Below are 57,328 nucleotides of genomic sequence, written 5' to 3'. Positions count from 1 at the left end.
TATCGGTCAGCCAGCGCCAGAGCATCTCATGGGTGGTTAACGCGGTAGGATGGCGCGGATGACCCACGATTCCGATGCAGCTAAAGTGTGTGTTCATGTGGCGGGTATTCCTCATAAGCCAAAACGGCCTGGCAATGTGATGGGTTCACTTGAAACCGTCAAACTGATCCCCATAATAAGCCAACCAGCGAAATGAATGTGCAAAACGCGGAGAAATTCATGAGTAGTAAAGAACAGAACACCCCAAACGAGCAAGTCTCAGACGAAATTCAACAGGATCAACAGCCGGCGGACGCGGAGACAGCAACTGAGGTGGATCCGCGTGATGAGCGCATTGCGCAACTGGAAGCGGAGCTGACCCAAGCGCAGGGCGGCGTGCGCGAAGCGCAGCTGCGTGCGCAGGCGGAAATTGAAAACATCCGTCGCCGTGCAGAAATGGATGTCGAAAAAGCGCATAAATTTGCGCTGGAAAAATTTGCAAACGAGCTGCTGCCAGTGATTGATAGCCTGGAACGCGCGCTGGAAGTGGCTGATAAAGAGAACACCGGGCTCGCCTCAATGATTGAAGGCATCGAGCTGACGCTGAAATCCCTGCTGGGCGCGGTGCGCAAGTTTGGCGTTGAAGTGGTGGGCGACACCCACGTGCCGTTTAACCCGGATCTGCATCAGGCGATGTCGATGATGGAATCGGATGAGGTTGAGCCGAACCATGTACTGATGGTAATGCAGCGTGGCTATACCCTGAATGGTCGCCTGCTGCGTCCGGCCATGGTGGCGGTCTCTAAAGCCAAAGCCTGAGCAGAGTAGTGCATCACAACGGCCGCCTGACGCGGCCGTTGTTGTTTCAGGGGAGGACTGGCGTCCAGTCGATCGGCGTTTCTCCCGCCTGGCTGAGCAGTGCGTTGGTCTGCGAGAAGTGCCGGCAGCCAAAAAAGCCGCGATGCGCTGAGAGCGGAGAAGGATGGGGAGCTTTCAGCACATGATGACGCTGCGCATCAATGATGCTGCCTTTCTTCTGCGCGTGCGATCCCCACAGCAGAAAAACCACGCCCTCACGGTGCGTATTGATGGCATCGATCACCCGGTCAGTAAACGTCTCCCAGCCAAGCCGCGCGTGCGAGTGTGCTTTGCCCGCCTCAACGGTCAGTACCGTATTCAGCAGCATTACCCCCTGGGTGGCCCAGCTCTCCAGAAAACCGTGCTGCGGCCGCTGAAAACCCTCAATATCCTGTTCCAGCTCTTTGTACATGTTAAGCAGAGAGGGCGGGATGGCTACGCCGGGCAGCACTGAAAATGCCAGGCCGTGAGCCTGATTCGGCCCGTGATAAGGGTCCTGACCCAAAATCACCACTTTGATATCGCTCAGTTCGGTCAGTTTAAACGCGTTAAACACATCTTTCTGTGGCGGATAAACGGTCACGCCCGCCGCCCGCTGCTGCGCAACCGCCTGCAGCGTCTCTTTGAAATAGGGCTTCTCTTTTTCATCTGCCAGCACATCGTGCCAGGTCAGCTTGTCACTCATGGTTAACTCCTGACGATAGTTTTCCTTAGCTTAGCTGCTTCAGCGCGGGAGCAGAAGGATTAACCCCGCCGTTTCAGCTTGATGCAGGTCAAGGCACCGGCGGCGTCCCGGTGATATACCAGCCTGTCTATCTGTCAACGGCGTTCAGAGACAGAACGCCCCTTTCTGGAGATCGCTATGATTACCGGCATTCAAATTACCCAAACCCATAACCCGCTACTGCTGAACTCATTCTGGCTGCTGGATGAAGAGGCGGGACAGGCGCGCTGTCTGTGCGCCAGAGGCCTCTATGAGGAGGATCAGGTGGTTGCCCTGAGCGAGCTGGGCGAGATGGCATACCGTGAAGTGCCCCTGGAGCAGAAACCGCAGGTGCGCATTGAGGGCGGACAACATCTTAACGTCAATGTACTGCAGCGGGAAACGCTGGAAGATGCGGTTAAGCATCCCGAAAAGTATCCACAGCTGACCATTCGCGTATCCGGTTATGCCGTACGGTTTAATGCCCTGACGCCAGAGCAGCAGCGCGATGTGATCACCCGTACCTTTACAGAGAGCCTGTAACTGAAGTAGCGATGAAAAGTTGCTCATGCTGCAGGCCAGTGCGGAAGCGGTCCGGAACGCATGCGTTGATTAAAATGCGACATTTACCGGCGTTCGCGCTGACCCGCCTGTCAGTGGCCCTTAAGGCCAGCTGAACGTAAAAAAAAAGCGCCGGTTCAGGCGCTTTTTTTACTGCAGTGACGTTTTATTCCGCACCGGACTCCGGTGTGGTCGATCCGCTTGGCTTGCGGCGTTTACCCACGTTTTTGGTGTCACGATGGCGTTTTTTCACGCGCGGCTTTTCGTCTTCTTTCTCTTTCTTCTCTTTGCGTTTGGCAAGCGCCTTTTTCGACGGCTTTCCGGTGACTTTAGCACTCGGCGCACGCGACTCAGGGCGCAGCTCATCAATCACGCGTGATTTCAGCGGCTCATTAACGTAGCGGCTGATTTTACCCAGCAGAACGTGATCGTGCGCCTCAACCAGCGAGATAGCGATCCCTTTGCGTCCGGCGCGGCCGGTACGGCCAATGCGGTGCAGATAGGTATCTGCCGTACGCGGCAGGTCAAAGTTGATCACGTGAGTCACGTCATCAATATCGATACCGCGCGCCGCAACGTCAGTGGCAACCAGCACATTGACGCGACCATCGTTGATGCGTTTAATCGCTTCATTACGGTTCGCCTGTACCATCTCCCCTTCGAGGTAGCTGCTGCGCAGGCCCGCTTCATGCATCCAGGTCACCAGCTCGTGCAGACGTTCACGCTTGCGCACAAACACAATCGCACGCTTCACTTCCGGCTGCTTTAACAGGTGCACCAGCAGTTTGGTCTTGTGCTCAAGGTTATCAGCACGGTAGTACCACTGCTGAATGCGTTTGCGTTCGCTTTTGCTCGGGTCGGCTTCAATCGCGACCGGATCGTTGAGCAGGCGTTCAGCAAAATCTTTGATGTGCTCGCCTTCCAGCGTGGCGGAGAAGAGCAGCGTCTGTTTGCGCCAGCGCGTCTCACCGGCGATGGTCTCGATATCCTGGGCAAAGCCCATATCGACCATGCGGTCCGCCTCATCGAGAATCAGTGTTTCTACCGCGCGGCAGTCAAAGTTCTCTTCTTTGATGTACTGCAGCAGACGGCCGGTGGTCGCCACCACAATATCCTGATTTTCGCTGAAGACTTCAGCGTGGTTCATATAGGCAACGCCGCCGGTGATGGTGGCGATATCCAGATGGGTATGCTTCGCCAGCTCACGCGCCTGATCGGCCACCTGCATCGCCAGTTCGCGGGTAGGGGTGAGGATCAGGATACGCGGCGGACCCGACTTCTTACGCGGGAAGTCCAGCAGATGCTGTAATGCGGGCAGCAGATAGGCGGCGGTTTTCCCCGTTCCGGTGGGTGCCGAACCTAACACGTCACGGCCTTCCAGCGCGGCAGGAATGGCTTCAGCCTGAATGGCCGTCGGGCGCGTGAAGCCTTTTTCCTGCAGGGCATCCAGCAGGCTTTCGTCGAGTTCGAGTTCGGAGAATGTGGTTACTGTCATGTTCTACCTCAGTTTGGGGCGCTGATTATAGACAGATCGGCCGCAATCTTCATCTGTTTGTGTTCATCAGGCGCAGATGAATTCATCATGCGACCACGTTACACTCTCGCCAGATAACAATTCAATGGCCGAAAGCATGTCTCAGTACCAGCCGCCAGCACGGGCGACATTAAGAAAAGATGGGTTTACGTTTAAACAATTTTTTGTCGCACACGATCGCTGTGCAATGAAGGTTGGCACGGATGGCGTGCTGCTGGGGGCGTGGGCGCCGGTGGCCGGGGCACGGCGTATTCTGGATATTGGCTGCGGCAGCGGGCTTATCGCCCTGATGCTGGCGCAGCGCACGCCGCAACAGGTTACGCTGGATGCGGTCGAGCTTGATAGCGAAGCCGCCGCGCAGGCGCAGGAGAATGTGCAGGCGTCGCCGTGGGGCGTCCGTATCAGCGTGCACCAGGCCGATATCCTTAACTGGAGTAAACAGTGCGAAAAGCGCTACTCGCTGATCGTCAGCAATCCGCCTTTTTTTGTGCCCGGCATGGCCTCATCCAGCGCAGCACGGGACGCGGCACGCAGTACTGCTACGCTCGATCATGCCACACTGCTGCAGTGCGCGGCACAGCTTATCGAAGAAGAGGGGCTGTTTTGCGTGGTGCTGCCGGTGGATAGCGGCGAGGCGCTGGTGCAGCTCGCCCGCGCCGATGGCTGGCATCTGCGGCTGCGCTACGACGTCGCGCCTTATGCACATCGGCCGCCTAACCGGCTGGTACTGGGCTTTTCACCTTCTGCCGGTGAGCTGATACAGGAGCGGCTGGCGATCCGTAATGAAGACAAAAGCTACTCCGCTGACTGGCTGAGCCTGGTAACAGACTTCTATCTTTTTCGCTGATTATTTTCCGGCACAGCGCGGCAATCGCCGACGCGATCTGCCGTTACGATCGCAGGATCCCTGCTGCATCGTGTTGCAACTTAGCGAATTTTGCGCGCTGCCGTCAGCTATGCTGAAAAGAAGAGTAATAAAGATGAAAAAGAGATCGCCTTACGCTACTCTGCCAGCACCGATCGGCACTGCATAAGCCATTGAAAGCGGGTCAGCCGCTACGTCATAACGGGTTGCAATGCCGCGACGAAAAAAACAGGTCGTAGTGAACTTCAGGCCAGAACAGAACTCAAAGCGCATGCTTGCTCACGGGTATGAGATGTGCTGGCAGTCCACTTACGCATAAAAGAGTTTTGGGGAGACATTACCTCGGATGAGCGAGCAGTTAACGGATCAGGTTCTCGTTGAGCGGGTTCAGAAAGGAGATCAAAAGTCCTTTAACTTACTGGTAGTCCGATACCAGCATAAAGTGGCGAGCCTGGTTTCACGCTATGTCCCTTCGGGTGACGTGCCCGATGTGGTACAGGAATCATTTATCAAAGCCTATCGCGCGCTGGAGTCGTTCCGCGGGGATAGCGCTTTTTACACGTGGCTTTACCGCATCGCGGTAAACACGGCAAAAAATTATCTGGTGGCTCAGGGCCGTCGTCCGCCTTCCAGCGACGTAGATGCAATTGATGCAGAAAACTTCGAAAGTGCGGGCGCGTTAAAAGAAATATCGAACCCTGAGAACTTAATGTTGTCTGACGAACTGAAACAAATTGTTTTTCGGACAATTGAGTCACTTCCTGAAGATCTCCGTATGGCTATCACGCTCAGAGAGCTGGATGGCCTGAGCTATGAAGAGATCGCTGCCATTATGGATTGCCCGGTTGGTACTGTCCGATCGCGCATATTTCGTGCCCGGGAAGCCATTGATAACAAAGTTCAACCGCTTATCCAACGTTAGTGATAACGGCTACTGAAAGGGTACCAAGGCATGCAGAAAGAAAAACTTTCCGCTTTAATGGATGGTGAAACGCTAGACAGCGAGCTGTTGTCCTCGTTGTCAAAGGATGTCGAACTTCAGAAAAGCTGGGAGAGCTACCATCTTATTCGCGACACCCTTCGCGGGGATGTAGGCGAAGTGCTGCATTTTGATATCTCCGCCCGCGTGGCTGCAGCCATCGAAAATGAACCGCTGCGCCCTGCGGCCACACCACTGATCCCTGAAGCGCAGCCGGAACCGGCACGCTGGCAAAAAATGCCGTTCTGGCGTCGTGGCGGCAGCTGGGTAGCGTCAGTCACGCAAATTGGCGTAGCCGCCTGCGTATCACTGGCGGTCATTGTTGGCGTGCAGCATTACAACGGCTCTTCTGCCGGTGGGGCAGCAGAATCCTCAGATGCTCCGGCGTTCAATACGCTGCCGATGATGGGTAAAGCATCACCGGTAAGCCTGGGCGTACCGTCTGATGCCTTTGAAACCAACAGTTCAAATCAGCAGGTTCAGGATCAGCGGCGTCGCGTTAACGCCATGCTGCAGGATTATGAACTGCAGCGCCGTCTGCATGCCGATCAGGTACAGTTTGAAAACAGCGTACCGCAGCAGGCGCAGGCCACCGTTCCCGGAACGCAGTCGTTAGGAACTCAACAGCAGTAATGAAGCAGCTCTGGTGCGCCGTTAGCCTTATGGCCGGCAGCCTGCTCTGGACATCAACCGCCCCGGCACAGACGTCGTCTTCCGGGGCGTTGTTACAGCAGATGGAGCAGGCGACTCAAAATCTCAATTATGAATTTGCGTATATTAATGTCTCACGACTGGGCATTGAGTCTCTGCGCTATCGTCACGCCGTGGTGGATAAGCGCGTCTTTGCGCAGCTGCTGCAGATGGATGGTCCGCGCCGTGAAGTGATCCAGCGCGGTAACGACATCAGCTATTTTGAACCCGGGCTGGATCCGTTCTCACTGCCGGGCAACCATATTATCGACGCGCTGCCTTCACTGATGTTTGCTGATTTCTCCCGGCTGGGTCAGGCGTATGACTTTGTGCCGGTAGGGCGATCGCGTATGGCTGACCAGATGTGCGAAGTTGTGCGTATTGTCTCCCGTGACGGTACGCGCTACAGCTATGTGGTCTGGCTGGACGTGGATACCAAACTGCCGCTGCGAATCGATTTACTGGATCGCGATGGTGAAACGCTGGAGCAGTTCCGCGTTATCAGCTTTGCAGTGGATGAGGGCGTGCGCAATCTGATGCAGGGGCTTGAGAAGGCAAATCTGCCGCCGTCGCTCTCCCTGCCGGCGGGCGACAAAGTGGAACTCAGCTGGCAGCCTGGCTGGATACCGGCAGGCATGAAGCTGATTTCGCAGAGTCGTCGCGCAATACCCGCCATGAATAAAACCGTCGAATCGCGTCTCTACAGCGACGGGCTGTTCAGTTTTGCCATTAACATTGCGCCTGCCGATAAAAATAGCGTGCCTCAGCAATTGCGCACGGGACGTCGTACGGTGCAGACCGTTGTGCGTGATAATCAGGAGATCACCGTGGTGGGCGAATTACCGCCCGCAACCGCGAAACGTATCGCCAGCGCTATTGATGCAGGGGCAAAGAAATGATGAGAGAGTGGGCCACCGTGGTGGCATGGCAGGATGGCGTTGCCACGCTGCATTCCGAAGCGAAAACTTCCTGCAACAGCTGTTCAGCGCGTAAAGGCTGTGGCAGCCATGCGCTCAACAAGCTGGGGCCGAAGAACGCCCATGTCATGACCATTCCCAGCGCTGAGCCGCTACAGCCGGGTCAGCGCATTGAGTTAGGCATTCGCGAAAGCAGCCTGCTCGGCTCAGCGCTGCTGGTCTATATGACGCCGCTGTTTGGCCTGTTTGCTGTGGCTGGCCTGTTCCAGATGCTGTTTCACAGCGACCTCGCGGCCGCCTGCGGGGCGCTGCTTGGCGGCGTGGGAGGATTTATCATTGCCAAAGGTGTTTCATCGCGCTATGCCGGACGCGAAGCCTTTCAGCCGGTGATCCTCAGCGTTGCGCTTCCGCCTGATGCGCTGCGGGTTGAAGATGTCAGCTGATGCCGCCCGGGCCGCCTGCTGTGCGGCCTTTTCATTTCCCGCTTACCCGCTGAATTCTGTTGCAAATCCCACAGGTTCCATTCTTTAACGCGCGGCGTTAACAGTGTAATATGCGACGTCATTAATGAGGCCGACAGGGTTCCGGGTAAAGATCGCTTGCCTGAATGTGTCTGTGCTCACGTTTTCAACTGATTCTCTACGTGAAGATATTCATATAAATGAAGCACATACGAAATTTCTCTATTATTGCTCACATTGACCACGGCAAATCAACGCTCTCCGATCGTCTGATTCAGATTTGTGGTGGCCTGAGCGATCGTGAGATGGCGGCGCAGGTTCTTGATTCCATGGATCTGGAGCGCGAGCGCGGCATTACGATTAAAGCGCAGAGCGTCACGCTCGATTACACAGCGCCAGACGGTGAAACTTACCAGCTCAATTTTATCGACACCCCGGGCCACGTAGACTTCTCGTATGAAGTTTCCCGCTCGCTGGCGGCCTGTGAAGGGGCGCTGCTGGTGGTCGATGCAGGACAGGGCGTTGAAGCACAGACGCTGGCGAACTGCTATACCGCCATGGAAATGGATCTGGAAGTGGTACCGGTACTGAATAAGATCGACCTGCCCGCTGCCGATCCTGAGCGCGTAGCCGAAGAGATTGAAGATATCGTGGGTATCGATGCCGTAGATGCCGTGCGCTGCTCGGCTAAAACCGGCATCGGCGTGCCGGATGTGCTGGAGCGCCTGGTGCGCGATATTCCGGCACCGGAAGGCGATCCGGATGGCCCGCTGCAGGCGCTGATCATCGACTCCTGGTTCGATAACTACCTTGGCGTTGTTTCCCTGATCCGTATTAAAAACGGTACGCTGCGCAAGGGCGAGAAGGTCAAAGTCATGAGTACCGGTCAGGTTTATAACGCTGACCGCCTGGGTATCTTCACACCCAAACAGGTTGACCGCACCGAACTGAAGTGCGGGGAAGTGGGCTGGCTGGTGTGCGCCATCAAAGACATTCTGGGTGCGCCGGTGGGCGATACGCTGACGCTGCAGCGCAACCCGGCAGATAAAGCGCTGCCTGGCTTCAAAAAGGTCAAACCGCAGGTTTATGCCGGTCTTTTCCCGGTGAGTTCAGATGACTATGAGTCATTCCGCGACGCGCTCGGCAAGCTGAGCCTGAACGACGCCTCTCTGTTCTATGAGCCAGAGAGTTCAACCGCGCTGGGCTTTGGTTTCCGCTGCGGCTTCCTGGGTCTGCTGCATATGGAGATCATTCAGGAGCGCCTGGAGCGCGAGTACGATCTCGATCTGATCACCACTGCGCCAACGGTTGTGTATGAAGTGCAAACCACCGATGGCGAAGTGGTATATGTTGACAGCCCGGCCAAGCTGCCGCCGCTCAACAATATTGAAGAGCTGCGTGAGCCGATTGCAGAGTGTCACATGTTGCTGCCACAGGAGTATCTGGGTAACGTGATTACCCTGTGCGTGGAGAAGCGCGGCGTGCAGACCAATATGGTTTACCACGGCAACCAGGTCGCGCTCACCTACGATATCCCGATGGCTGAAGTGGTACTCGACTTCTTCGACCGTCTGAAATCGACGTCGCGCGGCTATGCGTCGCTGGACTACAACTTCAAGCGTTTCCAGGCGTCAGACATGGTGCGCGTGGACGTATTAATTAACGCAGAGCGTGTTGATGCCCTGGCGCTGATCACCCACCGTGATAACTCGCAGTACCGCGGTCGCGAGCTGGTGGAGAAGATGAAAGATCTGATCCCGCGCCAGCAGTTTGATATCGCGATTCAGGCGGCGATTGGCAACCATATCATTGCGCGTTCGACCGTGAAGCAGCTGCGCAAAAACGTTCTGGCAAAATGCTACGGCGGTGACGTCAGCCGTAAGAAAAAACTGTTGCAGAAACAGAAAGATGGTAAGAAACGCATGAAGCAGGTCGGCAACGTTGAGCTGCCGCAGGAAGCTTTCCTCGCCATTCTGCATGTCGGTAAAGACAGCAAATAAGGAACCACAATGGCTAACATGTTCGCCCTGATTCTGGTTATCGCTACGCTGCTGACCGGCATCATCTGGTGTATCGATCGCGTGAAGTGGGCACCTGAGCGTCGGGCAAAACAGGCCGCTGCACAGGCGCAGGCGGGTAACGCGCTCGACAGCAAAACGCTGGCGAAAGTGGCTGCGCAGCCAGGCTGGATTGAAACGGCGGCATCGGTATTTCCGGTGCTGGCGGTGGTACTGATTGTACGTTCATTTATTTTTGAACCCTTTCAGATCCCCTCCGGCTCAATGATGCCCACGCTGCTGATTGGCGACTTTATCCTGGTAGAGAAGTTTGCGTATGGCATTAAAGATCCTATCACGCAAACCACGCTGATCCCGACCGGACATCCAAAGCGCGGCGATGTCGCCGTGTTTAAATATCCAAAAGATCCCAGCGTTGACTACATCAAACGCGTGATTGGTCTGCCGGGCGATAAAGTGGTGTTTGATCCGTTCAGTAAAACGCTGACCATCAATCCCGGCTGCGGTAACGGCAAATGTGATACGGCGCTGCCGGTCACCTATACCAATATTGAGCCAAGCGACTTTATCCAGACGTTCAGCGGCTTTGACGGCAACGAGACCGGCAACGGCTTCTTCCGGAAACCGCAGGGTGAAACGCTGCGCGGTGGCCTGCGTCTCGGGACGCGCAAAGAGACGCTGGGCGATGTGACGCACAATATTCTGCTGGTGAATGAGGCGCAGAGTCAGGCGAACATGTACTATCAGCAGCCGGGCCAGCCGCAGGCGACCTGGGTGGTACCGCAGGGTCAATATTTCATGATGGGCGACAACCGTGACAACAGCGCCGACAGCCGCTACTGGGGCTTTGTGCCTGAGAAGAATCTGGTCGGTAAAGCGGTCGCTATCTGGATGAGCTTTGAAAAACAGGAAGGTGAGTGGCCGACAGGCGTACGCCTGAGCCGTATCGGCGGCATTCACTAAATACGGGTGGCTTCCTGTCTGACAGGAAGCCACTGCACACGAAACAGAACGCGCTGCTATCAGCCCTGTTTCGTATGCAGAGTTACAGACGCACAGAACAACTGGAATCGCATGAACCCCATTCTCATTACTAAGCTGCAGCGCAAACTGGGCTACACTTTTACTCATCCGGAACTTTTGCAGCAGGCCCTGACACACCGCAGCGCCAGCAGCAAGCATAACGAACGGCTTGAATTTTTAGGCGATTCAATTCTCAGCTATGTGATTGCCAACGCGCTTTATCACCGCTTCCCGCGCGTGGACGAAGGCGATATGAGCCGCATGCGCGCCACGCTGGTGCGCGGCAATACGCTGGCTGAGATGGCGCGTGAGTTTGAACTGGGCGAGTGCCTGCGTCTTGGACCAGGCGAACTGAAAAGCGGCGGCTTCCGTCGCGAGTCGATCCTTGCGGATACGGTAGAGGCGCTGATTGGCGGCATCTTCCTCGACAGTAATATCCAGACCGTTGAGAAGCTGATTCTCGACTGGTATCTGAACCGTCTGGAGCAGATAAGCCCGGGCGATAAACAGAAAGATCCCAAAACGCGCCTGCAGGAGTATCTGCAGGGTCGCCATCTGCCGCTGCCTTCCTATCTGGTGGTGCAGGTGCGGGGCGAAGCGCACGACCAGGAGTTCACCATTCACTGTCAGGTGAGTGGCATGGCCGATCCGGTCGTGGGCGTAGGCTCCAGCCGCCGCAAAGCGGAACAGGCTGCCGCCGAACAGGCTTTAATTAAGCTTGGACTCGAATAAATTGTTTTACGACAGCGCCATCCCGGCGCTGACTAAGTCAGGACCCGAATGAGCGAACACGAAACTTATTGCGGCTTTGTCGCGATTGTAGGCCGGCCCAACGTCGGTAAATCAACCTTACTGAACCAGCTGCTGGGGCAGAAGGTCTCGATCACCTCACGCAAACCGCAAACCACGCGCCACCGTATTATGGGCATCCACACCGAGGGCGCTTATCAGGCGATCTACGTGGATACACCCGGGCTGCATATGGAAGAGAAGCGGGCGATCAACCGCCTGATGAACCGTGCTGCCAGCAGCTCAATTGGCGACGTGGAGCTGGTAATTTTCGTCGTGGAAGGCACGCGCTGGACGCCGGATGATGAGATGGTGCTCAACAAGCTGCGCGACGGCAAAGTCCCGGTGGTGCTGGCGGTGAACAAGGTGGATAACATTCAGGATAAAAGTATCCTGCTGCCGCACCTGCAGTTCCTGAGCCAGCAGATGAATTTCCTCGATATCGTGCCTATCTCTGCTGAGAATGGCAAAAACGTCGATACCATCGCAGCGATTGCCCGTAAGCGTCTGCCGCTGGCGGAGCACCACTTCCCGGAAGATTACATCACCGACCGCTCACAGCGCTTTATGGCTTCGGAGATCATCCGCGAAAAGCTGATGCGTTTCCTCGGTGCCGAACTGCCTTACTCTGTGACCGTTGAGATCGAACAGTTTGTGGCCAATGAGCGCGGCGGCTACGACATCAATGGCCTGATTCTGGTAGAGCGTGAAGGCCAGAAGAAAATGGTAATTGGCAATAAAGGCTCGAAAATCAAAACCATCGGCATTGAAGCGCGGCGTGACATGGAAGAGATGTTTGAAGCCAAAGTGCACCTTGAGCTCTGGGTGAAAGTTAAATCGGGCTGGGCAGACGACGAACGTGCGCTGCGCAGCCTGGGCTACACAGACGATCTGTAACTGATGGAAGGCTGGCAACGCGCGTTTGTGCTGCATAGTCGCCCCTACAGCGAAACCAGCCTGCTGCTCGATCTCTTTACGGAAAGTCAGGGCCGCGTTCGCGTCCTGGCTAAAGGCGCGCGCTCGCGTCGCTCTCAGCTGAAAGGTACCCTGCAGCCTTTTACGCCGCTGCTGGTCCGCTGGGGCGGACGCGGTGAAGTCAAAACGCTGCGTAATGCCGAAGCGGTTTCGCTGGCGCTGCCGCTCAGCGGCATCACGCTCTACTGCGGTCTTTATGTCAATGAACTGCTGTCGCGCGTGCTGGAGCAGGAGATCCCCTTTTCTGAACTCTTCTTCGATTACCTGAACTGTATTCAGGAGCTGGCCGCCGGCACCGCCTCGCCGGAACCGGCGCTGCGCCGTTTTGAGCTGGCGCTGCTCGGGCATCTCGGCTACGGCGTCGATTTTCTGCACTGCGCCGGCAGCGGCGAGGCGATCGATGACGCCATGACCTACAGCTACCGCGAAGAGAAGGGCTTTATCGCCAGCCTGGTGCTGAATCAGCGCAGCTTTACCGGTCACCAGCTGCGCGCCATTGAAGCGCGCAGTTTCCCCGATGCCGATAGCCTGCGGGCCGCCAAGCGCTTTACGCGCATTGCGCTAAAGCCCTATCTCGGCGGCAAACCGCTGAAGAGTCAGGAGCTGTTTCGCCAGTTTATTCCAAAGAAGAAACCCGATGCGCCGCAGGCGTAGCGGCGGTCAGACCACCTGAACGTATCGTCGCGATACACTGCACTGACATTAAATAAAGAGAAGCGTAGTTATGGCTGAGTTGCTGTTAGGCGTCAATATTGATCATATCGCTACCGTACGTAACGCGCGTGGCACCTACTATCCCGATCCGGTACAGGCCGCTTTCGTGGCCGAGCAGGCGGGCGCTGATGGTATTACCGTGCATCTGCGTGAAGACCGCCGGCATATCACCGATCGCGATGTGCGTATTCTGCGCGATACCATTCAGACGCGAATGAACCTGGAGATGGCGGTCACGGATGAGATGATCGCCATCGCCTGTGACATCCGGCCGCACTTTGTCTGCCTGGTGCCGGAGAAGCGTCAGGAGGTCACCACGGAGGGCGGCCTGGACGTGGCGGGCCAGCAGGCGAGCGTCAGCGCAGCGGTACAGCAGCTGTCAGAGGCGGGCATACTGGTGTCACTGTTTATCGATGCCGACCGCCGGCAGATTGACGCAGCGGTTGCCAGCGGCGCGCCTTATATCGAAATTCATACCGGCGCATACGCTGAAGCGCCGGAAGGGCAGGCGCGTGACGCCGAGCTAATGCGTATTCGCGAAGCAGCGCACTACGCTGCCTCTCTCGGGCTGAAGGTCAATGCCGGCCACGGACTGACTTATCACAATGTGCAGCCCATTGCGGCGCTGCCGGAGATGCATGAGCTGAATATCGGCCATGCCATCATCGGCCGCGCGCTCTTCAGCGGGCTGGCAGATGCGGTAAGCGAAATGAAGCAGCTGATGCGGGAAGCGCGGCGCTGATGGCGATTCTCGGCCTCGGCAGCGATATCGTGGAAATTGAGCGCATCGCCGGCGTTATCGAACGATCCGGCGATCGCCTGGCGCGCCGCGTACTGAGTGACGCGGAGTGGCAGCAGTATCAGGCGCATCAGCAGCCGGTGCGTTTCCTTGCCAAGCGCTTCGCCGTGAAAGAGGCGGCGGCCAAAGCCTTTGGCACCGGGATCCGCGGCGGACTGGCGTTTAATCAGTTTGAGGTGTTCAACGATGCGCTGGGAAAACCGGGTCTGCGCTTTTTTGAGCAGGCGAGCATCATTGCTGAACGGCTGGGCGTGCAGCGCGTGCACGTGACGCTGGCTGATGAGCGCCACTACGCCTGTGCCACGGTGATCATTGAGGACTGAGCGTTACGCGCTCAGTGCGGCCAGAGCTGTACGAATTTCTCCCACAGCGCGTCGCGACTTTCGGCGCGCTGCGGGTCGCTGATAATCGTATTGTCGATAGGACAGGCGCTCTGACAGGTTGGCGTTTCATAATGCCCCACGCACTCGGTGCAGCGCGCCGGATCGATTTCATATATCGCCTCACCCAGCGCGATAGCCTGATTGGGACACTCCGGCTCACACATGTCGCAGTTAATACATTTCGCCGTAATCAGTAACGCCATTCTTCACGTCCGTTAATCCTCATTAAAAACGCGGTCATTATAAGCTGGTTTAACGCTTATATCAGCTTTTTCACCAGCGCTTCGCTGTGGCGAATGTGGCTCGATGCCCGCTCCGGATCGTGCTGCACCAGCGCCATAAACAGCAAATCTGTCAGGGCCAGCTGGGCGCTGGTTGAGGAGATTGCCGCGCTGCGCGTGCTCTGCTCCTCTGCAACGGTATAGAGGCAGATTGACGCGCACTGCTGCAGCGCATTTGGCGTAAAACCGGTAAAGGCCACCACATCCGCGCCGATAGCGGCTGCTTCCTGTGCCGCCAGATTGATTTCGCGTCGTTCGCCGGTGTAGGAGATGGCCAGCAGGACATCGCCCGGCGCCATCGCCTGAACGCTGGCGAGCAGGGCGTGCATATCCTGCTCTGCCACCGCGTTAATACCGATTTTCATCAGTTTCCAGGAGAAATCTTTCGCCACCAGACCGGATGCCCCGATACCCACCAGCAGAATGCGGTTGGCATTCTTCAGCAGATGCAGCGTCTCCATCAGCTTCTCTTCGCTGTTAATATCCAGCGTGGCGCGGATCGCGGAGATCTTCTCCGTCAGCAGCTTCTCTCCCACGATCTTCAGCGGATCGTCACTGAGGATATGATTATGCACGGTGATCGCATCGCGATCCGCCAGCGATTCACTCAGCGCCAGCTTCAGTGCAGGAAAGCCTTTATAACCCAGCTTCTGCGCAAATTTCACCACGCTCGACTGGCTGACGCCCGCCTCTTCAGCCAGCTTCTGCGAGCTGAGATGGCGCGCCCGATCGGGCTGTGACAGTAAAAAGTCGGCCAGCCGGCGCTCATTCAGCGCCAGCCGGGGATAGAGCTGACGGATTCGCAGCAGTGAACTCATGGTCGATCCTTACTCCCGGTTTTATAGCATGGCGCGGCTAACGTCTCCGCAGCATGCGCAGCAATAGTCAATATTCCATGACACCAAGAATAAACTATTCAGTGGGCTTTGTAGCTAGCGGAATTAAAAATCACAGCTTCGCTAAGCGCGGTTGCTGGCTACACTGTAGAGCAGCAACTGATTTAAAAAAGGAGAGGGGTTTGACACAGGACTCGCAACGTCGCGTCGTATTTTTCGACCTGGATGGCACGCTGCATCAGCAGGATATGTTTGGCACCTTTATGCGCTTTTTACTGCGCCGGCAGCCGCTGAATCTGCTGCTGGTGGTTCCGCTGCTGCCGGTTATTGGCCTCGGGCTGCTGATTAAGGGCCGGGCAGCGCGCTGGCCGATGAGTCTGCTGCTCTGGGCAATCACGTTCGGGCACAGCGAAACGCGCCTGCGCGCGCGTGAAGCGGAGTTTGCGCAGTGGTTCCGCGAGCGGGTAGTGGCGTTTCCGGTGGTGCAGCAGCGCCTGACCGATTACCTGCAGAGCAACGATGCCGATGTGTGGCTGATTACCGGCTCACCACAGTCGCTGGTGGAGCAGGTCTATTTTGACTCCGCTTTTCTGCCGCGTGTGAAACTGATTGCCAGCCAGATGCGGCCAGGACGCGGCGGACGCGTGCTGGCGATGCGCTGCCTGGGCCACGAAAAGGTCGCGCAGCTGGAAGAGCAGATTGGCACGCCGCTGCAGCTCTACAGCGGCTATAGCGACAGCAAGCAGGATAACCCGCTGCTGTTTTTCTGCCAGCATCGCTGGCGCGTAACGCCGCGCGGTGAACTGCAGCAGCTGGAGTGAATCGCGCGGCGTTTTTGTCTATAATGCGCCGCCTTTTGATTCTGCAGGAGTTACCCGGTGAAGCCACAAACTGATGAATACTGGATGCGTTATGCGCTGCAGCTGGCGCAGCGTGCCCGGGAGCAGGGTGAGGTGCCGGTCGGAGCCGTGCTGGTGCAGGGAGATAAAGTCATAGGCGAGGGCTGGAACCGGCCGATTGGCCAGTGCGATCCCACCGCACACGCGGAGATCATGGCGCTGCGCCAGGGCGGCAAAGTGCTGGATAACTATCGCCTGCTGGATACCACGCTCTATGTCACGCTGGAGCCGTGCGTCATGTGCGCCGGCGCCATGGTTCACAGCCGCATTACCCGCCTGGTCTACGGCGCGAAAGATATTAAAACCGGCGCGGCCGGTTCGCTGCTGGATGTGCTGGGGCACCCGGGGATGAATCATCAGATTGAGATCGCCTGCGGCGTGCTGGCGGAGGAGTGCGCCGGCATGCTGAGCGACTTTTTTCGTATGCGACGCGAGCAGAAGCGCGCGCTGCGTCAGGCACAGCGCGCAGATTAGTTCATGGCAATTTTAGGCTCAACCGCCGGATAGCCGGCGCCCAGCTCCGCTTCCAGCGCTGAACGCTGCGCCAGGCGGCGCTCCTGCTCCTGCAGATAGCCCACCAGACTTAGCTGATACTTGCGGATATTCTCCACGTAGTTATACGCTTCATGCCCGCGCGCATAGCCGTAGGCGGTTTGCGCATAGTAGCGCTTCTGGCTGAGCATCGGCAGACGCAGTTTTACATCCGCCCAGCTGTCAGGGTTACCGCCCTGTTTTGCCGTCAGCCGGCGCACGTCGAGCATGTGCGCATATCCCATATTGTAAGCTGCCAGCGCAAACCAGATGCGCTCGTCATCAGGCACGCTCGCCGGCACTTTATCCATCATGCGCTGCAGATACTCACTGCCGCCGCGAATGCTCTGCTCCGGATCGAGCCGGTCATCAACGTTAAGACTATCCGCCGTGTTGCGCGTCAGCATCATCATGCCGCGCACGCCGGTGGGCGAGGTCGCCTGCGGATTCCAGTGCGACTCCTGATAGGAGATCGCCGCCAGCAGGCGCCAGTCCATGCTCGCCGCATATTTCTCAAACAGCGGTTTGATATCCGGCAGCGTATTGTCAATTGCGCGCAGGAAGGTGCGGGTATCAACATAATCAAACGTGCCAACGTGACCGAGATACTTCTCCTCCAGCCGCGCCATGGTGCCTTCTTCACCCATCTGGCTGTAGAAATCGAGCATGGCCGCGTTGAGGCTGCTGTCAGCATTGCGCGGCAGATACCAGGTCACTGGCTCTTCATCGGTAATATCAAAGGCTACCGCCAGCTGCGGATGAATACGCTGCAGCAGGCCCACGGTCACCGAGTCGCCTACCGTGTAGTCAAGCTTGCCGTCAGCCACCGCCTCCAGCAGCGCTTTCTGTCCCTGATCGGTGGCGATAGCCCAGTCGAGATCGGGATAGCTGTTGGCTTTTTCTGCCCGCAGCGTGGAGAGATAGGCTGAGCCGGACTGCACCACCAGACGGCCTTTCAGGTCGCCCAGCGTGCGCGGACGCGGCTTATCGATACGGTAAACCAGCTGCTGCGACACCGAATAGTAGCTGGGACCGGCCTGATAGTGCGCCAGACGCTCACTGTTATAGATAAGCCCGGCGGCGAGCAGATCGGCTTTTCCGTCATCGAGATCGTCAAACAGATCGCCCAGGCTGGGTCGCACAGTGACTTCCAGCCTGACGCCGAGGTAGTCTGCAAAGCGCTTTGCCAGCTCGTAATCCATGCCAGCCGGTGCCTGATTGACGGTGTAATAGGTCAGTGGCGAATTGACGGTGCTGATGCGCAACACACCGCGTGATTTGATCGCTGTCAGCGCGTCCCGATCGCCCCCGTACCAGGGGATTGCCGGCCACAGCGCCAGCGCCAGCAGCACGGTGATCAGACCGATAAACAGATAATTTAATTTTAGGCGTTTCAAATGGTTGTCTCTTAATGGCTCACAGGCCTCTGTCCTTTAAAGGCAGTATTGGTATTGTTTTTTACTCCCAGAGCGAGGGGCATTTTGCGCAACAAAGCGAAACAGGGCAACTCATATAGCAAGTTTTGCGCAAAATTCAGGCAAATCCCGTATGGCAGTTTTTCTGCGCAAACGGTTTCGTTACCCGCGCGCTTTCTCTATAATACCGCCCGTTTTCCCTGTTGCGCCCAATGAAGCGTCGCCCGGCGCTTCGAAGACGAGAGATCTTTAATGATGGAAATTCTGCGTGGTTCGCCCGCTCTGTCAGCATTTCGTGTAAACAAACTGCTGACCCGCTTTCAGAACGCTCATCTGCCGGTGAGTGATATTTACGCCGAGTATGTCCATTTTGCTGATGTTGCCGCACCGCTCAGCGCGGATGAACACGCCCGCCTGCAGCGTCTGCTGAAATATGGCCCTTCTCTCGCTGAACATGCGCCTCAAGGGCGTCTGCTGCTGGTCACGCCGCGCCCCGGCACTATCTCTCCCTGGTCATCGAAAGCCACGGACATTGCTCACAACTGCGATCTGCCGCAGGTTAAGCGCCTGGAGCGCGGCCTGGCGTTCTATGTTCAGGCGCCGCAGCTGACAGAAGCGCAGTGGCAGCAGCTGGCTGGCCTGCTGCACGATCGCATGATGGAGTGCGTATTCAGCGATCTGCAGGCGGCAGAGCAGCTGTTTGCTCATCATGCGCCGCAGCCGCTGCAGAGCGTTGACGTGCTGGGAACCGGACGTCAGGCGCTGGAGCAGGCGAATAGCACGCTGGGCCTGGCGCTGGCGGATGACGAAATAGATTACCTGCTGGATGCCTTCACCCGTCTGGGTCGCAACCCCAACGACATTGAACTCTATATGTTTGCGCAGGCGAACTCAGAGCACTGTCGCCACAAAATTTTCAACGCTGACTGGATCATCGATGGCGAAAAACAGCCCAAATCGCTGTTTAAGATGATCAAAAATACGTTTGAGCAGCATCCCGATCACGTGCTGTCAGCCTATAAAGATAACGCTGCCGTGATGGAAGGTTCGGAAGTTGGCCGCTTCTACGCTGATGCGCAGCAGGGCGAGTACGCTTTTCATCAGGAAGCCGCGCATATCCTGATGAAGGTAGAGACGCACAACCATCCAACCGCTATCTCCCCCTGGCCGGGTGCTGCCACCGGTTCAGGTGGTGAAATCCGCGATGAAGGCGCAACCGGGCGTGGCGCCAAACCGAAAGCGGGTCTCACCGGCTTTTCCGTTTCCAATCTGCGTATTCCGGGCTTTGAGCAGCCTTGGGAAGAGGATTTCGGCAAGCCGGATCGTATTGTTACCGCACTGGATATCATGACCGAAGGCCCGCTGGGCGGCGCGGCGTTTAACAATGAATTTGGCCGTCCGGCGCTGAACGGTTACTTCCGCACCTATGAAGAGCAGGTTAACAGCCACAACGGCGTTGAACTGCGCGGCTACCATAAGCCGATCATGCTGGCAGGCGGGATTGGCAATATTCGTGCCGATCACGTGCAGAAAGGCGAGATCGTCGTGGGCGCCAAACTGATTGTGCTGGGCGGACCGGCGATGAACATCGGCCTCGGCGGCGGTGCTGCGTCATCCATGGCCTCCGGTCAGTCCGATGCCGACCTCGATTTTGCCTCAGTGCAGCGCGACAACCCGGAAATGGAGCGCCGCTGTCAGGAAGTAATTGACCGCTGCTGGCAGCTGGGCGAAGCCAACCCGATTCTGTTTATCCACGACGTCGGCGCGGGCGGTCTCTCTAACGCCATGCCTGAGCTGGTCAGCGATGGCGGACGCGGCGGTAACTTCAACCTGCGCGACATTCTCAGCGATGAGCCGGGCATGAGCCCGCTGGAAGTGTGGTGTAACGAGTCGCAGGAGCGCTATGTGCTGGCCGTTGCGCCAGAGAAGCTGGCGCTGTTTGATGAGCTGTGCCAGCGCGAGCGCGCCCCGTATGCGGTGATTGGTGAGGCGACTGAAGAGCAGCACCTCTCCCTGAGCGACAGCCATTTCGACAACAAGCCTATCGACATGCCGCTGGATGTTCTGCTGGGCAAAACGCCAAAAATGACGCGCGACGTCACGCGGCAGCAGGCAAAAGGCGACGCGCTGCAGCGTAACGGCATTACGGTTGCGGATGCGGTTAACCGCGTACTGCATCTGCCTGCGGTGGCTGAGAAAACGTTTCTTATCACCATCGGCGACCGTTCCGTGACCGGCATGGTGGCGCGCGATCAGATGGTGGGACCGTGGCAGATCCCGGTGGCAAACTGCGCCGTGACCACGGCCAGCCTCGACAGCTATCACGGCGAAGCTTTCGCCATGGGCGAACGCGCCCCGGTCGCGCTGCTTGATTTTGCCGCCTCCGGGCGTCTGGCGGTAGGCGAAGCGCTCACTAACCTGGCCGCTACCGCGATTGGTTCGCTGAAGCGCGTGAAGCTTTCTGCAAACTGGATGGCAGCAGCCGGACATCCGGGTGAGGATGCCGGCCTTTACGAAGCGGTCAAAGCCGTTGGCGAAGAACTCTGCCCGGCGCTGGGGATCACTATCCCGGTCGGCAAAGACTCAATGTCGATGAAAACCCGCTGGCAGCAGGGCAATGAAGAGCGTGAAATGACGTCGCCGCTCTCGCTGGTGATCACCGCGTTTGCGCGCGTGGAAGATGTCCGGCGTACCGTAACGCCGCAGCTGCAGGCAGAGCAGGATAACCTGCTGCTGCTGGTGGACCTCGGCAACGGTGCCAATACGCTGGGCGCAACCGCGCTGTCGCAGGTCTATCGTCAGCTGGGCGATAAGCCGGCTGACGTGCGCGATGCCGCACAGCTGGCAGGCTTCTTCAACGCTATCCAGACGCTGGTCAGCGAACAGAAGCTGCTGGCCTACCACGACCGTTCCGACGGCGGGCTGCTGGTGACGCTGGCGGAGATGGCCTTTACCGGCCACTGCGGTATTGAGGCGGATATCGCCGCGCTGGGCAGCGATGCGCTGGCGGCGCTGTTCACCGAAGAGCTGGGCGCGGTGCTGCAGATCAACGCGGCCGATCTGGCAGCGGTAGAGAAGGTATTTGCTGACCACGGTCTGCGCAGCGCGCTGCATGTGATTGGCAAGGCGCTGCCGGGCGACCGCTTTGTGATCCGCGCCGGCGAGCATCCGGTCTACAGCGAAAGCCGCACGACGCTGCGTACCTGGTGGGCCGAAACCACCTGGCAGATGCAGCGCCTGCGTGATAATCCGGCCTGTGCCGATCAGGAGCATGAGGCGAAGCAAAACGACAGCGATCCGGGTCTGAACGCTCAGCTGACCTTCCGGCCGGAAGAAGATGTGGCTGCGCCGATGATCGCCACCGGCGTGCGCCCGCGCATCGCCGTGCTGCGTGAGCAGGGCGTTAACTCACACGTTGAGATGGCAGCAGCGTTCCATCGCGCCGGCTTTACCGCCGTGGATGTACACATGAGCGATCTGCTGGCGGGACGTCGCGGCCTGGAGGAGTTCCATGCGCTGGTGGCGTGCGGCGGTTTCTCTTACGGCGACGTACTGGGTGCCGGCGAAGGCTGGGCAAAATCGATTCTGTTTAACGATCGCGTGCGCGACGAGTTTGAAAACTTCTTCCATCGTCCGCAGACGCTGGCGCTGGGTGTCTGCAACGGCTGCCAGATGATGTCAAACCTGCGCGAAGTGATCCCCGGCAGCGAGCTGTGGCCGCGTTTTGTCCGCAATCAGTCTGAGCGCTTTGAAGCGCGTTTCAGCCTGGTGGAAGTGGCGGCCAGTCCGTCGCTGCTGCTGGAGGGGATGGCAGGTTCACGCATGCCGATTGCGGTATCACACGGTGAAGGCTTTGTTGAAGTGCGCGACGGCGCCCATCTGGCGGCGCTGGAAGCAAAAGGCCTGGTGGCACTGCGCTTCACGGATAACTTCGGTAAAGTGACCGAAAGCTATCCGGCTAACCCGAACGGCTCGCCAAACGGTATCACGGCGGTCACCAACGAAAGCGGTCGCGTTACGATCATGATGCCGCATCCGGAGCGCGTCTTCCGTACCGTCAGCAACTCCTGGCATCCGGCAGAGTGGGGCGAAGACAGCCCGTGGATGCGCATTTTCCGTAATGCGCGTAAGCAGCTGGGCTGATCTGCGTTTTATAGCAGGTGCCTGTAAGCAGTAAAAAAAAGCCGCCGCAGTAAAGGGCGGTTTTTTTATCTGACGCAGACGACTGTCGCTCAATTCCGACAAATCGCCTGCCGCACTGTCTCTTTATGGAGACACTTAACTCTTTGATTTATATTAATCAGAAAAATCCAGGCTAAATGCGTCGCTAAGCAGAGACACTTTTATGCGGTCAGCAGCTCAGAGCCACCTGCCGGAGGCAGCGGTACTATGGCGCCACTCTGATAAATAAAGAGTTTTAAAAAGTGGCACGATAGTTGCTATAATCAGACCGTGGCTCATTCGCCTGTCTGTGATTGCCCCGTAATTTACGGCAGAGCTCACAGAACCCTGAATGACGCACCAAACGGAGCCTGCCGTCCACCTGACCGATAATCGTCTGCATTGCAGCGTTATCAAGCACCGGACGTAACGTTGAGTTAGGCTCCACCTTTTCTGAGCGGCAGACCTTCGGGTCTGCCGTTTGCATTTCCGGCTTTCTAAGCGCGCCAGAGTTAGCTAGCATGCCTGCAGCACACTTTTTACGAGAGCGCGGTAGTATGAGATGGCGTCCGTTTCCCCGATCCCTGCGACAACTGGTTCTGATGGCCTTTTTACTGGTGCTGCTGCCGCTGCTGGTGCTGGCGTGGCAGGCGTGGGAAAGCCTCTCTGCGCTCAGTAATCAGGCGGCAGACACCAACCGCAATACCTTTACCGACGTGCGGCGCAGCGAGGCGATGGCCCGCACTGCCCTGGAGCTTGAGCGCAGCTATCGTCAATATTGCGTACTCGGTGATGCTGCGCTGGTCAGACTCTATACCACCCAGTGGACCCGCTACGGGCAGATGCTGAACAGCCATGCGGCCAGCCTGCCGGAACTGCCCACGTTTACCCTGCTGCGCAGCACGCTGCCGCAGCTCGCCACGGCCGCATGCGAAAACGGTAATCCTTCAGCGTCCGGTGCCGCTGCGCTGGAGCGCTTTTCTGATGCTAACGCGCGTATGGTGCAGGCGACGCGCGACGTGGTGTTTTCCCGCGGGCTGCAGCTGCAGCGCGATATCGCCGAGCGCGGTCAGTTCTTTGGCTGGCAGGCGCTGATCCTGTTCCTGGTTACGCTGATGCTGGTGCTGCTGTTTACCGGCATGATTATCGGGCCGGTAAAGCGCGTGGAGCGGATGATCAACCGGCTGGGGGAAGGGCAGTCGCTGGAAAATAACGTCAGCTTTCGCGGACCGCGTGAGCTGCGCTCGCTGGGACAGCGTATTGCCTGGCTTAGCGAACGGCTAAGCTGGCTGGAGGCACAGCGACATGAATTTTTACGTCATCTTTCACACGAGCTGAAAACGCCGCTCGCCAGCCTGCGCGAAGGCACAGAGCTGCTGGCCGATGGCGTTGCCGGGCCGCTTAACGCAGAGCAGCAGGAGATCGTCGCTATTCTCGACAGCAGCAGTCGCCATCTGCAGCGCCTGATTGAGCAGCTGCTGGATTACAACCGCAAGCTGAACGAGATGCCGCTTACTCCGGAGCCGGTCGCGCTGGATGCGATCGTGGCGGCTGTCACCCGCGTGCATTCGCTGCCTGCCAGCGCCCGGCGAATAAAAACGCACGTTGATCTGCAGGCCACCCGCTGTCTGGCGGAAGCGACGCTGCTGGAGCGCGTTATCGATAACCTCTACTCGAACGCCGTGAACTATGGTCGTGAATCCGGTAACATCTGGCTGCACAGCCGGCAAAAAGGCGACCGGGTGTGGATTGATGTGGCGAATAGCGGTACTCCGATTCCGCCAGAGGAGCAGGCGATGATCTTCGAACCTTTCTACCAGGGCAGCCAGCAGCGGCAGGGGCCCGTAAAAGGCAGCGGCCTGGGCCTGAGCATTGCAAAAGATTGTCTGCGGCGCATGCAGGGAGACCTGCAGCTGGTCAGTCACAAAGAGGCAGATGTCTGTTTCCGCATTATTTTACCCGCCGGTGCCAGGAAGCCTGAACCATGAAACGCCTTATCAGACAAGCTCTTCTGAGCGTACTTATTTTAAGCGGCGTGAGCGCCTGCCAGCCGCATGCGGTGCCGGTGCCCCAGCGTGAGCATATCAGCGTCACTGAACCCGATACCCGGCTGCCGGACTACCTCACCACCGTCTGCCAGAACGTATGGCCTGCTGAAACCGCAGCGGCGGTAAACAATCCGCTTTACTGGCAGCGAGCGATTGACTGCAGCGAACGGTTTTCGGCGGCTGAAGCCCGCGCAGAGGCCCGCCGCTGGCCGGTGCAGAGCTGGGCGCGCGCCTTCAAGCAGGGCATTCTGCTGGCGAACGGTAACGTCACGCCGGTTGAGCGCCGTCAGTATATCGCCACGCTCGACAGCTACAGCACAGACTTTCCCGCAACGGTGCGTCCGCTGATCCAGCTGTGGCGCAGTAACCAGGCCGCACAGCTGGAGCTGAGCGAGGCGCGCAGCCGCTACAGCGCGCTGCAGCAGAGTCACGATAGCGAACTGGATGCCCTGCGCCACCAGCAGGCCCGGCTGCATCAGGCGCTGAACGAAACCCAGCGTAAACTGGAGCGGCTGACTGACATAGAGCGCCAGCTTTCGTCGCGTAAAGCGCCGGACAGCAGCGACAGCCCGCACGCCGGGGACGAAATCCGGGAGGAGCAGCCATGAGTGCACGTGCCCGTTTACTGCTGGTGGATGATGACCCGGGCCTGCTCAGGCTGCTCGGTATGCGTCTCAGCAGTGAGGGTTTTCAGGTCGCTACCGCCGCCAGCGGGGCTGAGGCGCTGCGTCAGCTGCAGAAAGAGCCCGCGGATGTGGTCATCAGCGATCTGCGTATGGATGAGATGGACGGGCTGGCGCTGTTTGGCGAAATTCAGCGGCGTCACGCCGGGCTGCCGGTCATTATCCTGACCGCGCACGGCTCCATACCCGATGCGGTTTCTGCCACGCAGCAGGGGGTATTCAGCTTTCTCACCAAACCCGTGGATCGCGACGCGCTGTATAAAGCGATCGATGAGGCGCTGGCGCTGCGTGCACCGATCAGTGACGACCGGTGGCGTGAAGCGATTGTCACCCGGAATCCGCTGATGCAGCGGCTGCTGGAGCAGGCGCACATGGTGGCGCAGTCGGACGTCTCCATACTGATTAACGGTCAGAGCGGCACCGGGAAAGAGGTGCTGGCGCAGGCAATTCATGCTGCCAGTCCGCGCGCGGCGAAACCCTTTATCGCCATTAACTGCGGCGCACTGCCGGAGCAGCTGCTGGAGTCAGAGCTGTTTGGCCACGCGCGGGGCGCATTTACCGGCGCGGTCAGCGCGCGCGAAGGATTATTTCAGGCAGCAGAGGGCGGCACGCTGTTTCTGGATGAGATTGGCGATATGCCTCCGGCGCTGCAGATCAAACTGCTGCGCGTGCTGCAGGAGCGCAAAGTGCGTCCGCTTGGCAGTAACCGGGATGTGGAGATCAACGTACGTATCCTTTCTGCCACCCATCGCGACCTGCCAAAAGCGATGGAGAAAAAGAGTTTTCGGGAAGATCTCTACTACCGGCTCAATGTCGTGAATCTTAAACTTCCGGCGCTGCACGAGCGTGCTGAAGATATTCCGCTGCTGGCTAACCATTTACTGCGTCAGGCCGCCGGGCGCCACAAGCCATTTGTCCGCAGCTTCTCTGCCGGTGCAATGAAGCGGCTGGTCAGCGCCAGCTGGCCGGGTAACGTCCGTCAGCTGGTTAACGTTATTGAGCAGTGCGTTGCGCTGACCGTTGCACCCGTGATTGGTGAAGCGCTGGTGGAGCAGGCGCTGTCGGGCGAGAACACCGCGCTGCCCACCTTTGCGGAGGCGCGCAACCAGTTTGAGCTGAACTATCTGCGCAAGCTGCTGCAGATGACCAAAGGCAACGTTACTCACGCCGCGCGTCTTGCTGGACGTAACCGTACCGAGTTCTATAAGCTGCTGTCTCGTCATGAGCTGGACGCCAGCGACTTTAAAGAGTAGTTAGCCGCGCCACCGGCGCCGTTAGCGATATATACTTTCTGTTATCCGTCCGTCATGGAGGGAGCGAAAAAGGGATCTGCGATGAAAAAGATCGATGCAATTATTAAACCATTCAAACTTGATGACGTGCGTGAAGCGCTGGCGGAAGTCGGCATCACCGGGATGACGGTGAGCGAGGTCAAAGGGTTTGGACGTCAGAAAGGCCACACCGAACTCTATCGTGGTGCCGAATATATGGTCGATTTCCTGCCCAAGGTAAAAATCGAGATGGTGGTCGGGGATGACATTGTCGATACCTGCGTGGAAACCATCATGAAAACGGCGCAGACCGGCAAAATCGGCGACGGTAAAATTTTCGTATTTGACGTGGCGCGCGTGGTGCGTATCCGCACCGGCGAAGAGGATGAAGAGGCAATCTGATCCTCTGTCCGGCGTCACAGTAAAAGCCTGCCTGCCGCAGGCTTTTTTATTGCTGCAATTACAGCACCTTGTGCGGGCCGAAAACCTCATAGTGAATGCGTGCGGTATCGACGCCTGCATCCAGCAGCTGGCGAGCGACAAACTGCATAAACGGCAGCGGCCCGCACAGCCAGAACGTGCGGTCCGGCTGGTTCAGCTCCGCTGACACGCAGGCCAGATCCATTACGCCCTCTGCATCATACCGGCCGGCATCGTCGCTGGCAGGCTGGCGATACCAGACGTGGCTGCGAAAGTGCGGCAGGGTGGCGCCCAGCGCGGCAACTTCCCGCGCAAAGGCGTGCTGCGCGCCATTTTCAGCCGCGTGCAGCCAGGTCACGGCTGCCGGATGCTGTTGCTGCGCCAGCACCGCGAGCATCGCTAACATCGGCGTCTGACCGACGCCCGCTGAGATCAGCGTCACCGGCGTCGCTGGTTCTGTCTGCAGTACGACGTCACCCGCCGGCGCGCTGCACTGCACAATATTTCCCACCCGGGCGCAGTCGTGCAGCCAGCCCGACACGGTGCCGTGCGCTTCACGTTTGACAGCAATACGGTAGGCTTTGCCGTCAGGCGCGTGCGTCAGCGAATACTGGCGATGCTGCATAAACCCGTTTTCTGTCAGACGCAGGCTGAGCGTCAGGTATTGTCCCGGCAGAAAATCGGCCACCGGCTGCCCGTCATTGGGAACCAGCTCCAGACTGGTAATCACGCTGCTTTCCGGCGTAATGCGGCGGATACGAAAGTCACGCAGGCCGCGCCAGCCACCACTCTTCTGCTCAGATGCCTGATAGATAGCTTCTTCACGCTGAATAAAGACCTGCGCCAGCAGCGCATACGCTTTGCCCCAGGCCGCAAGTACCTCCTCGTCCGGATTGAGCTGCTCCTTCATGGTGGCCAGCAGCGTGGCGCCTACCAGATCGTACTGTTCAGGCCGGATATTCAGGCTGGCGTGCTTCTGCGCAATTTTCTCGACCGCCGGCAGCAGCGCTGGCAAATCCTCCAGATGGGTGGCGTAAGCGCAAATCGCATTAAACAGAGCTTCACGCTGATCGCCGCTGCGCTGATTGTTCATGTTAAACACGTTTTTCAGTTCAGGATGATCGTTCAGCAGTTTGTGGTAAAAACAGCCGGTAAGAGCGGGTCCCATTTTGGCTATAGCTGGCACGGAAGATTTAATGGTCGCGATAGTCTGAGCGTCAAGCATGGTGTGTTCCTCAGCGGATAACTTAAAAGATGTATTTTAAATGCATCTTATGCCGTGCACGTCCGGCTGTAAACCGGCAGCAGCAGCTTTTAGCGCGAGCCGGGTACGCATTCCGGGCGGTTTACGCTGATCTTCCGTCAATCCATGCCTTTTTTTGCGTGCAGCTAAAGCGTAAAAAAGGCGTTCCAGCGGCATGCCAATCGTTTGCGTAAAAAGAGCGCCCTGGCGCTATCGTCCCCTGTCAAAACCGTTTACACTGTTGGCCTTCGCCCCTAAGCGGGGGCTTAAATTGCCGTTAAAGTTGCTGAGTCAGGAGATGCGGATGTTAAAGCGTGATATGAACATTGCCGATTATGATGCCGATTTGTGGCAGGCTATGGAGCAGGAGAAAGTGCGTCAGGAAGAGCACATTGAACTGATCGCTTCAGAAAACTACACCAGCCCGCGCGTTATGCAGGCGCAAGGTTCACAGCTCACCAATAAATACGCGGAAGGCTATCCGGGCAAGCGCTACTACGGCGGTTGTGAATATGTTGATATCGTTGAGCAGCTGGCGATCGACCGCGCAAAAGCCCTGTTTGGTGCAGATTTTGCCAACGTTCAGCCTCACTCTGGTTCGCAGGCAAACTTCGCTGTTTACACCGCGCTGCTGCAGCCGGGTGATACCATTCTTGGTATGAATCTGGCGCACGGTGGTCACCTGACCCACGGTTCACCGGTCAATCTTTCCGGAAAACTCTACAACGTTATCCCGTACGGCATCGATGAAACCGGCAAAATCAACTATGACGAACTGGCCGAGCTGGCACAGACGCATAAGCCAAAAATGATCATCGGCGGCTTTTCTGCCTACTCCGGCGTCTGCGACTGGGCAAAAATGCGTGAAATCGCTGACAGCATCGGCGCCTGGCTGTTTGTGGATATGGCTCACGTGGCAGGTCTGGTGGCAGCTGACGTCTATCCTAACCCGGTTCCGCACGCGCATATCGTGACCACAACTACGCATAAAACGCTGGCGGGTCCGCGTGGCGGCCTGATTCTGGCGCAGGGCGGAGATGAGGATCTGTATAAGAAGCTCAACTCTGCGGTCTTCCCTGGCGGACAGGGCGGCCCACTGATGCACGTCATCGCCGGTAAAGCTGTAGCTTTCAAAGAGGCGATGGAGCCGGAGTTCAAAACCTATCAGCAGCAGGTGGCTAAAAACGCTAAAGCGATGGTTGAAGTCCTGCTGGAGCGCGGTTACAACATCGTTTCCGGTGGTACGTATAACCATCTGTTCCTGATCGATCTGGTGAGCAAAGGCCTGACCGGTAAAGAAGCGGATGCCGCTCTGGGACGTGCAAATATCACCGTGAACAAAAACAGCGTGCCAAACGATCCGAAAAGCCCGTTTGTGACCTCTGGCGTGCGTATTGGTACACCAGCGGTAACCCGTCGCGGCTTCAAAGAAGCAGACGTGCGTGAACTGGCTGGCTGGATCGCCGACGTGCTGGATAACGTGAATGACGAGGCCACCATCGAACGCACCAAACAGAAAGTGCTCGATATCTGTGCCCGTCTGCCCGTTTATGCCTGACAGGTTTTAACGGATGAAAAAAGGATGGCTCCGGCCATCCTTTTTTATTGGTGTATTTTCCGCTGCTTAGCGCACGATTGATCCGCTCTGCGGGTTTCTTTTTAGCCGGTGCTTTGCCAAAGTAGCGCCCAAACCGCAGGCAGTGGCGCGCGCCACAGGAGAGAGCATGACCATCGCATCAGCCAGATGGCTGGGACTGAGCTATTTCACCTACTTTTTTTGCTACGGCATCTATTTACCTTTCTGGAGCGTCTGGCTGCAGGGCAGCGGACTCGATGCGGAAAAAATTGGCCTGCTGCTCGGTTGTGGCATGGTCGCGCGCTTCGCCGGCAGCCTGCTTATCGCTTCACAGGTTAAAAATCCGGCTCAGCTGATTGTCGCGCTGCGGCTGCTGGCGCTTCTGACTGCACTGTTCGCTCTCGGCTTCTGGTTCGGCGGCCAGTGGCTCTGGCTGCTGCTGGTCATGGCAGGGTTCAATCTCTTTTTCTCTCCGCTGGTGCCGCTGAGTGATGCGCTGGCGGCAACCTGGACGCGCCAGATTGGGCTGGCCTACGGTCCGGTGCGGCTGTGGGGATCGCTGGCGTTTGTCATCAGCTCGGCGCTCACCGGCATGCTGGTCAGCGCTTATTCTTATCAGGCGGTTTTGCTGCTGCTGAGTCTGGGCGTCGTGGCCATGCTGAGCGGGATGCTGCTGCCACCGCAGACGCGTCCGCAGGGTGAGGCGCGACAGGGCGCCAGCGGCGGCTGGGCGGCGTGGCGCGATCTGCTGCGGGAAAAGAGCGTCTGGCGTTTTATGATCTGCGTTACGCTGCTGCAGGGCGCGCATGCCGCCTACTACAGCTTCAGTGCCATCTGGTGGCAGCAGGCGGGCTACTCCGCCTCCGTGGTGGGGTATCTGTGGTCGCTCGGCGTGGTGGCGGAGATTGTAGTCTTTGCCCTCAGTAACCGTCTGTTCAGACGCTGGAGCGCGCGCGATCTGCTGCTGCTTTCCGGCGTCTGCGCGTTGCTGCGCTGGACGCTGCTCGGTGCCACGACCGCGCTGCCGCTGCTGGTTGTCGCACAGATTTTGCACTGCGGCAGTTTTACCATCTGCCACCTGGCGGCGATGCGCTTTATCGCTGCACGCAAAGGCACCGAAGTGATTCGCCTGCAGTCGCTCTACTCGGCGCTGGCGATGGGGGGCGGGATTGCTGTGATGACCATGATCTGCGGCGTCCTGTTTGCCCATTTGCAGGGGCATCTCTTCTGGGTCATGGCGCTGGTAGCGCTGCCGGCGCTGTTCCTGCGTCCTGCGGCTCAGGCGTCCAGCAGCTGAAGAATACGCTGCTGCTGATGATCGCTTAACGGCAGTTCTGCGTGGATCAGCGGCGGCGAAAAGAGCGGCAGCGAAATAGCATAGGGGGTGACCACCAGCGCCACATCGCGCGGTGCGCCCTCGCGCTGGAAGTGCAGCATATCCTGATAGGTTATATTGATCGGCAGCAGCGTCATGTCGCGCAGCTGCTGCTCCAGCAGCTGCTCCAGCGCGGCGTCGACGCCGGTGAGCAGCAGTACCTGCTTCTCCTGCAGCGCGCTCTCCTGCATCATCCAGGCACCAAACAGCACCGCCACCAGGCTGGTCTCTTCCGCGCTGAACTGCGTGCCAAAGTCGCTGCTGAAATGGTACAGCGCGCGCTCGGTGGTGCGCATCAGCCGCGGATAGAGCCGCGCCACATCCAGCGCCACGCTATTATCGATGCCAATAGAAAAATGGCTGCGGTCCAGCGCCTGCGCCAGATGAGTATAGAGCTGGAGCTTCAGCTCATGCTGGTTGCGGATGCGCGTTTTTGCCAGCTGTTCAAAACGCGCAATCAGCGCTTCGGTGGCACTCATCAACCGGTGCGCCTGTGGCACACTCAGCTGGGTGGCATCAGGCGCATGAATCAGACTGAAGAGCAGCGTCCAGAAATCGGTTTCGCTGGCATCGGGCATCAGATGACAGCGTTTCTGCCAGTGGTGAATGACATCGTCTGCTGCGGCACGCTCCGCTTTGTCTGCCAGCCAGCTGCGCTGCCGCTCGCTGAACAGCGCCGCCTGACGCTGACAAAGGGCATACTTCATAAAAATAAGCAGAAAAAGCTGGTCGCGGGGAGAGAAATTGCGCATCAGCCGCAGGCTGCAGTGCTGGATCAGCGCCTGCAGGTTGATCTCATCCCACAGCGCTTTTTCGATCTGCAAAACTTTGAGCCGCTGACGCAGGGCGGGAACAAAATGGTCGCAGACAAACGCCTGCGACAGGCGCAGCGCGCGTCGCAGCCAGTGGATCAGGCAGAGTCTTCTGTCCAGTTCCGTGCCGTGAATGCGAAAGCTGCCATCCACCATCTGATGCAGTTCCAGCTGATGAAAGCGCTGTATCTCATCGCCCACATCCGCGATATCCTGACGGGCAACCGCAGGATCAACGCCGTTCAGCTGGCACAGTTTATCGAGCGTCAGGGCGGGGGCGGGCAGAAATAACAGCAGTAACAGATGGCAACGTCGCTGGGAACGGCTGAAGAGCGGTGCTGTAGCAGGCGCAAAACTCATCACGTATTTTATCCGCAGCTCATTTTTCAGCTAAGAATAGCCAATATCGCGCTGAAATTACGCTATCGGTGCAGACTTTTACTCAGAGCTTCAGGGCGGGTCACAGTTTTTTTCGGGCCACGTAAACCTTTACCTTATAAATTGTTACTTTATAACATATGAAAATTGCGCTTTTACTGGTTACGCTGTTTTTCTCCGCTGCGGCTGCATGCCATCCGCACAGTTTTATTGCGATGAAAGCAGAGCTGAAAAGCCAGAACGATCGGCTGACCGGCATAAAAATGGTCTGGACGATGGACGAAATCACCTCCGCCGACCTGCTTTATGATGCCGGGCAGGCCAGTCCGGGTGATGTGGTATGGAAAAAGCTGGCGGCTCAGGTGATGGCTAACGTACTGGGTCAGCACTATTTTACCGAGCTGTGGCAGGAGAAAACGCGGATAAAATTTCTTAATTTGCCGCAGGAGTACAATTTGTCGCGTAGCGGACATAAGGCCGTGCTCGAATTTATTGTGCCGCTGGGCGAGCCGCAGCCGTTGGCCGGGAAGCGTTACCGTATGCTGACGTTTGATCCCAGCTATTTTGTTGATATGCAGTATGAGACGTCACAGGATATTGCCATGGATGAGAACCTAAAGGCGCACTGCCAGCTGAAGCTTACGACCCCACAGCCGGACGCGTCGCTGCAGCAGTATGCACTGTCGCTGGATAAAGCTGACGCGCCGCCGGAAGATATGGATTTGGGCCGCCAGTTTGCCCAGACGGTGACGCTGATATGTCGCTGAATATTCCGCTCCCTACGCGGCGTCGCTGGCCACTGCCCGCCGCCGGCCTGTTGCTGCTGCTGACCGCAATGCTGCTCTGGCACGCCTGGCCGCACATTCTGTTACAGAGCGTGCTGTGGCAGAAAGCGCTTAACCATTCCCTGACACAGCTGCTGCAGCAGGTCGCAGCACAGCCGCGCCAGGCGGGGATAACGCTGCTGCTGCTGAGCCTGGCGTATGGCGTCCTGCACGCGCTGGGACCGGGGCATGGCAAAGTGGTGATCGCCACTTTTTTAGCGACGCACCCTGCGCAGTTGCGCACCAGCATTCGTCTGACTCTGCTGGCTGCGCTGCTGCAGGGCGGGGTAGCCATTGCCCTGGTGACGCTGATGCTGGTGGTGCTGCAGACCTCATCGCGCCAGCTCCATCTCAGCAGCTACTGGCTGGAAAAGGGGAGCTACCTGCTGGTTATCGCGCTGGGCTGCTGGCTGGGCTGTCGCGCCGTGAAATCGCTGCGGGCAGCCCTGCGTCTGGCAGCGGGCTGGCAGATCCGGGCAATACATACGCAGCATCAGCATGACGCAGCCTGCGCATGTGGCCATACGCATGTACCGGATGCGCATCAGCTGGCGCACGCGGTGAGCTTCAGGACTCAGCTGCTGCTGGTCCTCTCCATGGGCCTGCGCCCCTGTTCAGGGGCGCTGATGATGCTGCTATTCGCTAAAGTGATTGATGTTTATCTTTGGGGCGTGGCCGCTGCGCTGGCGATGGCGCTGGGGACCGCACTGACGGTGTCTCTGCTGGGCATCATGGTTCAGCGTTCGCGCGTGCTGGCAGCGAGATTGAGCCGTTCAGCAGCCGATCAAAAACGGACCGCGGTAGTGATGGCGCTGCTTATGCTGCTGGGAGCCATTGCGCTGATACTGGCCGGAGTACTTCTGTGGCAGAGTGCACTCCCCGCTGCCAGCAACGGCCTGCGCCCCTTTTAACCGGACCCGGGATAAACATCCGGCCGCGCATAATCTGCCGGATGTTTAATTTTCCGCTATCAGAGAAAAATATCCTGCTGTGCACCTCTGGTGTAAATAGCATTCTCTGTCTACGCTAAATGACATCAGCTGAGAATTAACTTTTTTAAAATAAACTTTTATCAGTCGTCGTTTTTTGCGAGGAGAATACCATGCCTGAAATCCGGACTCATAATGGCATCACGGAGACCGTGACCGATACACATGCGGGACTGCCGTTAAAACGCATTTCATGGAGCGCAATATTTGCAGGTGTTATCGCTGCGCTGATTGTTCATATATTACTGGGAGTATTGGGTACGGCAATTGGTGCTACGACCATTGATCCACAGCAGGAGCAAAATCCTCTGGAGCATCTTGGTACTGGCGCGCTGATCTGGACCGGTGCCAGCATGCTGATTGCGATGGCGGTAGGTAGCTATATCGCCGGCCGTCTGGCACAGCGCGAAGGCGCACTGCACGGTTTACTGATGTTTGGTGTCAGTACGCTTATTACTCTGTGGCTGGCTTTCTCTCTGGCAAGCGGTATTATTGGCGGCGCCTTTAATATTCTGGGTTCAGGTGTAAATGCGCTGGGTAATGGTATTTCTTCTGTTGCGCCTTCGCTGACCAATATGGCGAAAGAGAAGCTGCAGGAAAATAATATTAACCTCGACGATCTGCAGAATGAGCTGGAGACCACGCTGCGCCAGACCGGCAAGCCGGAATTACAGCCAGAAAATCTGCAGCAGGATGCAAATAACGAAGCGAACAACGCTGAGAATCAGGCAAAAAATACGGCACAAAATCCGCAGAACGCGGATGCTGATTTGAGCAACTGGTTTAAAGGCGTGCTGAGCCGTCATTCTGATACGCTGCAGGCTGCTGACCGCGATGCGCTGAAAAATATTATCAAAGCGCGTACCGGTAAGAGTGACCAGGAAGCAGAACAGATTGTTAACCAGGCAGAGCAGAGCTATCAGCAGGCGATGCAGAAGTATCAGCAGCTGAAGCAGGAAGCGGAGCAGAAAGCACGTGAAGCAGCAGAACAGGCCGCCGCTGCTACGGCGAAAGCGAGCTGGTTCACCTTCATCATGCTGATTATCGAAGCCGTGCTGGCAGCGATTCTGGGTGGTGTAGGTCGCCGTACTCAGCCGCGTCAGGTGTTAACGCACGAACGTCGTTAATCAGTACCGTTAAAAAAGGCGGCCCGCGGGCCGCCTTTTTTTGCTTAGCGCTTCAGCGCTTCGCTCAGCTCTTCGCGCATATTAGCCAGCATGGCTTTTACGACGCGCGGATTGCCGGCTACGATGTTACCTGAGTGCAGATAACCGTGGTTGCCGGTGAAGTCAGTCACCAGGCCACCCGCCTCACGTACCAGCAGCTCACCCGCTGCAAAATCCCACGGCTTCAGGCCAATTTCGAAATAGCCATCCACGCGGCCGGCTGCGACATAAGCCAGATCCAGCGCGGCTGAACCGCTGCGACGGAAATCTGCGCACTGGGTAAACAGTTTGCCAACAATATTGATATATGGCGTTGCGTGCTGCTTAACCTTGAACGGGAAGCCGGTCGCCAGGATGGTGCCATCCAGATCGCGGGCGTTGCTGCCGCGCAGACGATAGCCATTCAGCTGTGCGCCCTGACCGCGTACGGCGGTGAAGAGTTCATTTCGCATTGGATCGTAAACCACAGCCACTTCAGTGCGGCCTTTAATGCGCACGGCAATAGAGACGGAGAAGTGTGGCAGACGTTTGATGAAGTTGGTGGTGCCATCCAGCGGATCGATTACCCATTGAATATCCTGATCCTCACCCGCCAGCTCACCGCTCTCTTCGGTGATGATGGTGTGTTGTGGGTAAGATTTACGAATGACTTCGATAATCAGGCTTTCTGCGTCACGGTCAACATTGGTCACGAAGTCGTTGCTGCCTTTCTGGCTGGCTTCGACAGCGTCCGGGGTTTCGTAATTTTTGGCAATTAAATTTCCGGCCTTGCGCGCTGCGCGCACGGCGATGTTGAGCATCGGATGCATCGGTATCTCTCGCTGGATGTTAAAGAACGGGGAAAACGGCGCGGAGTATAGCAGCGTGTTCAGCAAATGTCCTGCATTTATGTTAGGATGCGCGTCATCATTTTCTCACCCGCTCATAATTATGCTGCAAAATATCCGAATTGTACTGGTTGAAACGTCCCACACCGGCAACATGGGTTCTGTTGCCCGCGCCATGAAAACCATGGGGTTAAGCAACCTTTATCTGGTGAATCCGCTGGTTAAACCTGACTCGCAGGCGATCTCTCTTGCGGCGGGTGCCAGCGACGTTATCGGCAACGCCCGCATTGTTGATACGCTGGATGAGGCGATTGCCGGCTGCAGCCTGGTGGTCGGCACCAGCGCCCGTTCACGGTCGTTGCCATGGCCGATGCTGAATTCACGCGAGTGCGGCATTAAGAGCGCGGAAGAGGGGCAGCAGGCACCGGTCGCCCTGGTATTTGGCCGTGAGCGCGTCGGACTGACCAACGACGAACTGCAGAAGTGCCATTATCACGTAGCTATTCAGGCTAACCCGGAGTACAGCTCGCTGAATCTGGCGATGGCGGTGCAGATTATCGCTTATGAAGTGCGTATGGCGTGGCTGGATGCGCAGGAAAAAGCGGCTCCGCAGCCGGAATATGAAGCCTCACCTTATCCGCTGGTGGACGATCTGGAACGCTTTTATCAGCATATCGAGCAGATGATGCTGGAAAGCGGCTTTATCCGTACCGGCACGCCGAGCCAGGTGATGAGCAAACTGCGCCGCCTCTATACGCGCGCCCGTCCGGAACGCGATGAGCTGAATATTCTGCGCGGCATGCTCTCCTCCTTTGAAAAACCCAAAGGCGATAAGGGTAATAGTTGAGTAAAACGCCAGGTTAAATAGTTGAGTAAATTACTCGGTTAAATAGTTGACCAAAATACTCGGGAATGGCAGACTGCGCTGACTGACATTCCACCGATAACCCGCCTGAGTAAGGGCGGATGCCGACGAGGTTTTACGCTATGAGACTGACATCCAAAGGACGCTATGCCGTTACCGCTATGCTGGACGTAGCCCTGCATTCGCATGAGGGGCCGGTACCGCTGGCGGATATTTCCGAGCGTCAGGGGATTTCACTCTCCTATCTGGAACAGCTGTTCTCGCGTCTGCGTAAGCACGGCCTGGTTGCCAGCGTGCGCGGGCCGGGTGGCGGTTATCTGCTGGGCAAAGATGCTAATGCTATCGCAGTGGGTGCGGTGATCACCGCGGTAGATGAGTCGGTGGATGCGACCAAATGTCAGGGTAAAGAGGGCTGTCAGGGTGGCGAACGCTGCCTGACTCACGTGCTGTGGCGCGATCTCAGCGAGCGCATCAGCGATTTCCTGAACAATATTACGCTGGCTGAGCTGGTGAATAATCAGGAAATCCTTGATGTTGCCGATCGTCAGAACAGCGTGGATAACCGTCGTTTTCAGCAGCACCGCGTGCAGGAAACCATCAACGTTAATCTGCGTGCCTGATCGCAATCATATTGCCTGACTGAAGACTGACTTTTACAAAGCCCCGGGCGCTTAGCGATGAAGCCCCCGGGGCTTTGTGCTGTTAGCGCTCCCGTTACCGGCCGCATGACCGGTTTACTCTCTGCAGGCTGAATCATGCTATAAAGACCTGTGTTTTATTTTACGGAGTTACAGCGCCATGAAATTACCGATCTATCTGGATTACGCAGCGACCACGCCTGTGGATCCACGGGTCGCCAGCAGAATGATGCAGTGTCTGACGCTGGATGGCACCTTCGGTAATCCCGCATCCCGTTCCCACCGCTTTGGCTGGCAGGCTGAAGAGGCCGTGGATGTTGCCCGCAATCAGATTGCGGCGCTGGTTAACGCCGATCCGCGCGAGATTGTCTTTACCTCCGGCGCGACCGAAGCGGATAACCTCGCTATTAAAGGGGCAGCACACGCCCGTCAGGCGCGCGGACGGCATATCATTACCAGCCAGACGGAACATAAAGCGGTACTCGATAGCTGTCTGCAGCTGGCGCGCGAAGGGTTTGACGTGACCTGGCTGACGCCCGGCAGCGACGGTATTGTCACGCCGGATATGCTGGCTGCCGCACTGCGCGACGATACCGTGCTGGTATCGCTGATGCACGTGAACAACGAAACGGGTGTCATCCAGGATATTGCGGCGCTGGGCGCGCTCTGTCACGCGCGTGACATTTTGTTCCACGTGGACGCCACGCAGAGCGTGGGCAAGCTGCCGCTTGACGTCAGCACGCTGCCGGTGGATCTGATGTCGTTCTCGGCGCATAAGCTCTATGGACCCAAAGGCATCGGTGCGCTCTGGGTACGCCGCAAGCCGCAGGTGAAGATTGACGCACAGATGCATGGCGGCGGGCATGAACGCGGTATGCGTTCCGGAACGCTGCCGGTGCATCAGATTGTTGGTATGGGTGAAGCCTATGCGCTGGCAGGCGAGGTGATGGCAGAGGAGATGACGCGACTCGCCACGCTGCGCCAGCGGCTCTGGCAGGGCATCAGCCAGCTGAGCGGCGTACAGCTCAACGGCTCGCTGACGCACAGCGCGCCAAATATCCTTAACATCAGCTTTGCGCAGGTTGAGGGTGAATCACTGATTATGGCGCTGAAAGATCTGGCGCTTTCATCCGGCTCAGCCTGTACCTCGGCGAGTCTGGAACCCTCCTATGTGCTGCGCGCAATGGGCGTTGAGCCGGAGCTGGCCTACAGCTCGCTGCGCTTTTCGCTGGGGCGTTTCACTACGCAGGAGGAGATTGACTACGCGATTGCGCTGGTCAATAAAGCCGTCAGCCGGATGCGGGCCGTTGCCCCGGCAGCCGCCCGCTGATCCATGCCACTCCGCGCCGGTCTGGCGTGGAATGAGACCAAACGTAAACGGAGCGACGCGATGACAACACAACCGATGAATATTACGCTCAGCACGCAGCCTGCTGATGCGCGCTGGGGCGAAAAAGCCCTGCTGAGCAGCAGCGAGAGTGGTATGACGCTGCACCTTACGGGCAGTGATGCGCTGCTGACGATTCAGCGCGCGGCGCGCAAGCTCGACAGCCAGGGCATCCGTCACGTTGCGCTGTGTGGTGACGACTGGGATCTGGAAAAGTGCTGGGCATTCTGGCAGGGCTATCGCAGCCCGAAAGGCGCGCGCCAGGTGGAATGGCCGGCGCTCAGCGACAGCGATCGCGCTGAATTCGATCGTCGTCTGCAGATTATTGACTGGGTGCGCGATACCATTAACCTGCCCGCGGAAGACCTGAGCCCGGAACAGCTGGCGCACAGCGCTATCGATCTGATCAGAGACGCGGGTGGCGATGCCGTCAGCTATCGCATCACTAAAGGCGAAGATCTGCGCGAGCAGGGGTATAGCGGTATCCATACCGTTGGGCGTGGTTCGTCGCGCGTGCCGGTACTGCTGGCGCTTGACTTCAACCCGACCGGTGACGCAGATGCGCCGGTTTACGCCTGTCTGGTCGGTAAAGGGATCACCTTTGATACCGGCGGCTACAGCCTGAAGCAGAGCGCATTTATGGACTCTATGAAGTCCGATATGGGCGGAGCGGCGACCGTCACCGGCGCGCTGGCGCTGGCGATTGCCCGCGGGCTGACGAAGCGCGTAAAACTCTATCTCTGCTGCGCCGATAACATGGTCAGCGGCAACGCATTCCGTCTTGGCGATATCATCCGCTACCGCAACGGTAAAACCGTTGAGGTGATGAACACCGATGCGGAAGGGCGTCTGGTGCTGGCGGATGGCCTGATTGACGCCAGCGAGCAGAAGCCGGAGCTGCTGATTGATGCTGCCACGCTGACCGGCGCAGCTAAAACGGCGCTCGGCAACGACTATCATGCGCTGTTTACCTTCGACGATGTGCTGGCTGAATCGCTGCTGGGCAGCGCCACCGGCGAAAATGAAGCGTTCTGGCGTCTGCCGCTGGCGGAGTTCCACCGCAGCCATCTGCCGTCAAATTTTGCCGATCTCAACAACATCGCCAGCCCGGCTCACGCCGCCGGCGCCAGCAGCGCGGCCGCATTCCTCTCGTGGTTTGTTGAAAAATATCAGCAGGGCTGGCTGCATATCGACTGCTCCGCCACCTACCGCAAAAGCGCGGTGGATCAGTGGTCAGCAGGCGCAACCGGACTCGGCGTGCGTACCCTTGCCAACCTGTTACTGAAATAATCCCGCTTCGGGCAGGCTGGCTCCTGCCCGCTTTTTTGGAATGAAACACGCATGAGTAATCGTCTTGAAGAGGTGCTGAAGCTGGCGGCCACCGAGCCGGCGCATCGCCCGGAGTTTTTTCAGCTGTTGCTGGCCGCAGATGTCTGGGTGCCAGGCGAAAGCCCGGCTGAACAGTTTAACGCGACCTCGCCCGTCGAGTTACAGCACTGGGAGAAAGAGGGAGGCGGTAGCGTGATCCCGTTCTTCAGCTCTGAGGCGGCTATGCGCGAAGCGATAACGGATGAACAGCCGTGGCTGCGCCTGCCGGCGCGTACGCTGTTTGAGATGACGCTGGGGGAAGCGCTGTTTCTGAACCCGAAATTACCAGCGGGTAAAGAGTTTACGCCGGGTGAAATCGCGCATCTGCTGGGTGAGGAGGGAAGTGCGCTGAGCCAGCAGACAGTGCTGGAGGGCGGCCACGCGCTGCTGCTGTCGGAGGTAGCTGAGCCGCCGGCACAGATGATCGACTCCCTGACCCAGCTGTTTGCTAAATATAAACAGGTGCGCCGCGCCTACATTGCCAGCCTGCGTGAAAGCGTGAACGAAGCGCCTAATCTGCTGATTGGTATAGAAGCTGACAGTGATATCGATGAAATTATTCAGGCTGCAGGCAGCGTGGCGACCGATACGCTGACCGATGATGCTCCTGTTGATATCTGCGAAGTGGATGCCGGACAGCATGGCGTCAGCCATTTTTTTACCGCGCATATCACGCCATTTTATGAGCGGCGCTGGGGCAGTTTCCTGCGCGATTTTAAAGGCAGCCAGCGCATCATTTAACCATCGTATGTTGATGCGTATGGCCCTGGCACGCGCATAACGCGGGAATTCCCTGTAGGGGCGCCATTCATGGCGCCCTGGTTTCAGGCGGGTGCGGATCCTGTAGGGGCGCCATTCATGGCGCCCTGGTTTCAGGCAGGTGACTATTTTTCAATCGGTAAATCGTCGCGGCTGCCCCATTCGCCCCAGGAGCCGTCATAGAGCGTTGCGTCGCGGACGCCCAGCGCCGTCAGCGCCAGAATCAGCACCACCGCCGTTACGCCCGAGCCGCAGCTGGCAACGATGGGCTTATCCAGCGCCACGCCTGCCTGCGCAAACTGCTGACGCAGCTCGGCGGCGGGTTTCAGCGCGCCATTCTCCACCAGACTGTTCCACGGCAGATTCAGGCTGTACGGAATATGTCCGCGCAGCAGGCCGGGACGCGGCTCATCCACCTCAGCGTTAAAGCGGTTTGCTGCGCGCGCGTCCACAATCTGCGCGCCTCCTTCATGGCTGAGCAGCAGTACATCGTTCAGTCGCTTCACCTGACTGCTGTCGAAGTGTGCCGCGAAGTCACCTTCCGGCAGCGCCACCGGGCCGTCTGCGGTAGTCAAACCTGCGGCTTTCCAGCCCTGCAGACCGCCGGCCAGAATGGAGATGCGCTGGCAGCCAAAGGTGCGCAGCATCCACCAGGCGCGCGGGGCAGAGAAGAGATTACCCTCGTCATACACAATCAGATGCTTATCCTGCACCACCCCCAGCTCACGCATTGCGACAGCAAAACTCTCCGGGCGGGGCATCATATGCGGGTAAGGGCTGGTGTGATCGGAAAGCGCTTCAATATTAAAGAAAGCTGCCTGCGGCAGGTGACTGGCCAGATACTCTGCGGTGACATCGCGCACTGCATCCTGACCCGGCGGAACCATGCGCGCATCCAGCACCTGTACTTCTTCATCACCGTAGTGCTCATGCAGCCACTCAGCAGATACAAACAGGGGAACCGTCATTGCCATCTTCTCTCTTCTTGCGGAAAAGGTCAGTCTCCGGGAATGTGCAGGCTATCTCAAGCGCGCAATGGCTAAAGTGAGCGCCGCGGGATGAAAATGCAGCATCTGTTCTGCTGAAGATATCCGGCCTGCAGCACAGGGCGTAAACCCGTGGCGGGTGCGTCACGGTGCAGCCTGCACCGCAAAAAGTAATTATTTTCAATAATTCCACCAATCACTCATAGGCAACACGCGTTGATCTCCCTATAATCGGCGCGTTTTTCTTACCGGGAGAGGGTTCCCGGTTTATTCAGGATGCTAATTCAGAGGTAATCATGGCAATCGAACGTACTTTCTCCATCATTAAACCAAACGCCGTTGCTAAGAACGTTATCGGTGCTATCTACAACCGTTTTGAGAGCGCGGGCTTCAAAATCGTTGGCGCAAAAATGCTGCACCTGACCAAAGAGCAGGCTGAAGGCTTCTACGCTGAGCACAAAGGCCGTCCATTCTTTGATGGTCTGGTTGAGTTCATGACCTCTGGCCCGGTAGTGGTTTCTGTTCTGGAAGGCGAAAATGCCGTTCAGCGTCACCGTGACCTGATGGGTGCGACCAATCCGGACAACGCACTGGCAGGCACCCTGCGTGCAGATTACGCGGACAGCTTCACCGAAAACGCGACCCACGGTTCTGACTCTGCAGAGTCTGCTGCCCGTGAAATCGCTTACTTCTTCGCTGAAAACGAAGTCTGCGCGCGCACCCGCTAAGTGCATTGCGGCTGAAGCGGACAGGGGAGTTTACACCTTTTACGCTGGCGTAAAACGGTTACCCTGGCATCGTGCCGCAGTTATAGTACAATAATGCGCCCCTGTTGAGCCTGGCTCAGCCGGGGCGCTGTTTTTTCTTCTTCCTAACCAGAGCCGTAACGTGTAACAACGAGGCCAGAGATTATTATGTCCGAACAGATTGTGACGCCAGCTGACGCGTCCCCCGCCGTGGTTTCTCCTAAAAACGAAAAAATTAACCTGCTCGATCTCAATCGTCAGCAGATGCGTGAATTTTTTATCGAAATGGGCGAGAAGCCGTTCCGTGCCGATCAGGTCATGAAGTGGATTTACCACTACTGCTGCGACGATTTCGAGCAGATGACGGATATCAATAAAGTGCTGCGCGGCAAGCTGATGCAGCGCGCAGAGATCCGCGCGCCGGAAGTCGCGGAAGAGATGCGCTCCAGCGACGGCACCATCAAATGGGCGATTCGCGTAGGCGATCAGCTGGTGGAGACGGTCTATATTCCGGAGGCGGAGCGCGCCACGCTGTGCGTCTCTTCTCAGGTAGGCTGCGCGCTGGAGTGCAAATTCTGCTCTACGGCGCAGCAGGGTTTTAACCGCAACCTGCGCGTTTCCGAAATTATTGGTCAGGTATGGCGCGCGGCCAAAATTATTGGCGCCGCGAAAGTCACCGGCCAGCGTCCTATTACCAACGTGGTGATGATGGGCATGGGTGAGCCGCTGCTCAACCTGAACAACGTCGTGCCGGCGATGGATATTATGCTGGATGATTTTGGCTTTGGCCTCTCCAAGCGCCGCGTCACGCTCTCCACCTCAGGCGTTGTGCCCGCGCTGGACAAGCTTGGCGATATGATTGACGTAGCGCTGGCGATCTCGCTGCACGCGCCGAACGATACCATTCGCGATGAAATTGTCCCAATCAACAAAAAATATAATATCGAAACCTTCCTGGCGGCGGTGAAGCGCTATATCGGCAAATCCAATGCCAATCAGGGCCGCGTGACCATTGAGTATGTGATGCTGGACCATATCAACGACAGCACCGACAATGCGCATGAGCTGGCGGCGCTGCTGAAGGATACGCCCTGCAAGATCAACCTGATCCCATGGAACCCCTTCCCGGGTGCACCTTATGGCCGCAGCTCCAACAGCCGTATCGATCGCTTCTCTAAAGTGCTGATGGACTATGGCTTTACCACTATCGTGCGTAAAACCCGCGGCGATGATATCGATGCGGCCTGCGGCCAGCTAGCGGGCGATGTGATCGACCGTACCAAGCGTACGCTGCGTAAAAAGATGGCGGGTGACGCTATCTCTGTGAAGGCGATCTGAAACCACACGCCCGCCGATTCGCTGCGGGCGTAAAGCGTGGCACTCTCCCGGTTTATTCGCAGGGAGAGCGCTATGCTAAAAGGATTAGGTATTGCCGTTGCGGCAGGCTTTGTTGTAACCGGGTGTGTCACCGGCCCGTCATCACATCGTGCGGCGGATATTCGTCTGCAGCTGGGACTGCACTATTTAGCCGCAAATAATTTAGCGGCTGCTGAACGCAATCTGCTGCAGGCGCAGCGCGTGGCTCCTGAAGATTACCGCGTGCCCCTGGCGCTGGCGCGGGTCGCTCAGGCGCAGCAGAATAGTACACAGACGCGCCGGTACTACCAGCGGGCACAACAGTTAGCGCCCGCTAATGGTTATGTCGCTAACAATTACGGTGCGTTTCTCTGCAGATTAGGGCAGTATGGCGAAGCGCATCAACAGTTTAAGCTGGCAAGTGCGGCGCCGGAGAGCGATGCCCGTCAGGATCTCCTTCTGATTTCAGGCTATTGTTATCTGCAGGCGGGCGACGAGGCCGCCGGGCGCAAACGGCTGCTGCAGGCGCTGGAAGCCGCACCTGAGCAGGGAAACTGGCTGCTGGAGGAGGGCGAACGGCAGCTGGTGCAGCCGGCAGGAAAAATGCTTCCCGTGCTTTTAGAACTCTACCATCAGCGTCTGCCCGCAACGGCAGAGAGTCTGTGGTTACAGATACGTTTCGCCGCGCAACAGGGAAACGCTGCTGACGTTACACGTTATGGCGACCGGTTGGCGCGAAGTTTTCCACAATCGATACAGTACCAGCGTTATTTAGCTAATGAATACTGAAGCCACTCAAGAAAAATCTGCAGTACATTCCACAGGTGAACGCCTGCGTCTGGCCCGTGAGCAGATGGGGCTGACGCAGCAAAACGTCGCTGAGCGCCTGTGCCTGAAACTTTCCACCGTGCGTGACATTGAAGAGGATAAGTCGCCGGCCGATCTCGCATCGACCTTTCTGCGCGGTTATATTCGCTCCTATGCCCGCCTGGTTCATGTACCGGAAGACGATCTGCTGCCGATGATGGCAAAGCAGGCGCCGGTGCGCGCGGCCAAAATCGCGCCGATGCAGAGCTTCTCGCTGGGCAAGCGCCGCAAAAAGCGCGATGGCTGGCTGATGATCTTTACCTGGCTGGTGGCGTTTGTTGTTATTGGCCTGACCGGCGCCTGGTGGTGGCAGAATCACAAGGCTTCGCAGGACGATCTGGTCTCAATGGCCGATCAGAACGGCAGCAGCGACGGCGGTCAGTCTATTCCGCTGGGCGATACCAGCACCGACAGCACCAGTGACAGCGACACCAATGCCGCCGGCACGCCGGTTGATAACGGTGCCGGCGCGGTGACCTCACAGAGCAGCACCGCTGGCAGCGCGGATAACAGCAGCCGCGCGCCGGCTGCCTCTTCGGCCACCTCTGGTGATAACGCGGTCGTTTCTCCTTCGCAGGCGCCGGTTGATAACGCGCCGCCAGCGGCCACCTCGCCGGCACCGGCCAACAGCGTCGCAGCTGGCAGCATGCCAACCGCGAGCGCGGCTGTCAGCCAGCCTGCAGGCGATCCCAACGCTTTGGTTATGAATTTCAAGGCCGACTGCTGGCTGGAAGTCAGCGATGCAACCGGCAAAAAACTGTTCAGCGGGATACAGCGCAGCGGTGGCAAGCTCAGCCTCTCCGGCACGCCTCCGTATCGTCTGAAAATTGGCGCACCGCGTGCGGTTGACGTGCAATATCAGAATCAGCCCGTTGATTTAAGTCGTTTTATCCGTAATAACCAGGTTGCCCGTCTGACGCTGGGTGCGCAATAACGCGCAGCGCGCTTTCCGGGGAATTGTGGAGAGAAAATATGCATAACGAAGCACCCATTATCCGTCGCAAATCAACGCGTATTTACGTCGGCAAGGTGCCAGTCGGCGATGGTGCTCCCATCGCCGTTCAGTCCATGACCAATACCCGCACCACCGACGTGGAAGCCACGGTTAACCAGATCCGCGCGCTGGAGCGTGTGGGCGTGGATATCGTGCGCGTCTCGGTGCCGACCATGGACGCGGCGGAAGCCTTTAAACTGATTAAGCAACAGGTCAACGTGCCGCTGGTAGCGGATATTCACTTTGACTACCGTATCGCTCTCAAAGTGGCGGAGTATGGCGTTGACTGCCTGCGTATCAATCCGGGTAACATCGGCAACAATGAACGTATTCGTCAGGTTGTGGACTGCGCCCGCCATTACAACATTCCGATTCGTATCGGGGTGAACGCCGGTTCACTGGAGAAGGATCTGCAGGAGAAGTATGGCGAACCCACGCCGCAGGCGCTGCTGGAATCCGCTATGCGCCATGTCGATCATCTCGATCGTCTGAACTTCGATCAGTTCAAAGTCAGCGTTAAAGCCTCTGATGTGTTTCTTGCCGTAGAGTCTTACCGCCTGCTGGCAAAAGCGATCGATCAGCCGCTGCATCTCGGGATCACCGAAGCGGGCGGCGCGCGGGCGGGTGCGGTGAAGTCGGCAATCGGCCTTGGTCTGCTGCTGGCAGAGGGCATCGGCGATACGCTGCGTATTTCGCTCGCAGCCGATCCGGTAGAAGAGGTAAAAGTTGGCTATGACATCCTGAAATCACTGCGCATCCGTTCGCGCGGGATCAACTTTATCGCCTGTCCGACCTGCTCACGTCAGGAGTTTGATGTGATCGGTACCGTGAATGCGCTGGAAGAACGGCTGGAAGATATTATTACGCCGATGGATGTCTCCATTATCGGCTGCGTAGTCAACGGTCCGGGCGAGGCTACCGTTTCGACGCTCGGCGTTACCGGCGGCAGCAAGAAAAGCGGTTTCTACGAGGATGGCGTTCGTCAACGCGATCGTCTCGACAACGATGACATGATCGATCAGCTGGAAGCGCGCATTCGTGCCAAGGCATCCATGCTGGATGAGAGTCGTCGAATCAGCGTGCAGCAGCTGGAAAAATAACCAGGCGGTGCGCGCCCGGCGCGTACCAGTTTATGAATGAACCTGTGCGGTTTCATCCTCATAAGGTATGATGCCGGACAGGTTTTTTTGTATTAAGAGATTTTAACGTGGCGAAGAATATTCAAGCGATTCGCGGGATGAACGACTTCCTGCCAGCCGACACCGCAATCTGGCAGCGTATCGAGGGCACCCTGAAGCAGGTGCTGGCCAGCTATGGCTACAGTGAAATCCGTCTGCCAATCGTCGAGCATACCCCACTGTTCAGCCGTGCCATTGGTGAAGTGACCGATGTGGTTGAAAAAGAGATGTACACCTTTGAAGATCGTAACGGCGAGAGCCTGACGCTGCGCCCGGAAGGCACGGCGGGCTGCGTACGTGCCGGTATTGAACATGGTCTGCTCTATAACCAGGAGCAGCGCCTCTGGTATGTCGGTCCGATGTTTCGCTACGAGCGTCCGCAGAAAGGGCGCTATCGTCAGTTTCATCAGATGGGCGTCGAAGTGTTTGGCCTGCAGGGGCCGGATGTTGATGCTGAGCTGATTATGATGACCGCGCGCTGGTGGAAAGCGCTGGGCATCGCTGACCACGTTGAACTGGAGCTGAACTCCATCGGCTCTCTGGCGGCGCGCGCGGACTACCGCAGTGCGCTGGTGGCGTTTCTGGAGCAGCATCAGGATGTGCTGGATGAAGATTGCAAACGCCGCATGTACACCAATCCGCTGCGCGTGCTGGACAGCAAAAATCCGGAAATTCAGGCGCTGCTGAATGATGCGCCAACGCTGGGCGAATTCCTGGATGAAGAGTCGCGCGCCCACTTCACCGGACTCTGCGCGCTGCTGGATGATGCCGGTATTCGTTATCGCGTCAACCAGCGTCTGGTGCGCGGCCTCGACTACTACAACCGCACCGTCTTTGAGTGGGTCACCAGCAGCCTCGGCTCGCAGGGCACCGTATGCGGCGGCGGGCGTTACGATGGCCTGGTTGAGCAGCTGGGCGGACGAGCCACGCCAGCGGTAGGATTTGCCATGGGTCTGGAGCGGCTGGTGCTGCTGGTGCAGGCGGTGAATCCTGAATTTGAACCGACGCGGGTTGTTGATGTCTATGTTATCGCTTCAGGGCAGGGCGTTCAGTCTGCGGCTATGCAGCTGGCGGAAACGCTGCGTGATGCCAACCCGGCGCTGAAGCTGATGACCAACTTCGGCGGCGGCAACTTTAAAAAGCAGTTTGCCCGTGCAGATAAATGGGGCGCACGCATTGCGCTGGTGCTCGGCGAAGATGAAGTGAAAGCGGGCCAGGTGGTGATTAAAGATCTGCGCACCGGCGACCAGCAGACGCTGGCTCAGCAGGACGCCGCTGCGACGTTGCAGACGCTGCTGCAGTAAGCAGCACGCGGCAACAGCCATTTTAAGGAGAGGGATTGCGTGGAAGTTTACAGCAACGAGAATGAACAGGTTGATGCGCTGCGCCGCTTTTTCGCCGATAACGGCAAAGCGCTGGCGATTGGCGTGGTAGTAGGGATCGCGGCGCTGGGCGGCTGGCGCTACTGGAGTTCGCATCAGGAAAATTCAGGCAAAGCGGCATCTGCGGAGTATCAGCAGCTCACCAGCGCGATGCAGGCGGATAAACCGGAAAGCCTGGAGGCCGTTGCCAGCTTCGCCAGCGAAAACAGCAATACCTACGGTGCACTGGCCGCGCTGGACCTGGCGAAGCAGTACGTTGAGACCAGCCAGCTTGATAAAGCCATTGCGCTGCTGCAGAAAGGACTAAACGACACCAAAGATGCCAATCTGCAGGCGGTTATCAACCTGCGTCTGGCGCGTATTCAGCTGCAGCAGAAGCAGGCTGATGCCGCGCTGGCTACCCTGGATAACGTTAAGGGTGACGGCTGGAGCGCGATTGTGGCAGATATTCGCGGTGAAGCATTGCTGAGCAAAGGCGACAAGCAGGGCGCGCGCGATGCCTGGAGTAAAGGCGCGGGTTCGCAGGCTTCTCCGGCACTGAAGCAGATGCTGCAGATGAAAATAGATAACTTAAGTTAAGCCAGACAAGAGAGCGCACATGGAATTACGTAAATACCTGCTGCCAGGGCTGATTTCCGTCACTCTGCTCAGCGGTTGCTCGCTATTCAGCGGCGAAGAAGATGTAGTGAAGATGGCTCCGCTGCCGAAAGTGGAAAATCAGTTCACGCCGGAAACTGTCTGGAGCACGTCAGTAGGCGACGGCATTGGCGATTTCTACTCCAACCTGCATCCGGCATGGCTGGACGGCACCGTTTACGCTGCCGACCGTTTTGGCGTGGTAAAGGCGCTGGATGCCAGCAACGGTAAAGAGAAGTGGAAAGTCGATCTCTCTGAGAAGACTGGTTTCTTCTCGAAAAACATCTCTGCGCTGCTCTCCGGCGGCGTCACCGCCAGCGGCGATCGGATCTATATTGGCAGCGAGCGCGGGCAGGTATTTGCACTCAACAGCAGCGACGGCTCGCTGGCGTGGCAGACCAAAGTCGCCGGTGAAGCGCTCTCCCGTCCGGTGGTCAGCGATGGCCTGGTACTGGTTCACACCAGTAACGGTATGCTGCAGGGACTGGATCAGAGCAGCGGTGCGGTAAAATGGACCGTGAACCTCGATATGCCGGCGCTTTCGCTGCGCGGTGAGTCTGCGCCTGCGGTCGCCTTTGGCGGCGCTATCGTTGGCGGTGATAACGGTCGCGTCAGCGCGGTGATCCTGAACCAGGGTCAGCTGATCTGGCAGCAGCGCATTTCACAGCCGAGCGGCGCGACGGAGATCGATCGTCTGAGTGACGTCGATACCACGCCGGTTATCGTTAATGGCGTGGTCTATGCGCTGGCGTACAACGGTAACCTGACCGCACTCGACCTGCGTTCCGGTCAGATTATGTGGAAGCGTGAAATCGGCGGCGTTAAAGATTTGATTGTCGACGCCGGACGCATCTATCTGGTGGATCAGGACGACCGCGTGATAGCGCTTAACGCCGATGGCGGCGTAGTGCTGTGGCGTCAGAGCGATCTGCTGCACCGTAATCTGACGGCACCGGTGCTGTTTAACGGTTATCTGGTTGTGGCAGACAGCGAAGGTTACGTGCACTGGATCAACACGCTGGATGGCCGCTTTGTGGCGCAGCAGAAACTGGACAGCGACGGCTTCCAGACCGAGCCGGTTGTGGCCGGTGACAGACTGCTGATTCAGGCGAAAGGCGGCGAGGTTTACGCCATCAGCCGTTAAGTCCTGAGCGCGCGGGAATGGATTTCCGTCAGTAATTACGGCTCCTGATTCGTCAGGAGCCGTTCTGTTTTTTGTCAGGCGTGATATTCTAGGCGCCTTAAGCCTGAAGCGGGCGGCAAATGTCGTTATACTCACGCCATTCGGGCGATTCATTTTTAAACTGAGGCAAGTGTTATGGTACCTGTGGTCGCGCTGGTTGGGCGTCCCAATGTGGGGAAATCCACGCTGTTTAACCGCTTAACGCGCACCCGTGATGCGTTAGTGGCCGATTTCCCTGGACTGACTCGCGATCGCAAATATGGTCGCGCCGAAGTGGAAGGGCGCGAATTTATTGTTATCGATACCGGCGGTATTGATGGCACCGAAGAGGGCGTAGAGAACCGCATGGCGGAGCAGTCGCTGCTGGCGATTGAAGAAGCGGATGTGGTGCTGTTCATGGTTGATGCCCGCGCAGGCGTTATGCCGGCGGATCAGCAGATCGCTAACCATCTGCGCTCCCGTGAAAAAGCGACGTTCCTCGTAGCGAACAAAACGGATGGCCTGGACGCCGATGCCGCCGTGCTGGACTTTTACGCGCTAGGTCTGGGTGATATTCATCCGATTGCCGCCTCGCACGGTCGCGGCGTTACCTCGCTGCTGGAAACCGCGCTGCTGCCGTGGATGGACGTGGCAGACCCGCAGGAAGTCAGCGAAGAGGATGAAAACGAAGCCTACTGGGCCGCATTAGCCGCAGAAGAGAGTGGCGAAGAGGCGGAAGAGGAAGAGGAGTTTGATCCGACCGGCCTGCCGATTAAGCTGGCTATCGTGGGTCGTCCTAACGTAGGTAAGTCAACGCTCACTAACCGTATTCTTGGTGAAGATCGCGTGGTGGTCTATGACATGCCAGGCACGACGCGTGACAGCATCTATATCCCGATGGAGCGTGACGAGCGCGAATATGTCCTGATCGACACCGCCGGGGTGCGCAAGCGTGGCAAGATCACCGATACCGTTGAGAAATTTTCGGTGATCAAAACCCTGCAGGCGATCGAAGATGCTAACGTCGTGATGCTGGTGATTGACGCGCGTGCCGGTATCTCCGACCAGGATCTCTCCCTGCTGGGCTTTATCCTCAACAGCGGGCGTTCGCTGGTGATTGTGGTCAACAAATGGGATGGCCTGTCGCAGGAAGTGAAAGATGAAGTGAAAGAGACGCTGGATTATCGTCTCGGCTTTATCGATTTTGCCCGCGTACACTTTATTTCGGCGCTGCACGGCAGCGGCGTAGGTAACCTGTTTGAATCCGTAACGGAAGCGTACGACTGCTCAACCAAACGCGTAAACACCTCTATGCTGACGCGGATTATGAATATGGCAGCAGAAGATCATCAGCCGCCGCTGGTGCGGGGCCGTCGCGTTAAGCTGAAATATGCGCACGCCGGTGGTTACAACCCGCCTATCGTGGTCATTCACGGTAATCAGGTAAAAGATCTGCCCGATTCCTACAAGCGTTATCTGATGAACTACTTCCGTCGCTCGCTGAACGTTATGGGTACGCCAATCCGTATTCAGTTCAAAGAGGGTGATAACCCGTATGCCGGCAAACGCAATCTGCTGACGCCGACGCAGCAGCGCAAGCGCAAGCGTCTGCTGGCGCACCTGAAAAAGAATAAGCGTTAAGTAAAAAAGAGCCCGCCGGGCTCTTTTTTTTGCCTGTGATTTAACAGCGGCTTAGCCCGGCAGATGTAGCAAAAATGCTATTGGCCGGTAAACCCTGCGTTATGATCGTTCACTTTCAATTGTACCATCTGGTACAATCCTGCCGCCTTATGGTGAGCTCGCCCTGTTATGCCGCGTTCTCATGCATGAGTGCGCGGTTGCGGACTGCTTTGCGGTTCGTCATTAAACAGGGTGCTGCTGTGTCCCGCGACGAAGCCGGACAGGCGGCATGCACTATTTTTCAGGAGAGTTTGTGTGAAGGCAGAACATTCCACTCGCCCCGGCAGGGGACTCAGCGTCTGGTCCGTGCTGTTCGGGCTGGTGCTGCTGGCGATCGGCCTGTTTTTCGCTATTGGCGGCGGTAAACTGGCGGCGCTGGATGGCAGTAAATACTTTCTGATTGCCGGTATCGTTATGATAGCGTCGGCGGTCCAGTTTATGCGGCGTAAAGCGTCAGCGGTGACGCTGCTGGCCCTGGCGTTTATCGGAACCCTGATCTGGGCGGTAATGGATGCCGGCTGGCACTTCTGGCCGCTGGTTTCCCGGCTGATGGTGCCGGCGGGGCTGATGCTGTTCGCATTTCTGACCTGGCCTGCGCTGCGCAAAAGCGAAGGCAAAGCGCCGCTGGCAACGCTCTCTTACGCACTGTCAGCGCTGATTGCGGTTGGCATGATCGCCACCGTGGTGCAGATGTTTCAGCCGCATCCTACCGTGGCCTTTACCGGTTCGCAGCTGCCGCTGATCCCGGTGGATAAAAGCAAACCGCAGCAGGACTGGAGCAGCTACGGCCGCACGCCGGAAGGGGACCGTTTTGCGGCGATTGATCAGATCACGCGTGACAACGTTAATGAACTGCAGGTTGCCTGGACCTTCCGTACCGGCGACACACCGCTCAGCCCGACCGGCAATGGCGCTGAAGATCAGCAGACGCCGCTGCAGGTTGGCAACACGCTCTATCTCTGCACGCCGCACAACAATGTGATTGCGGTAGAAGCGGACAGCGGTAAGCAGATCTGGAAGCGTGAAATCAATGCGCAGGCGGAAGTGTGGAACCGCTGCCGCGGTCTGGCCTATTTTGACGCCACCAAACCGGTGACGCAGCCCACGCAGCCAGGCTCCACGCCGGTGCCGGCACCGGTTCTGGCCGCAGGCGACAGCTGCCAGCGCCGTATCCTGATGAACACGATCGATGCGCGTCTTATCGCGATTAACGCCGACAACGGCGAGTTTTGCGCCAGCTTTGGCAACAACGGCGTGGTTGACCTGAAGCAGGGGCTGGGTAAGGCGCCCGATCCGCTCTATCAGCTGACCTCCGCACCGCAGGTTGCCGGTACCACCGTGGTAGTCGGCGGTCGCGTGGCGGACAACGTGCAGACCGATATGCCAGGCGGCGTACTGCGCGGCTTTGATGTGATCAGCGGTAAAATGCGCTGGGCGTTCGATCCGGGTAACAACGATCCGAATGCGGTACTGATGCCGGGTCAGGATTATACCCGCAGCACGCCGAACTCCTGGGCGCCGCTCTCCTACGATCCGGCGATGAACACCGTGTTCCTGCCGATGGGCAGCTCGTCAGTGGATCTGTGGGGCGCGAATCGCACAAAGCTCGATCACACCTACGGTGCATCTATCCTCGCGCTGGATGCCACCACCGGCAAACAGAAGTGGGTCTATCAGACAGTTCACAACGACCTGTGGGACTTTGACCTGCCGATGCAGCCAAGCCTGGTCGACTTCCCGATGAAGGATGGCACCACCAAACCGGCGGTGGTCATCGGGGCAAAAACCGGCATGATCTGGGTGCTGGACCGCCTGACCGGCAAGCCGCTGACCAAAGTGGAAGAGCGGCCGATGCCGCAGGGTCACATCCCGAACGAGCAGTACACCAAAACCCAGCCGCACTCGGTTGAGATGCCCAATATCGGCAACCAGACGCTGACGGAATCCGATATGTGGGGCGCGACGCCGTTTGACCAGCTGGCGTGCCGTATCGCGTTTAAAGGCATGCGCTATGACGGTCTGTTCACCGTACCGGACACGGACAAATCGCTCAGCTTCCCGGGGTCGCTGGGTGGTCTGAACTGGGGCAGCATCTCGTTTGATCCCAACAATCAGTATATGTTCGTCAATGATATGCGCCTTGGCCTGTGGGTACAGATGATCCCGCAGGACACCAGCAAAGTGGCTCGCGGCAGCAACGGCGGTGAATCGGTTAACACCGGCATGGGCGCCGTACCGCTTAAGGGCACGCCATATGCGGTGAATAAAAACCGCTTTATGTCGCCGCTCGGCATTCCGTGCCAGGCCCCGCCGTTTGGTACGCTTTCAGCTATCGACATGAAAACGCGTCAGATCGTCTGGCAGGTGCCGGTGGGTACCGTGCAGGATACCGGCCCGTTTGGTATCAAAATGCATGCGCAGATGCCGGTAGGTATGCCAACGCTGGGCGGTACGCTGGCGACGCAGGGCGGACTGGTGTTTATCGCCGGTACGCAGGACTACTACCTGCGCGCCTTTGACAGCTCAACCGGTAAAGAGGTGTGGAAAGCGCGCCTGCCGGTCGGCAGCCAGGGTGGCCCAATCAGCTATGTCTCGCCCAAAAATGGCAAGCAGTACATCCTGATCTCTGCCGGGGGCGCACGCCAGTCGCCGGATCGCGGGGATTATGTGATTGCTTACGCGCTGCCAGACAGCAAGTAAGAGCAGCAGGGCCGGCAGAGGATGCCGGCCTTTTTTTTGCCTACTCTCCGTTCTGCCACAGCGCCTGTAGCGCTGGCGGCGCATCTTTTTCCGCTACGTAAATCACGATAGCACCCGCCTCATGGTGGGTGGCGTAGGTGATCTGGATGCGGAAATAGTGCTGATCGCCACTGCCTGCGGAGGTAGCCTGTTCCGCCTGCTCGCCGAGCGGCAGCGCCTGCTCCAGCACCTGACAGACCCGCTGTTTCTGCGGTTCCGGCAGCTGGGCCAGCGCAAAACGCCGCTCTTTACGCAGTTTGGGAATAAAGGCGAAGCCGCCCTCCCGCGCCAGCTCTACAATGGCGTCATCCGTCAGTTCTATGTTCACTTCACACCCACCTCATGCCAGGCGGCCTGGATCTGCTCTGCGACCTGTCGATCAAAGCGTTTTGCCGCATGCTCAACGGTAAAGCGGGCAAAGGTGCTGAAATCAGCATCCTGCGGCAGGGTTTTGTCACACAGCGTGTCATACCACGCCTGACCGGCGCGTTCCCATGCAAAACCGCCCAGCGCGGTGGCCGCAAGATAAAACGCGCGGTTAGGAATACCGGAGTTGAGATGCACGCCGCCGTTGTCATCACGCGTTTCGATATAGTGCGCCATATCCGCAGGCTGCGGATCTTTACCCAGCAGCGGGTCATCATAGGCGGTGCCGGGGGCTGACATGGAGCGCAGACCGCTGCCGTTAATGCCTTTAGCCAGCAATCCTTCGCCGATGATCCAGTCCGCTGCCTCCGCGCGCTGCTGCCGCTGATACTGTTTTACCAGTGAGCCAAAGACATCAGACATCGACTCATTCAGCGCGCCCGCCTGCTGAAAGTAGATCAGTCCCGCTTCGCTTTCCGTGACGCCGTGCGTCAGTTCATGGGCGACCACGTCAATCGCGATGGTGAAGCGATTAAAAATCTCGCCGTCACCGTCGCCAAAGACCATCTGCTGGCCGTTCCAGAAAGCGTTCTGATAATTCTGGCCGTAGTGCACGGTACCGTCCAGCTTCAGCCCTTTGTTGTCGAGCGAGTTTCGCTGATAAACGTTCCAGAAAAAATCATAAGTAACGCCCAGATAGTCCTAGGCTTCATCCGCAGCCACGTCGCCGTTGCCAGGCTGGCCTTCCTGACGTATCAGCGTGCCGGGCAGCGTCTGACTCTCTCTGGCATCAAAAATGGCGCGCAGCACCTGGCCTGGCCGGGCGATATCCGCCGGTGCGATGACGCGGTGCGGCTCCGCCATTAGCTGCTGAACGTGAGTAAGCGTGCGGCGCGCCGACTCCTGTTGCGGCCCTGCACAGTTGTCGATGATGTTACGCAGAATATAGGGGGGAATTACGCTGTATGACATGCCGGACTCCCTGAGTGATGGGTATGCAAAGAGTATAGACCGGGGTCAGGCAGAGCAGGAAACGTGCAGGCAGGGAGGGGATCTCCCTGCGTGCTGGTCAGGACTGGCGGGGTTTACGGCGGCGTTTCAGCGGCGTGAGGGCGGTGACTTCGCTCTCCACCCAGCCATCTTCCAGCCGGGTGCGCAGCCTGTCGCCCGGCTGCAGCGGCGCGATCTGTTTTACAACTTCGCCCTGCGCATCGGTGGTAACGCTGAAGCCGCGCGCCAGCGTCGCCAGCGGACTGACCCCTTCCAGCTGCGCCATCAGCGTACCAAAGCGCTGGCGATCCTGCCCCAGCTGCTGCTGCATGCTCTGCTGCAGACGGTAGTGCCACTGCGCGAGCTGCTGCTGCGCGCGCAGGATGCGCCCCTGTGGCTGCTGCGCACTGAGCCGCTGCAGTAGCCGATCCTGCTGGCGCTGCGCGCTGCGCAGCTGCCGATCGGCGGCCGCGCCTAAGCGACGCTGCAGCTGAAACAGGGCGGTCTGCTGCCGTGCCAGGCGCAGCTGCGGATGCTGCTGCTGCAGGCGATGCTGAAGCTGCGTGAGATAACGCTGCTGCCCGGCGAGATAGTAGTCCATCGCCATCTCCATACGCTGCTGCTGTGACTGCAGCTGCCGCAGCAGCTCGACCTGATTGCGGCTGACAATCTCAGCGGCGGCAGAGGGCGTGGGCGCGCGCAGATCGGCGACAAAATCGGCGATAGTGACATCCGTTTCATGCCCCACGGCGCTGACCACCGGCAGGCGGCTGGCAAAAATCGCACGCGCCACGCGCTCATCGTTGAAGCACCAGAGATCTTCCAGCGAGCCGCCGCCGCGGCCGACAATCAGCACGTCACATTCGTTACGCTGGTTGGCCAGCTCGATAGCGCGCACGATGGCAGCGGGCGCATCGGCCCCCTGCACCACGGTAGGGTAGATAACTACCGGGAGTGAGGGATCGCGGCGGTGCAGCACGCGCAGCACATCATGCAGCGCGGCGCCGGTTGCGGAGGTGATCACCCCGACCTGGCGGGCCGGATCGGGCAGCGGCTGTTTGAACTGCTGATCGAACAACCCTTCTGCGCTGAGCTGCGCTTTCAGCTGCTCAAACTGCTGCTGCAGCAGGCCTTCACCCGCCGGATGCATGCTTTCAATGATTAACTGATAGTCGCCGCGCGGCTCATACAGCGTTACGCTGGCCCGCACCAGCACCTGCTGCCCATGCTGCGGCCGGAACGTCAC

The 57,328-nt window shown here is 57.9% G+C and carries 53 protein-coding genes and 1 pseudogene (2 of these 54 only partly in view); 41 read left to right on the top strand and 13 right to left on the bottom strand.

Going from position 1 to position 57,328, the window contains the following annotated elements; genetic code table 11:
* Positions 1–97: the beginning of an NAD(+) kinase gene (gene nadK / locus FS690_RS14715; RefSeq protein ID WP_065648649.1), read on the bottom strand. It extends 782 nt beyond the left edge of the window; 97 of the gene's 879 nt are visible here — the first part of the coding sequence; it begins with the start codon at positions 95–97; its stop codon lies off the left edge, out of view.
* Between the two features lie 122 nt (positions 98–219).
* Here nadK and grpE point away from each other — a divergent pair, with 122 nt between their 5' ends.
* Entirely contained in the window at positions 220–798 is a 579-nt protein-coding gene (grpE, locus tag FS690_RS14710; protein ID WP_071667881.1) for a nucleotide exchange factor GrpE, read from the top strand.
* Positions 799–844: 46 nt separating this feature from the next.
* On the opposite strand, the gene ung is transcribed toward grpE, so the two are convergent.
* Positions 845–1,522: a uracil-DNA glycosylase gene (ung, locus tag FS690_RS14705; RefSeq protein ID WP_145339835.1), complete on the bottom strand. Its 678-nt coding sequence runs from the start codon at positions 1,520–1,522 to the stop codon at positions 845–847.
* A gap of 177 nt (positions 1,523–1,699) precedes the next feature.
* Here ung and grcA point away from each other — a divergent pair, with 177 nt between their 5' ends.
* Positions 1,700–2,083, top strand: coding sequence for an autonomous glycyl radical cofactor GrcA (gene grcA / locus FS690_RS14700; protein WP_108569431.1), 384 nt, complete (start codon positions 1,700–1,702; stop codon positions 2,081–2,083).
* Positions 2,084–2,267: 184 nt separating this feature from the next.
* On the opposite strand, the gene srmB is transcribed toward grcA, so the two are convergent.
* Positions 2,268–3,596: an ATP-dependent RNA helicase SrmB gene (srmB, locus tag FS690_RS14695; protein WP_039379716.1), complete on the bottom strand. Its 1,329-nt coding sequence runs from the start codon at positions 3,594–3,596 to the stop codon at positions 2,268–2,270.
* Positions 3,597–3,732: 136 nt separating this feature from the next.
* Here srmB and FS690_RS14690 point away from each other — a divergent pair, with 136 nt between their 5' ends.
* The 12 genes from FS690_RS14690 (at position 3,733) to acpS (ending at position 14,188) form a co-directional block, all read left to right on the top strand.
* A complete protein-coding gene (locus tag FS690_RS14690) occupies positions 3,733–4,482 on the top strand; it encodes a tRNA1(Val) (adenine(37)-N6)-methyltransferase (protein WP_145339847.1) in 750 nt (249 codons plus the stop codon).
* 364 nt (positions 4,483–4,846) lie between these two features.
* Entirely contained in the window at positions 4,847–5,422 is a 576-nt protein-coding gene (gene rpoE, locus FS690_RS14685) for an RNA polymerase sigma factor RpoE (RefSeq protein ID WP_039379714.1), read from the top strand.
* A gap of 30 nt (positions 5,423–5,452) precedes the next feature.
* Complete coding sequence (gene rseA / locus FS690_RS14680) at positions 5,453–6,112, top strand: anti-sigma-E factor RseA (RefSeq protein WP_039379711.1); 660 nt, start codon at positions 5,453–5,455, stop codon at positions 6,110–6,112.
* Positions 6,112–7,068 carry a sigma-E factor regulatory protein RseB gene (gene rseB, locus FS690_RS14675; RefSeq protein ID WP_071667883.1) on the top strand — a complete coding sequence of 319 codons (957 nt, stop codon included), beginning with the start codon at positions 6,112–6,114 and terminating at the stop codon, positions 7,066–7,068. Before rseA ends, rseB begins: the two co-directional genes overlap by 1 nt.
* Positions 7,065–7,529, top strand: a complete 465-nt coding sequence (rseC, locus tag FS690_RS14670) for a SoxR-reducing system protein RseC (RefSeq protein ID WP_094111708.1) — start codon at positions 7,065–7,067, stop codon at positions 7,527–7,529. Before rseB ends, rseC begins: the two co-directional genes overlap by 4 nt.
* A gap of 218 nt (positions 7,530–7,747) precedes the next feature.
* Positions 7,748–9,547: a translation elongation factor 4 gene (gene lepA, locus FS690_RS14665; RefSeq protein ID WP_039379703.1), complete on the top strand. Its 1,800-nt coding sequence runs from the start codon at positions 7,748–7,750 to the stop codon at positions 9,545–9,547.
* Positions 9,548–9,556: 9 nt separating this feature from the next.
* Positions 9,557–10,528, top strand: coding sequence for a signal peptidase I (gene lepB / locus FS690_RS14660; RefSeq protein ID WP_065648657.1), 972 nt, complete (start codon positions 9,557–9,559; stop codon positions 10,526–10,528).
* Positions 10,529–10,639: 111 nt separating this feature from the next.
* The gene (gene rnc / locus FS690_RS14655) at positions 10,640–11,320 is read left to right on the top strand and encodes a ribonuclease III (protein WP_039379698.1); all 681 of its coding nucleotides are present in this window, start codon (positions 10,640–10,642) and stop codon (positions 11,318–11,320) included.
* 48 nt (positions 11,321–11,368) lie between these two features.
* Positions 11,369–12,274, top strand: coding sequence for a GTPase Era (gene era, locus FS690_RS14650; RefSeq protein ID WP_039379695.1), 906 nt, complete (start codon positions 11,369–11,371; stop codon positions 12,272–12,274).
* A gap of 3 nt (positions 12,275–12,277) precedes the next feature.
* Complete coding sequence (recO, locus tag FS690_RS14645; RefSeq protein WP_039379693.1) at positions 12,278–13,006, top strand: DNA repair protein RecO; 729 nt, start codon at positions 12,278–12,280, stop codon at positions 13,004–13,006.
* Between the two features lie 70 nt (positions 13,007–13,076).
* Positions 13,077–13,808: a pyridoxine 5'-phosphate synthase gene (gene pdxJ / locus FS690_RS14640; RefSeq protein ID WP_145339834.1), complete on the top strand. Its 732-nt coding sequence runs from the start codon at positions 13,077–13,079 to the stop codon at positions 13,806–13,808.
* Complete coding sequence (gene acpS, locus FS690_RS14635) at positions 13,808–14,188, top strand: holo-ACP synthase (protein WP_039379688.1); 381 nt, start codon at positions 13,808–13,810, stop codon at positions 14,186–14,188. The genes pdxJ and acpS overlap by 1 nt, the downstream gene beginning before the upstream one ends.
* Before the next feature lie 11 nt (positions 14,189–14,199).
* Here the strand turns inward: acpS and FS690_RS14630 are convergent, their stop codons facing one another.
* Together FS690_RS14630 and FS690_RS14625 are read right to left on the bottom strand one after the other, a co-directional pair.
* Positions 14,200–14,451 carry a YfhL family 4Fe-4S dicluster ferredoxin gene (locus tag FS690_RS14630; RefSeq protein WP_145339833.1) on the bottom strand — a complete coding sequence of 84 codons (252 nt, stop codon included), beginning with the start codon at positions 14,449–14,451 and terminating at the stop codon, positions 14,200–14,202.
* 56 nt (positions 14,452–14,507) lie between these two features.
* Positions 14,508–15,347: a MurR/RpiR family transcriptional regulator gene (locus FS690_RS14625; RefSeq protein WP_071667885.1), complete on the bottom strand. Its 840-nt coding sequence runs from the start codon at positions 15,345–15,347 to the stop codon at positions 14,508–14,510.
* A 200-nt stretch (positions 15,348–15,547) separates the two neighbouring features.
* Here FS690_RS14625 and yfhb point away from each other — a divergent pair, with 200 nt between their 5' ends.
* Both yfhb and tadA read left to right on the top strand, forming a co-directional pair.
* Positions 15,548–16,186 (top strand): phosphatidylglycerophosphatase C, encoded by a 639-nt coding sequence (gene yfhb / locus FS690_RS14620; protein ID WP_094112077.1) that lies wholly within the window; start codon positions 15,548–15,550, stop codon positions 16,184–16,186.
* A gap of 57 nt (positions 16,187–16,243) precedes the next feature.
* A complete protein-coding gene (tadA, locus tag FS690_RS14615; RefSeq protein ID WP_071667886.1) occupies positions 16,244–16,738 on the top strand; it encodes a tRNA adenosine(34) deaminase TadA in 495 nt (164 codons plus the stop codon).
* On the opposite strand, the gene mltF is transcribed toward tadA, so the two are convergent.
* Positions 16,735–18,192, bottom strand: coding sequence for a membrane-bound lytic murein transglycosylase MltF (gene mltF / locus FS690_RS14610; RefSeq protein ID WP_039379675.1), 1,458 nt, complete (start codon positions 18,190–18,192; stop codon positions 16,735–16,737). The genes tadA and mltF overlap by 4 nt on opposite strands.
* Before the next feature lie 270 nt (positions 18,193–18,462).
* On the opposite strand from mltF, the gene purL reads away from it, so the two are divergent.
* The 5 genes from purL (at position 18,463) to glnB (ending at position 26,775) form a co-directional block, all read left to right on the top strand.
* Positions 18,463–22,353 carry a phosphoribosylformylglycinamidine synthase gene (gene purL, locus FS690_RS14605; protein WP_145339832.1) on the top strand — a complete coding sequence of 1,297 codons (3,891 nt, stop codon included), beginning with the start codon at positions 18,463–18,465 and terminating at the stop codon, positions 22,351–22,353.
* A gap of 575 nt (positions 22,354–22,928) precedes the next feature.
* Positions 22,929–24,359 carry a HAMP domain-containing sensor histidine kinase gene (locus FS690_RS14600; RefSeq protein ID WP_071667889.1) on the top strand — a complete coding sequence of 477 codons (1,431 nt, stop codon included), beginning with the start codon at positions 22,929–22,931 and terminating at the stop codon, positions 24,357–24,359.
* Positions 24,356–25,027: a two-component system QseEF-associated lipoprotein QseG gene (gene qseG / locus FS690_RS14595; RefSeq protein ID WP_145339831.1), complete on the top strand. Its 672-nt coding sequence runs from the start codon at positions 24,356–24,358 to the stop codon at positions 25,025–25,027. The genes FS690_RS14600 and qseG overlap by 4 nt, the downstream gene beginning before the upstream one ends.
* Positions 25,024–26,355, top strand: a complete 1,332-nt coding sequence (gene glrR / locus FS690_RS14590; protein ID WP_039379663.1) for a two-component system response regulator GlrR — start codon at positions 25,024–25,026, stop codon at positions 26,353–26,355. Before qseG ends, glrR begins: the two co-directional genes overlap by 4 nt.
* An 81-nt stretch (positions 26,356–26,436) precedes the next feature.
* Complete coding sequence (gene glnB, locus FS690_RS14585) at positions 26,437–26,775, top strand: nitrogen regulatory protein P-II (protein ID WP_007886217.1); 339 nt, start codon at positions 26,437–26,439, stop codon at positions 26,773–26,775.
* Positions 26,776–26,833: 58 nt separating this feature from the next.
* On the opposite strand, the gene hmpA is transcribed toward glnB, so the two are convergent.
* A complete protein-coding gene (gene hmpA / locus FS690_RS14580; RefSeq protein WP_071667890.1) occupies positions 26,834–28,018 on the bottom strand; it encodes an NO-inducible flavohemoprotein in 1,185 nt (394 codons plus the stop codon).
* Between the two features lie 322 nt (positions 28,019–28,340).
* Here hmpA and glyA point away from each other — a divergent pair, with 322 nt between their 5' ends.
* Together glyA and FS690_RS14570 are read left to right on the top strand one after the other, a co-directional pair.
* Positions 28,341–29,594, top strand: coding sequence for a serine hydroxymethyltransferase (gene glyA, locus FS690_RS14575; RefSeq protein ID WP_039379655.1), 1,254 nt, complete (start codon positions 28,341–28,343; stop codon positions 29,592–29,594).
* A gap of 166 nt (positions 29,595–29,760) precedes the next feature.
* On the top strand, positions 29,761–30,909 hold the full coding sequence (locus tag FS690_RS14570) for a 3-phenylpropionate MFS transporter (RefSeq protein ID WP_104085292.1): 1,149 nt from the start codon (positions 29,761–29,763) through the stop codon (positions 30,907–30,909).
* Here FS690_RS14570 and csiE read toward each other — a convergent pair.
* Positions 30,891–32,159, bottom strand: a complete 1,269-nt coding sequence (gene csiE, locus FS690_RS14565; protein ID WP_071667892.1) for a stationary phase inducible protein CsiE — start codon at positions 32,157–32,159, stop codon at positions 30,891–30,893. The genes FS690_RS14570 and csiE overlap by 19 nt on opposite strands.
* Before the next feature lie 158 nt (positions 32,160–32,317).
* Here csiE and FS690_RS14560 point away from each other — a divergent pair, with 158 nt between their 5' ends.
* From FS690_RS14560 to FS690_RS14550, 3 genes are all read left to right on the top strand, one after another.
* On the top strand, positions 32,318–32,944 hold the full coding sequence (locus FS690_RS14560) for a DUF1007 family protein (protein WP_094112081.1): 627 nt from the start codon (positions 32,318–32,320) through the stop codon (positions 32,942–32,944).
* Positions 32,935–33,912 (top strand): nickel/cobalt transporter, encoded by a 978-nt coding sequence (locus tag FS690_RS14555; protein ID WP_145339830.1) that lies wholly within the window; start codon positions 32,935–32,937, stop codon positions 33,910–33,912. Before FS690_RS14560 ends, FS690_RS14555 begins: the two co-directional genes overlap by 10 nt.
* A 191-nt stretch (positions 33,913–34,103) precedes the next feature.
* Positions 34,104–35,117, top strand: coding sequence for a TIGR04086 family membrane protein (locus FS690_RS14550; RefSeq protein ID WP_039379643.1), 1,014 nt, complete (start codon positions 34,104–34,106; stop codon positions 35,115–35,117).
* A gap of 44 nt (positions 35,118–35,161) precedes the next feature.
* On the opposite strand, the gene suhB is transcribed toward FS690_RS14550, so the two are convergent.
* The gene (suhB, locus tag FS690_RS14545) at positions 35,162–35,965 is read right to left on the bottom strand and encodes an inositol-1-monophosphatase (RefSeq protein WP_039379640.1); all 804 of its coding nucleotides are present in this window, start codon (positions 35,963–35,965) and stop codon (positions 35,162–35,164) included.
* Between the two features lie 121 nt (positions 35,966–36,086).
* Between suhB and trmJ the strand changes: the two genes are divergently transcribed.
* The 5 genes from trmJ to sseB all read left to right on the top strand — a co-directional run bounded on the left by trmJ (position 36,087) and on the right by sseB (position 40,982).
* Positions 36,087–36,830 carry a tRNA (cytosine(32)/uridine(32)-2'-O)-methyltransferase TrmJ gene (gene trmJ, locus FS690_RS14540; protein WP_145339829.1) on the top strand — a complete coding sequence of 248 codons (744 nt, stop codon included), beginning with the start codon at positions 36,087–36,089 and terminating at the stop codon, positions 36,828–36,830.
* Positions 36,831–36,970: 140 nt separating this feature from the next.
* Positions 36,971–37,468 (top strand): Fe-S cluster assembly transcriptional regulator IscR, encoded by a 498-nt coding sequence (iscR, locus tag FS690_RS14535; protein ID WP_039379638.1) that lies wholly within the window; start codon positions 36,971–36,973, stop codon positions 37,466–37,468.
* Between the two features lie 178 nt (positions 37,469–37,646).
* On the top strand, positions 37,647–38,816 hold the full coding sequence (locus tag FS690_RS14530; protein WP_145339828.1) for an IscS subfamily cysteine desulfurase: 1,170 nt from the start codon (positions 37,647–37,649) through the stop codon (positions 38,814–38,816).
* A 60-nt stretch (positions 38,817–38,876) separates the two neighbouring features.
* Positions 38,877–40,163 (top strand): aminopeptidase PepB, encoded by a 1,287-nt coding sequence (gene pepB / locus FS690_RS14525; protein ID WP_039385612.1) that lies wholly within the window; start codon positions 38,877–38,879, stop codon positions 40,161–40,163.
* Positions 40,164–40,214: 51 nt separating this feature from the next.
* The gene (sseB, locus tag FS690_RS14520; protein ID WP_039379633.1) at positions 40,215–40,982 is read left to right on the top strand and encodes an enhanced serine sensitivity protein SseB; all 768 of its coding nucleotides are present in this window, start codon (positions 40,215–40,217) and stop codon (positions 40,980–40,982) included.
* 143 nt (positions 40,983–41,125) lie between these two features.
* Here sseB and sseA read toward each other — a convergent pair whose 3' ends face one another.
* Positions 41,126–41,968: a 3-mercaptopyruvate sulfurtransferase gene (gene sseA / locus FS690_RS14515; RefSeq protein ID WP_039385610.1), complete on the bottom strand. Its 843-nt coding sequence runs from the start codon at positions 41,966–41,968 to the stop codon at positions 41,126–41,128.
* Between the two features lie 314 nt (positions 41,969–42,282).
* Between sseA and ndk the strand changes: the two genes are divergently transcribed.
* From ndk to FS690_RS14465, 10 genes are all read left to right on the top strand, one after another.
* Entirely contained in the window at positions 42,283–42,714 is a 432-nt protein-coding gene (ndk, locus tag FS690_RS14510; RefSeq protein ID WP_039379630.1) for a nucleoside-diphosphate kinase, read from the top strand.
* Between the two features lie 186 nt (positions 42,715–42,900).
* Complete coding sequence (locus FS690_RS14505; protein WP_039379627.1) at positions 42,901–44,070, top strand: bifunctional tRNA (adenosine(37)-C2)-methyltransferase TrmG/ribosomal RNA large subunit methyltransferase RlmN; 1,170 nt, start codon at positions 42,901–42,903, stop codon at positions 44,068–44,070.
* Positions 44,071–44,142: 72 nt separating this feature from the next.
* Positions 44,143–44,877, top strand: coding sequence for a type IV pilus biogenesis/stability protein PilW (gene pilW / locus FS690_RS14500; protein WP_145339827.1), 735 nt, complete (start codon positions 44,143–44,145; stop codon positions 44,875–44,877).
* Entirely contained in the window at positions 44,867–45,889 is a 1,023-nt protein-coding gene (rodZ, locus tag FS690_RS14495) for a cytoskeleton protein RodZ (RefSeq protein WP_145339826.1), read from the top strand. The genes pilW and rodZ overlap by 11 nt, the downstream gene beginning before the upstream one ends.
* A 38-nt stretch (positions 45,890–45,927) precedes the next feature.
* Positions 45,928–47,049, top strand: coding sequence for a flavodoxin-dependent (E)-4-hydroxy-3-methylbut-2-enyl-diphosphate synthase (ispG, locus tag FS690_RS14490; protein ID WP_039379618.1), 1,122 nt, complete (start codon positions 45,928–45,930; stop codon positions 47,047–47,049).
* Between the two features lie 107 nt (positions 47,050–47,156).
* Entirely contained in the window at positions 47,157–48,431 is a 1,275-nt protein-coding gene (gene hisS, locus FS690_RS14485) for a histidine--tRNA ligase (RefSeq protein WP_039379615.1), read from the top strand.
* A 39-nt stretch (positions 48,432–48,470) separates the two neighbouring features.
* On the top strand, positions 48,471–49,088 hold the full coding sequence (locus FS690_RS14480) for a YfgM family protein (protein ID WP_039379613.1): 618 nt from the start codon (positions 48,471–48,473) through the stop codon (positions 49,086–49,088).
* 19 nt (positions 49,089–49,107) lie between these two features.
* Positions 49,108–50,289 carry an outer membrane protein assembly factor BamB gene (gene bamB / locus FS690_RS14475; RefSeq protein ID WP_145339825.1) on the top strand — a complete coding sequence of 394 codons (1,182 nt, stop codon included), beginning with the start codon at positions 49,108–49,110 and terminating at the stop codon, positions 50,287–50,289.
* 174 nt (positions 50,290–50,463) lie between these two features.
* Positions 50,464–51,948 carry a ribosome biogenesis GTPase Der gene (gene der / locus FS690_RS14470; protein WP_039379608.1) on the top strand — a complete coding sequence of 495 codons (1,485 nt, stop codon included), beginning with the start codon at positions 50,464–50,466 and terminating at the stop codon, positions 51,946–51,948.
* A gap of 294 nt (positions 51,949–52,242) precedes the next feature.
* The gene (locus FS690_RS14465; RefSeq protein ID WP_145339824.1) at positions 52,243–54,687 is read left to right on the top strand and encodes a glucose/quinate/shikimate family membrane-bound PQQ-dependent dehydrogenase; all 2,445 of its coding nucleotides are present in this window, start codon (positions 52,243–52,245) and stop codon (positions 54,685–54,687) included.
* A gap of 40 nt (positions 54,688–54,727) precedes the next feature.
* Here FS690_RS14465 and FS690_RS14460 read toward each other — a convergent pair whose 3' ends face one another.
* From FS690_RS14460 to xseA, 3 genes and pseudogenes are all read right to left on the bottom strand, one after another.
* A complete protein-coding gene (locus tag FS690_RS14460; protein WP_039379602.1) occupies positions 54,728–55,054 on the bottom strand; it encodes a protealysin inhibitor emfourin in 327 nt (108 codons plus the stop codon).
* A pseudogene (locus FS690_RS14455) lies at positions 55,051–56,064 on the bottom strand (M4 family metallopeptidase). Before FS690_RS14455 ends, FS690_RS14460 begins: the two are co-directional and overlap by 4 nt.
* Before the next feature lie 97 nt (positions 56,065–56,161).
* On the bottom strand, positions 56,162–57,328 hold the 3' portion of the coding sequence (gene xseA, locus FS690_RS14450; RefSeq protein ID WP_145339823.1) for an exodeoxyribonuclease VII large subunit. Its footprint extends 207 nt past the window's final position; only the last 1,167 of its 1,374 coding nucleotides appear in the window; the start codon falls outside the window, past its right edge; the stop codon is at positions 56,162–56,164.

Origin of the sequence: Pantoea sp. PSNIH1 (assembly GCF_007680655.1) — a bacterium.
Lineage (GTDB): Bacteria > Pseudomonadota > Gammaproteobacteria > Enterobacterales > Enterobacteriaceae > Pantoea > Pantoea eucrina.
Note: the sequence above shows the minus strand (reverse complement) of the source record. Positions and strands in the feature narration are given on the sequence as shown.

Excerpts from the sequence above, each read along its gene's own strand:
- iscR (WP_039379638.1), top strand. The coding sequence starts at position 36,971 with ATGAGACTGACATCCAAAGGACGCTATGCCGTTACCGCTATGCTGGAC.
- era (WP_039379695.1), top strand. The coding sequence starts at position 11,369 with ATGAGCGAACACGAAACTTATTGCGGCTTTGTCGCGATTGTAGGCCGG.
- trmJ (WP_145339829.1), top strand. The coding sequence starts at position 36,087 with ATGCTGCAAAATATCCGAATTGTACTGGTTGAAACGTCCCACACCGGC.
- ispG (WP_039379618.1), top strand. The coding sequence starts at position 45,928 with ATGCATAACGAAGCACCCATTATCCGTCGCAAATCAACGCGTATTTAC.
- lepB (WP_065648657.1), top strand. The coding sequence starts at position 9,557 with ATGGCTAACATGTTCGCCCTGATTCTGGTTATCGCTACGCTGCTGACC.
- glyA (WP_039379655.1), top strand. The coding sequence starts at position 28,341 with ATGTTAAAGCGTGATATGAACATTGCCGATTATGATGCCGATTTGTGG.
- csiE (WP_071667892.1), bottom strand. The coding sequence starts at position 32,159 with ATGAGTTTTGCGCCTGCTACAGCACCGCTCTTCAGCCGTTCCCAGCGA.
- FS690_RS14570 (WP_104085292.1), top strand. The coding sequence starts at position 29,761 with ATGACCATCGCATCAGCCAGATGGCTGGGACTGAGCTATTTCACCTAC.
- sseA (WP_039385610.1), bottom strand. The coding sequence starts at position 41,968 with ATGACGGTTCCCCTGTTTGTATCTGCTGAGTGGCTGCATGAGCACTAC.
- glnB (WP_007886217.1), top strand. The coding sequence starts at position 26,437 with ATGAAAAAGATCGATGCAATTATTAAACCATTCAAACTTGATGACGTG.
- recO (WP_039379693.1), top strand. The coding sequence starts at position 12,278 with ATGGAAGGCTGGCAACGCGCGTTTGTGCTGCATAGTCGCCCCTACAGC.
- FS690_RS14630 (WP_145339833.1), bottom strand. The coding sequence starts at position 14,451 with ATGGCGTTACTGATTACGGCGAAATGTATTAACTGCGACATGTGTGAG.
- suhB (WP_039379640.1), bottom strand. The coding sequence starts at position 35,965 with ATGCATCCGATGCTCAACATCGCCGTGCGCGCAGCGCGCAAGGCCGGA.
- FS690_RS14625 (WP_071667885.1), bottom strand. The coding sequence starts at position 15,347 with ATGAGTTCACTGCTGCGAATCCGTCAGCTCTATCCCCGGCTGGCGCTG.
- rseB (WP_071667883.1), top strand. The coding sequence starts at position 6,112 with ATGAAGCAGCTCTGGTGCGCCGTTAGCCTTATGGCCGGCAGCCTGCTC.
- der (WP_039379608.1), top strand. The coding sequence starts at position 50,464 with ATGGTACCTGTGGTCGCGCTGGTTGGGCGTCCCAATGTGGGGAAATCC.
- grpE (WP_071667881.1), top strand. The coding sequence starts at position 220 with ATGAGTAGTAAAGAACAGAACACCCCAAACGAGCAAGTCTCAGACGAA.
- rnc (WP_039379698.1), top strand. The coding sequence starts at position 10,640 with ATGAACCCCATTCTCATTACTAAGCTGCAGCGCAAACTGGGCTACACT.
- FS690_RS14555 (WP_145339830.1), top strand. The coding sequence starts at position 32,935 with ATGTCGCTGAATATTCCGCTCCCTACGCGGCGTCGCTGGCCACTGCCC.
- hmpA (WP_071667890.1), bottom strand. The coding sequence starts at position 28,018 with ATGCTTGACGCTCAGACTATCGCGACCATTAAATCTTCCGTGCCAGCT.
- acpS (WP_039379688.1), top strand. The coding sequence starts at position 13,808 with ATGGCGATTCTCGGCCTCGGCAGCGATATCGTGGAAATTGAGCGCATC.
- lepA (WP_039379703.1), top strand. The coding sequence starts at position 7,748 with ATGAAGCACATACGAAATTTCTCTATTATTGCTCACATTGACCACGGC.
- FS690_RS14600 (WP_071667889.1), top strand. The coding sequence starts at position 22,929 with ATGAGATGGCGTCCGTTTCCCCGATCCCTGCGACAACTGGTTCTGATG.
- rseC (WP_094111708.1), top strand. The coding sequence starts at position 7,065 with ATGATGAGAGAGTGGGCCACCGTGGTGGCATGGCAGGATGGCGTTGCC.
- FS690_RS14560 (WP_094112081.1), top strand. The coding sequence starts at position 32,318 with ATGAAAATTGCGCTTTTACTGGTTACGCTGTTTTTCTCCGCTGCGGCT.
- FS690_RS14550 (WP_039379643.1), top strand. The coding sequence starts at position 34,104 with ATGCCTGAAATCCGGACTCATAATGGCATCACGGAGACCGTGACCGAT.
- ung (WP_145339835.1), bottom strand. The coding sequence starts at position 1,522 with ATGAGTGACAAGCTGACCTGGCACGATGTGCTGGCAGATGAAAAAGAG.
- srmB (WP_039379716.1), bottom strand. The coding sequence starts at position 3,596 with ATGACAGTAACCACATTCTCCGAACTCGAACTCGACGAAAGCCTGCTG.
- rpoE (WP_039379714.1), top strand. The coding sequence starts at position 4,847 with ATGAGCGAGCAGTTAACGGATCAGGTTCTCGTTGAGCGGGTTCAGAAA.
- FS690_RS14530 (WP_145339828.1), top strand. The coding sequence starts at position 37,647 with ATGAAATTACCGATCTATCTGGATTACGCAGCGACCACGCCTGTGGAT.
- FS690_RS14690 (WP_145339847.1), top strand. The coding sequence starts at position 3,733 with ATGTCTCAGTACCAGCCGCCAGCACGGGCGACATTAAGAAAAGATGGG.
- rodZ (WP_145339826.1), top strand. The coding sequence starts at position 44,867 with ATGAATACTGAAGCCACTCAAGAAAAATCTGCAGTACATTCCACAGGT.
- glrR (WP_039379663.1), top strand. The coding sequence starts at position 25,024 with ATGAGTGCACGTGCCCGTTTACTGCTGGTGGATGATGACCCGGGCCTG.
- bamB (WP_145339825.1), top strand. The coding sequence starts at position 49,108 with ATGGAATTACGTAAATACCTGCTGCCAGGGCTGATTTCCGTCACTCTG.
- rseA (WP_039379711.1), top strand. The coding sequence starts at position 5,453 with ATGCAGAAAGAAAAACTTTCCGCTTTAATGGATGGTGAAACGCTAGAC.
- grcA (WP_108569431.1), top strand. The coding sequence starts at position 1,700 with ATGATTACCGGCATTCAAATTACCCAAACCCATAACCCGCTACTGCTG.
- FS690_RS14505 (WP_039379627.1), top strand. The coding sequence starts at position 42,901 with ATGTCCGAACAGATTGTGACGCCAGCTGACGCGTCCCCCGCCGTGGTT.
- qseG (WP_145339831.1), top strand. The coding sequence starts at position 24,356 with ATGAAACGCCTTATCAGACAAGCTCTTCTGAGCGTACTTATTTTAAGC.
- pepB (WP_039385612.1), top strand. The coding sequence starts at position 38,877 with ATGACAACACAACCGATGAATATTACGCTCAGCACGCAGCCTGCTGAT.
- ndk (WP_039379630.1), top strand. The coding sequence starts at position 42,283 with ATGGCAATCGAACGTACTTTCTCCATCATTAAACCAAACGCCGTTGCT.
- purL (WP_145339832.1), top strand. The coding sequence starts at position 18,463 with ATGATGGAAATTCTGCGTGGTTCGCCCGCTCTGTCAGCATTTCGTGTA.
- pdxJ (WP_145339834.1), top strand. The coding sequence starts at position 13,077 with ATGGCTGAGTTGCTGTTAGGCGTCAATATTGATCATATCGCTACCGTA.
- sseB (WP_039379633.1), top strand. The coding sequence starts at position 40,215 with ATGAGTAATCGTCTTGAAGAGGTGCTGAAGCTGGCGGCCACCGAGCCG.
- pilW (WP_145339827.1), top strand. The coding sequence starts at position 44,143 with ATGCTAAAAGGATTAGGTATTGCCGTTGCGGCAGGCTTTGTTGTAACC.